A 45,604-nucleotide genomic window follows, 5' to 3' on the forward strand; every position below is an offset into this window, starting at 1 on the left:
ATGCCATCATGCCCTACCAAGAATTTCCGTCTTTGTTTGTATTCGGACTTGTTCGCGCTTCCAAGCGCTTGATTCAAGAGCGATCAACAGCGGCGATGAAAGGCATGGTAAGTAAATCTAGTCTTGAGTCAGTCGAAGTGTACGATCCACCAGAGTCATTGAAAGCGCGCTACGCATCGATCTTTACCAAAGCGTTGGCCGATATTGATCGACAGATAACCGCCGAAACACAAGCTGACATCCTGTTCAAAGCTGTCAGTCAAAGAGCGTTTGCGGGCATGCTATAGGCTTTCACAAACTTCTTAGATGTTGGGAGAGGAACGAATCCGGAATCCTCCGCTCGTCAATAACACCACTTGAATATAATTACACAACCAAACCAACTCGCACACGCAATGATTTGTCAAGATAAGCGACATGTTGCATTCCTTGCGAGTAATGGCTAAAGGGGAGTTCGTTGCGTTTGGGTTTGAAAAATCACTAGAACCCGTAAGAATTGAATATTTTTCGATAATTTGAGGACCTAACGGAGACCTTACCCGTTGCCGAATCCAGACACACCAAGTTGGCATGATTCGAACCTGACGGAGCACTATAAGAGGCGGCTTGAGAAAGATGATGCTTGCTGGAAGGACATCCTGGGCATCACCCGATCCTTAGGAAAGAACGAATACGAGCAGGCGTCGTATTCCGCATACGAGTCGGCCATCTTGGAATACGAGGCCGAGGAACGCGGTAATCCTCGGCGCATTTGCCGTGTAGACAAGCGAACACTGAAGGCGATCACGGACTTAGATCGCCAGGTGATGATCACCTGCTATCACGAGCATTATGATCGTTCCCACGAAAAAGGCTCTCCGAGTAGATCGCTCGTCGAAAACACTTTGACGTTTCTGCGAGCCCTCGAGAACCGCTCTTCAGGAAAAGTGATAACACTGTACCGGATCGATCTCTTGAAGGAAAACATCAAGAACAGCAAGCAGCGTGCACGAAAGAGTCCGTTAGTCTTGCTGACCGCCGTACTCCGGCGTGACCACGTCAAAGGGTCATCTGGCGATGCTTCCGAATAGACGGCGCATCGACTCTCTGACTAGCGAAATAGCTCTATGGGAGCGCCTGCTTCGTCCCCACGAGCAGGCTTTGGTGTCGCTGGAAGCACCCGCGTTGCTCAGCTTCGAGATCTTCGAAGATGGAGAGCCGACTGGTGTAACGGCTGGATTCGCGCTGGAGGGATTACTTGCGGCTCTTGGACGATTCCGGGATGTGTCGCACGCAGCTCGTCATTTTTGGCCAGATCAATCATCCAGGTTTGCTGAAGTCTATGTGCGACCGGTGCTTGCTAGCGTACTTCCCCTCCTGACCCAAAGGTTGGCCAATGACCGGGATCTGGTGAACCGTATCCTCCAAGCCGAAACATCGCCCTGGTATCAGGTTGGTCAGCACGACGATCACCCCGCAGATGCTACTGCGCTGTTTGATTTTTTTTGCAACTTCAGGCGTTTCGTCGGTAAGGCGTCGATGCTTGATGAAGTCAATGAAATCACTCAGCCCGCCAGCCACATGATATCGACTGCATGGCTCTCCAAGGCGCTTCCTTTGAAGGAGGAAATGCCTCGGGCAGATCGGCGCATGCTGACCATGGCTCTACGAAGCTATCTCTCGGCCGAATATCTTTTCCCATGGCTACCGGAACGCGACGACAACGTCACATCAATTTACTACCCGCGCCTCTTTGAAGCAGCAGAGATTTTGGAGCCACCTATGCCACACACCAGTGGAGATATTCTCGATCAGCAGCTCGATGAGCTAGATGTGGACCATGAATCCGCCGAGACAATTCGACGTATCTTTCGCCGCATCAGCAACGTGATAGGGGAGGTCGGTGACTTCGACGAGGTAGTGCGTGGCATCACGTCTGAGGGAGGGCAGTGGGGGCGAGATTCGATGGTTGGATCAAACGGACCAATTAACATCATCCCGGCTCCGGATCACAATGCGTCTTGCCGACAAGTGCTTGTCGCCTTTGCCAGAGGAAAGAAGCCCAGATATGGCTTGAAAGCCGTCATGCGACAGGTTCGTGAGCAGCTGATCCGATGTGGTGATTCCGCATGCCGTTGGGACGAGCCGACTCGCATCGTGATCCTGTTCACCGACATTTGGGATAAGACAATCTTCTCGGAAAGTCTCGGGGACATTCAGGCCCATCGGCAAACTAGATCAATGCGTAAGATCATCATTGGGGCGCTGGTGAACGGTAGCCAGGTTACGCCACAGAAGATCTAGCTCTCAGAATCTACCAGGACAACTTTAATAGTGTAAACATGAACACAAAGCAACTCATCGATGAAGCGGTATCGCTACCAGTGGAAGATCGTGCGCGAGTGATCGATTCGCTACTCCGTAGCATGAACCAACCCGAATCAGAGATTGATAAGAAATGGGCGGAAGAAGCGAAACGGCGTCTTGCTGAGCTTCGATTTGGTCACGTAAAAGCCATTCCAGGAGAAGAAGTCTTTAATAAGGTTCAGGAAAGGTTTCAAAAATGAGCTTTTCCTTTCATCCAGAAGCAGAAAAGGACTTTAATACGGCAATCGATTATTACGAAGATGTAGAGTCTGGTTTGGGGTATGACTTCGCACTGGAAGTTCGGGCAGCCATCAAACGGGCAGTCGATTTCCCAAAGGCTTGGGCTGTCCTCGAGGGAGATGTCAGGCGGTCTTTGGTCAAGCGATTTCCATATGGGATCCTGTATTCCGAAGAGCATGATGGAATATTCATCATCGCGGTCATGAACCTTTATCGCGAGCCAGGATATTGGAAGAAGAGGAAGTAAAACAAGGTGGCAAATCTGGTCTACAACCCGCAGGAGATTGACATTGCCATCGGCAACACCCCGGCAGCCAAGTACATGCAGACCCTCGCCGGACAGTGCGAAGGCAAGCAGCCCGTCTATGGCGGCATCGTCGAGATAGAAACCATGCACACGAACTTCCGCATGAACGCCATCCCGGAAGCACTGCTCAGTGGTGGACTGCTCGAGTACGAAGACTTCCTCGCCGCCCGACGCCGACTGATGGCGGAGCGGTGGAAGACGTACTACTGGTCCCTGTGAGGTCAGAGCGATGCGGATCAAAGCGATTACGCTAGAGAACTTCAAGGGTGTCCGCGACCCGGTGCGGATCGAGCTCAAGCCAATCACGCTCCTGTTCGGTCCGAATAGCGCCGGTAAGAGCACCATCCTTCAGGCGTTGCACTATCTCCGGGAGATCCTGGAGCGTGGCAATCTGGACCCGGACCTGACCATCGGCGGCGGCGCCTTGGATCTTGGCGGTTTCAAAAGTCTGGTGCATGGTCACGACCTTGGAACCGCGATCCGGCTCAAGCTAGAGGTTGACCTGGGGGATGCGGTGGGGACCGAAGTACTCCCTTTGAACTCAGGGTTTCATCTGGCCGATCACGATTTCAGCGAACTCTTGGTGCGCTATTTGATCGGCGAGAGCGAGGAGTACCAAGACTGGGCCGTGGTCGAGTCCATCGGCGTTGGACTCGAGGTGCGCTGGAGCGCGGATCTGCGTGCCCCCTATGTTTCCCGACTAGAGCTGGACCTCAACGACGATCCGGTCTGCGCCATCGTTTCGCCACCAGCACCCAATCGGGCTTTGCTGCAGGATCTCAACTTCGATCACCCGCTTCTTCAAACTGCCTTGGATCCGTATGACCCGGACGCGTTGCGCGAACAGGGTGATCCACTTCCTCCATCCCCGCTGGAGGTAGCGCTGAGGGCTTGGTCGACCGAGATGTCTCTGGACCTGGTTGAACGCTCGGACCTCGAATCCCCGGTTCGCGTGTCCCTGGAGACTCACCACGGGGCCTTGCCGTCACTGAAGGGCGAGGTGAGCTTTGGTCTTCGAGATCCCGACATCAAGAAGGCCGTGAGGGAAGAACGAACGGCCCGGATCCTTGCCGCACGCGCCCTGCTGAATGAGCTGATCCAAGGGCCGCTCTGCATCGCTCGCGACTGTTTGGCCCATGTTCTCTATATCGGTCCTCTACGCCAGATACCCGTCCGCGCCTTCAGGCCCCGCGTGTCTCCGGACCAAACGCGCTGGGCGAACGGCTTGGCGGCGTGGGATCGACTGTATACCTCGGAAGGGTCGTCACTCGTCGATCGGACCAACGACTGGCTGCTCAATCGCTTGGACACCGGCTATCAGATCGAGCGCCGCGAGTTTCTTGAGGTACCGCTACCGAGCGCATTTGCCCAGTTGTTTGAACGAGGACTCACCGAGGACGATCTGCCAGACCTCGAAGAGCTGTACCAGGAGCTACCGGTGAGAGGCTCGCTCGGTCTGCGCGACGTGAAGACCGGTGTCGCGCTGGAGCCAAGTGACGTCGGTGTCGGCCTGTCTCAGATCATTCCCGTCATCGTCGCCGCGGAGGCTACTCGCAAAGGACTCATTGCCATCGAGCAGCCCGAGCTTCATGTGCATCCCGCGGTACAGGTCGGTCTGGGCGATCTCTTTGCACACCAGCTCCACAGAGAGGACCAGATTCCGGGAGAGGAGATCAATTTCCTCATCGAAACCCATAGCGAGCATCTCATGCTCCGCCTGCTGCGCCGGATTCGTGAAACGACGGATCAGGAGCTGGAGCCTGGGGCGCCATCGCTCAGCAAAGACGATGTGGCGGTTTACTACTGTGAAACACGGAGCGCCGGCATACACATTAGTCCTCCGCTTCGCATCGACGAAGATGGAGAGTTTCAGGATCGCTGGCCAGCGGGATTCTTCCCTGAACGAATGAAGGAGCTGATCTGAGGATGATTCATGAGTACGCCATCGAGCCGCATCTGGTCGCAAATGCGGGCAGTCTTGCACGATTTCGATTCTGGAGCCTGGAGTTTGGTCTTGGCACTCCGCGCATCATGGCTCAGCTACCCAAGAAAAAGAATTGGAGACGCTTGGTCTTTCAGGCGATGAATTCTAACACTGGTGATGTCGAGCGAACGCGAGTAGAAGCCTTGATTGGACACCTGACTTCGTCTTCCTCTTGCAGGGAAACGGCTGTTTATGATGGAGCATTGCCATGGATCGACAACGCATTAAGTGAGCATGCGAGACAACCTTTTCGAGCGATACTTGCGGCAGAAGACCGAGCTGGCTTTCCGGCGATTATTGTAGCCGAGCCCCTGGAGCGAGTTTATGAATCCGAATCCTGGCAGGTGAAAAGAAGTATCTGCGTACCGCGAAATGCAGACAGTATGGCTGCAGCGGTTGAGGTCATGCTCGCTTGCTGTCGTGTCGCGATATTTGTCGATTCTCATTTTGGGCCAGAAAACCCTAGACACCGTAGGCCGATGGAAAAGTTCTTCGCAGCTATGCGAAGTAGGGACGACAGGCTAATGCATCGTTTGGAAATTTGCACCGGGTCCAGTGCTACGCTGGATTTTTTGGAGCAGGAGTTTCGTGACCGGCTTGCTCGTCATCTGTCACCTGGCACAAAGCTGATCCTGAAAAAATTGACTCAGCAAGATACAGGCGAGAAAATTCACAATCGTTATATCATAACGGAACTTGGTGGTGTTCAATTCGGAACAGGTATGGACGATGGTAAGAAGGGAGAAAACGATGACGTCAATTTGATGGATATTGATCAATATCTACAACGTTGGGACCAATACTGCGATAGAGAAAAATTTGCCTTTGATTGCGAAGAAGTAGAGATTGAGATTTGATGTTTGGGTAATATTCCGATTTGGAGCCAATAAGAATTATCCTGGCTCAATTTTCACCTGGTGTTTATTCATCCAGTTGTTCAGCGTTTGATAGCTGCCAAGCCCAAGTAGCTTAGCGGCTTGTGTCCGATTGTTGTTGGCCTGCTCAAGTGCCCGTCCGGCATAATGCTGAACGACCTCATCCAGCACCGATTGAATGTCGAAGTCTTCGTTCAATCGACGGCCGAGAATTCCCTCGGAAGCGCCTCGCTCCCGAAACAGCGCGGCATCGATATCGGGCGCCTCGATGCGCTCTCCAAAAGACCACAGAGATGCACGGAGCAAGGTCGAGTAAAGCTCCCGAACGTTTCCCGGCCAATGATGCTGCTTGATGGCATTCCGGGCTTTGACTGACAGTGCCTTTTTGGAAAAACCGGGCTGACCGGCCGCATCGAGATTGATCCGGTCGAGCAGAAAGTCGGCAAGCAGCAAGATATCCGTTGGCCGATCCCGCAGCGGCGGGAGACGCAGCACGCCGACGGCGATCCGATAGAACAGATCCTCACGAAACCGGCCAGCGGTCACCTCGTCCATCAGATTGCGATTCGTCGCGGCGATCACACGCACGTCGACCCGTTTTGCGGTGGCTCCACCCACGGGGTAGAAGTCGCCGGACTGAAGCACACGCAAGAGCCTGACTTGCGCGTCCAGAGGTAGCTCACCAATCTCGTCCAGAAACAGGGTTCCGCCATCCGCTGCTTCGAAGTACCCCGGCTTTGCCGCCGCCGCTCCGGTGAACGCGCCCTTGACGTGTCCAAACAAGCTCGCATCGATCAAGTCCCGTGGAATGGCCCCGCAGTTGACGGCGACAAAGTGCTTCTCGCGGCGGTTGCTCGCGTTGTGGATCGCCGTGGCAAAGAGCTCCTTGCCCGTTCCGGTCTCACCCTGAATCAGCACGGGGACATCGCGTCGCGCGACGATATTGGCCTGCGCGATCAACCCTTCCATGACCGGATCCCTGGTCAGTATGTCGTCGAACGCGGCGGCGATCGGGACCTCGGCGACGGCCAGTTTGCCGAGCTGCCGATTGCTCCGCGCCGTCAGTTGCGGAAGGAATTCCGCCGAGATATCGAACGGGATATCGACTTGCTGGACACCTTGCTCGATGGACGACTGAAAAAAGACGGCTGGGTATTTCGTCTTTCCCAAGAGGATCCAAACCGCCTGCATGGCGGGCGTGCCTGGGCTGAGCAGGATGCATAGCAGGTGGTCAGGGTAGCGCTCCGTCACCTGCGTCAACCAAGCATCGACGGCTTGATAGATCTCTCCGAAGTGAACGGGCGTGGTGAGCTGTGCGTGGGCAGAATTCAACGGGATGGTGCACTGCTCGCCCAGCCAATCGAGATAGGGCTCAACCTCGGACGTCTCGTAGTTGTAGATCAGTTCCGCCCGCCCAAAGCGTTCCGCCAACAGCGTCGAGAGCACGGGACCCTGGGCCTCGGCGTGCTCTCTCGATCTGGTCCGTGCTTCCAGATCCTTCCTACCAATCCAACTGACCAGAATTCGATCCATCTGTGGTTCCCAATTGATGGGCTGAAACGATGGCAAGACCATGCGGCTGATGCCGTCTCACCGGAGGTGCGGGTCTGGTCCTGGTGTGGACCGTCAAGGAGTCGCAGGCGAAGACACATAATATTCCTTATCGCTCAGTAAACAAAATGCTGCTTGGCGGAATCCAGGCCTTTGCCTGTATCGCTTTGAATCAGAAAAATCATTATAAAACAGTTATATAAGATCATTACCTGATGGTGGCCCGGAAAGTGCTTTACTCAGCGCGACAAGCCAAACTCATCGCGTTGACGGAGGTCTTCTGATGGATATTCTCGCGGGGCTGGGGTTCGACGGACGTAGACCAAACAGGATAGGCGCGCAGCTGGGCGTGGCCGTGGTCGGACCGGCCGGGCTTCTCGGGCTCATCGAGTACTGGGCAGGGATTGCGCCGGTCGAGCAGCGGCACACCGAGCGCGTCGTGCGCTACCAAGAAGCGTTGCGGGCCGTTGGATCGGCAACCTTCTTTGCGTCGTCTCTGCGAGCCGATCCGCTGGCCACCGCCGAGACCTTGCTCCGGTGGCGGGACTTCGCGCTCGATCATGGATGGACCGGCAAGCCGGGGTCCGGGTCGCCCGGTAGACTCGCTGCACTCGCCGAGGTGGAGGCCAGCCTGACTGATCTGAGCCCATGCTTGGCCGAGCGGATCTCTCGGGTCATCGAGCGCATCGCTCGCATTCCCGCCGCGATCCAGGCGATTCGTTTGGTGGATCCCACGCGACAGTGGGCACCACCATGGCAAAGACTCTTTCGTGCGCTGGAATCGGCCGGTGTCGTGATCCGTGTCGAGCCCGACACTCTGATGCCCGGCGCCCTTGAGCAGACAGACCTCGGCCGGTTGCAGCACGCACTGCTGGCCGATGCAGAACAGCCGGGGCCGCTCTCACTCAATGGCGACGGCACGCTGAAGCCCCTTCGATGCCTGGACCCACAGGCATCGGCCGTCGCGACGGTCGCGAGCATGGCTTCCCAGGAACGTGGCCTTCTGATCTGTGGTGATGACGGCGCTCTATTCGATTGCGCCGCCCGCTCTCGCGGTCTGCCATCGGCTGGACTGGGAGAGAAATCCCGCTGGCGTCCACCAACCCAGCTCTTGCCATTGCTTCTTCAGCTGCAATGGCTGCCGCCAGATGCTGAAGTGCTCCTTCAGTATCTGACCCTTCCGGCTGGTCCTTATCGAATCCTGCGCGGTCGAATCGCGACGCGTTTTCTGGATCAGCCAGGATACGACCCGGACGCATGGGCCGAATTGATCGATGGCGAGGTTCAGGCTCGCATGGCCAAGGATCCAAACACAAACGAGGCGACGCTTCGCAAGTCCATTGCTGAGTGGCTACCCGTGGGCGCCGCCAGGGACCGAAACGCCATGCCGGTCGATCTGGCCATCGCAGCGTGCGAGCGAGTAAGAGATTACTGGAACCGACGATCGGCTGCCGCGGACTCCGCTTCATCATCTGAGCAGACGCAGTGGCCGAGTGCCGCGCGCGGAGCGGACTCCGTTGCCAACGCACTGCGCGCTTGGGGCGCGGATGCGATTCCGCGGGAGCAACTGCGGCGGCTGCTCGACATCGCGGCGGCCGAGACGGCCGCGGACAGCGGTCAGACCCAGCGGCTGGGCGCCCTCTCAATGATCGCTTCACCCGAGACCGCCCGCTTGAGCGCGGATCCTCCGGCGCATTTGGTCTGGTGGGAGCCCGAGGTTGGTGCTGAAACCCGACCGCCGTTCGATCCGGTGGAGCTCGCGGCGCTTCCGGATTTTCCAGACGCTCAGGGTCGCGAGGCTCTGCGCCAGGCCGCTTTTGGCCGTGCGTTGTGGCCGATCATCGCCACGACGGATAGCCTCACCCTGCTGGCACGTGGCTCGTCAGACGATCTGCTGCGACTGCGGCTGGAGCGCTTGCTGCCGTTCGACCGATGGGTCTCCTTCGAGGAGCGACTGATGATTGCGGAGAACGATCAGGATCAACACGCGCAGGGCCTCATGGGATGCGCTGACCTGTCGCTGATCGACGATCTCAGCCTACCTCCATCTCAACGCTGGTGGACTCTGAATCAGGCGATCGCTTGTCCGCGAGCCAAGGAGTCCTATTCGGGACTCTCGAGCCTTGCCCTCGAGCCTCATGCATATGTCCTCAAATACGTGGCCCGACTCTCCGAAGGCGGCATTGCCCCGGTTCCACTGGACGCTCGCCTCAAGGGCAATCTGGCCCATCGGGTGGTGCAAGCCTGGTTTACGGAGAACCCATGGCGGGGAACTGCTCCCTCATCGAAAGCCCTGTCTGCTTGGCTGGACCGGCGCTTAGACGATTTGATCATGACAAGCGGCCTGCCGTTGGCCGGTGCCGGTCAGCGTACTGAGCGGTTGCGCTTTCGAGCGCAGGTTCAAGAAGCCCTGGAGCGTCTTCTCAACCACTTGGAGCAAGCCGAGGTGCGAGAGGTGTGCGTGGAGGCATCCCTGGAGCGGCCGGCCCCTGAGATTGCTGGGGGAGAGACCGAGCTCGAAGGCAGACTCGACCTGTTGCTCCGGCTGCGTGATGCGGACGATGGAACCGCTCGCTGGGCCATTGTGGATCTGAAATGGGGAGGACAGCGCGACCGGGAAGCCGAGTTCAAGCATGGTACCTACCTGCAGTTGGCGACCTACGCGGCTCTCGTTTCGACGCTAGGGGACGGACGGCTGTCCGCATTTGGGTTCTTCATTCTCAAGTCCGCCACGCTGCTTGCTCCGAGCGGTGCGATCTTCCCCGGGGCAAAGGTCATCGCCGCCGAAGATCCTTCGATCACCCCTCAGCGCATCTGGGATCGATTGATGGCGACGGTGCACTGGCGGCGCGAACAGTTGGCGCAAGGAAGGATCGAGATCACGTCCGCCACGGCGTCGTTCGATACCGAATCGGCACCTCCCGCCGGTGGCTTGCCGGTTCTGGAGATCGAGGCTGAGCGGCGTGATTCAGGGAGTCGAGGAGGATGGTCACCCAAGAAGACCGGGTTCAAGACAGTCGATCCTTGGCGGGTCCTGATCGGCGGGCTACGCGACTGAACGACAGCGATATCTCGGAGCAAAACGCATGACTATTCTATTTCGACATGCCGGAGCCGGCTCCGGAAAGACGACCAGCATTGAGCGGGATATCGGTGAACGTATGGTCGACGGCCGTTTGCAGCCCGAGGGGCTGATTGCCGTCACCTTTACCAAGAAGGCCGCGGCCGAGCTGGCCGAGCGGATCGGCAAGGGCCTCCTTCAACGCGGGCGCTCCGACCTGGCGTCACGTCTACGAGAAGCCCGAATTGGCACCGTGAATGCCGTTTGCGGTCAACTGATCGAGGATTGCTGTTTTGATCTGGGGCTTTCTCCGACGCAAAGGGTCGTGGAAGAGGCGGATCAACAGGCGCTGCTGAACGTGGCCCTGGATGCGGCTCTGTCATCGGGTCGAACAGCTGAGCTCAATGCGCTGGCGCGACGTCTTGCCATGGACGACTGGCAAGGCGAAGTCTTGGCGTTGATCGAAAAGGCGCGCGCCAACGATTTCTCCGACGATGATCTGGAGCGATTCGCTGATCGCTCTGTTAATGAGCTGATGGCGCAGCTTCCTGCGGCTGAGGATTTTGTTGACGAAACGGGACTCCGGGCGGCCTTGGAGCAGTCTTTGGTTGCTGGTAGAACGGTCGCCAAGCCCACCAGTAAGTTTCAGAAATCGCTGGAAAAGATCGAAATTTGGTTGCGGCAGCCCGTCCTTACCTGGCAGGAGTGGGTGCGAGCGAGCAAGCTCGAAGCGGGGGTAAAGGAGCGAGGGTTGCTGGAGCCCGCCATCACCTACGGTGGGCGCGTGCTCGAATGCCCCGGTTTTCGTCGTGACATGGAGACGATGATTCGATCGCTGTTCGATGCAGCGGGAATGGTTATGGAGACCTTTGCCAAGCTCAAAGTCGAGCGCGGTCTTGTGGATTTCGTCGACCAGGAGCAATTGACGCTTCGCGCCTTGATGCTACCTGCTGTCCGAGATCGTTTGCAGCAAAGCCTGCACTATCTTGTCGTGGACGAGTTTCAGGATACCAGCCCAATCCAGCTGGCCCTCTTCGCGGAGCTTGCCCACATTGCCAATGATGTGCTCCTAGTTGGCGACGCCAAGCAGGCGATCTACGGGTTCAGGGGCAGTGATCCGCGCTTGCCCTTGGATGTGATGCACTACGTTGAGACAGGCGGGGGCATCAGCGAGGATCTGCCGAACAATTACCGCTCGCGTCCCGAGCTTGTGCGCCTGACCAATGCGCTCTTCGTCGAGCCTTTCTCCCACCTCTTGCGGCCCAGTCAAGTCGAGCTGGAGCCCAGGGTCACCTCACCCCTGACGCACGAGCCGCTTTGCTGGTGGCACCTGGAAGGGAAGAATCTTCCCAGTCGTGCCCTTGCGTTGGCGGGAGGTCTGCAGAAATTGATCGAGAGCGGGCTGACGATCGTGGATCCGGTGACCAAAACTGTGCGGCCAGTTCGGGCCTCCGACATTGCCGTGCTCTATCGCAACGGGGATCACGCCATGGATTTGGCGGCCGCATGTGCCGATCGGGGCTTGCCCACGTCCCAAGAGAGAGCTGGCTTGCTCGAGACACCGGAAGTGACGCTCGCCTTGGCCTGCCTGCGACGATTGGCGGACCCTAAAGACAGCTTGGCCAGCGCTGAGATCATTGCCCTAGAAAGTGGAACGCCAGGAGAGGATTGGCTGCCGTCCCGGCTTGGTGCCATTACAGCTGGTGACGGACCCGCATGGAGCGATCGAGCCTCGCCCACACTGGCGCGCCTCTCGGAAGCAAGGTCCGAAATCGCAACCCTGACACCGGTGGAAGCCTTGTCGATGGCCATTCAGGTCTCGGGTTTGCACCGAACGTTGGTCGCGTGGAACGAAGGCCGACGTCTTGTGGAGCAGCGCTTGGCCAATATCGCGCGTCTCACAGAGCTCGTCGATGACTACTGCACCAGTTGCGAGGCATCCGGACATGCCGCAACAGTCGCCGGCCTGATTCTATGGTTGCGCGGATTGGAGCAGCAGGGAGCGGATACCCAAGCCGCGGGTGCTGGAGATGCCGTGAGCATCCTCACCTATCACAAGGCCAAGGGGTTGGAGTGGCCGGTGGTGATCTGCGCCGATCTGGGAGCCGATCTCAAGGTGAGTGTTTTTGGTCCGCGCGTATTGGCTTCTCCCGAGCCCTTTGATTGGAATGCGCCGCTCAAAGGGCGCGAGCTTCGCTACTTGCCCCAACCCTTCCCGGATCAGCGTGGCAATGACCCCTTGACTCAACGGCTCAGAGATACTCCAGCTTGGACCGAAGCAGAAACGCAGGCCAGGAACGAGGCGGTTCAGCTGCTCTATGTGGGCATGACACGCGCCCGGGATCGACTGATCCTGACCCATGAGGGACGGGAAGGCGTTGGAAAATGGCTCGATTTGCTGGGCTCCGAGCTGTTCCCGCTCGATGGGGTTGCTCTTGAGCTTCCAGATGGGACGACTGTTCAAAATAGTGCTGAGACGTTAGGCGGCAGCACAGACGAGAGCACCCGACCATCACGTCCAAGACGCTGGCTCAGCGAGCCCCTTTTTCCTCCCGAGCAAGCACCAGAATATCGCCAGAAGCCGTCCGATCAACAGCCGGGCAACGAACCTTATTGCAAAGTGGTTGGTGATTTCGGCACCAGAATCGACGTAACCAACAGGCACGACACGGCACAGGTTGGATCCGCGCTGCATCACACACTGGCGCTGGGGCTGACCGTGCCCGGATTGGGCGAAGAGGACATTGCAGACATCCTCTCCGGTTACGACGGGGTCAACATCAATGCGAGGCAGGTTCTGAACCGGATTCGGGAGTTGAGCGCTTGGATTGCCCAGCATTATCCGAGCGCTCGCTTACACTGCGAGCTACCCTTCAGCTGGCATCTGCCGAGCGGTAAGCTCCAAGAGGGACAGATCGACCTGGCCTTGGAGCTCGCAGACACTTGGGTGGTCATCGACCACAAATCCAACCCAAGGCCAAAATCCGAGTGGCTCGGGCTTGCGAGCGAGCATAGTGGGCAACTTCAAGCCTATGCGCAGGCATTGAAAGCGCTAAGCGGAAAACCGGTAAAGGAATCGCTGATTCACTTCAGCGTTTCCGGGGGGATGGTCCATGTGGACTCGTGACCTGACCGTGTGAGGCCGGCTTGCAGCCTGAGCGGAGCCGACGAAGACGGGCGATTTTAGGAGCCTGCTGCAGATCGCGGGCTCAGACGGCGCGAAAGACTTCATCCAGTTGAGACCACAGCTCCTGCTTGACCTTCCGCAGCCGCATCCGCGGCATCAGTCCGAGCTGCGCGATGGCCTCATCGAAGGTCCAGCGTTGCTTGAGCATCTGCTCGATGTCCTGGCCGAAGGTGTGGCTGGTGTAGCGGTGCAGGGTGATCCAGCCGATCACCCGCGCGGCATGCAGCTCGAAGAGACCCAGCTCATGGATGGGCCGCTGGTGATGCTCCAGGGCGCCCAGATGGCCATTGAGCCAGACCAGGGTCGGCGCCCGTGTCTGCTCCAGAACGAGCTTGGTGCTGCGCAGGGTCTCCAGGGTGTCGGCGCCGCCGGCGATCACCGAGTTGATCACTACCCGCACCCCCAGTCCTTCCAGCACCGCAAAGAGATCATTCTCAACCGCGTACGCCATCAGCGGCTGAAAGCCGTTGCTGCCGACATCGACGACGAAGGGCGTCTCGGCCTCCGCCGAGGCCAGCCGCTCGACCAGCTGGTCGAAGGCGCGCGGATTGACCACGTGCTCCTCGGCGAGCTGCAGATAGTCGCAGTTGAGCGGTGCATAACGCAGCAGGGTCGGGTTGGTCGCATCCGTATCGATGCAGTGCACCGGTTGCCCCGAATCCAGGAGGTACTGGGCGAGGATCGAAGACACGTAGCTCTTGCCGACGCCACCCTTGGCCTGCAGCGTGATGTAGAGGATCGACATAGGGGGTCTCCTTGATGAAGCGAGCCGGGTCAGCGGCTTGGACGGCCGCGCTAATGAATGTCCTCGTCATCCGCGAGCGGGTCCCAGTTCAGGGTGGCTGGCGGAGACGCCGGGCGTCTCGGTGCGGGTGGTCGCGGACGGGCGGCGGGATCGGATTCCGCCGTCGGCGTCATTGACGCTGTCGCCGAGACCGGTGGTCGCAGCCGCGCCAGATAACGGCGGAACTGACGCAGACTCATGGGCGGTGGATGCCCGATGTCGACGAAGGCCCGGTAGAGATCGATCCCCGTATAGCCAGCCTTCAGGGCCGCCAGGATCGCCGCCATGTTGACCTGGATGAAGGCACTGGGGCGGGTCGGACGAGTGCGCGTTATCGCCGTGAGACGGCTCAGGATCTGGTCAGGATCGGCGGATGTGGGCATGGGGCTCTCTCATGTCGTGCATGTCGCTGGCGGTCAGCGGTGGTCCCGGCGGATCCCGCGCTGACATCTGAATGACCATGGCCGTGGCCGAAGGCTGACTCCGCCTGTCCCGAGGCCGTCTTGGGGCATCCGTCGCCGACCGCCGCGATCCTCTCCGCCCCCGGCGTGACACCGCGGGTCTGTCGCGCGATGCCGCTGGATCATAGGGGGCCGTTTTCCTTCTGTCTGGCCAATACGGTCTCTCCATCCGGGGACCGTTAGGGCCTGACATGGGCGAGGGCGCTCGTTAGGCTGATCCCCTCCGATCCGGGGACACGCGTTCTTCCGCGCCACCTGCAACGACGGTCTTCAACGCCGCCATTCGCCCGTCCGTCGGGCATGCCTGTCGAGCGCACGGCTCAAGGGCGGGATTCTTGGTTGGACAGCGGGTGAAACCGGGAACGGGATCGGCGGGGGTGAAACAGAGGGATTCGCCCGTCGAGACAAGTCACTATTCGGGCGGCATTTTCCTTTGGGTGAGTCACTGGGCGTCCAGCAGGACGTGAAACCACGCCGATCAGCTAGCCGATGCCCAGACGGTCAGCGACGCGCCTGACGGGTGAAACGGCTGGCTCTAAGAGGGACGGGGTGAACCATGGATGGGATGGCTCACCGGTAACACGCTGTTTCGATAGGCTTTGGGCCAATGTGAAACCGGCCATGCACTGAGGTAGAGGTGAAACCCAGGCATCGGCTGAAGCATGGCAACGGGGTGAAACACGGCTTGGGTTTCACCCAGTTAGGTAGGTGAAAACGGCTGAAAAGGCGAGGGTGCATGATCGGGCAGACGACAGACGAGACTTTCGATTGGGGCCTGGATGACAGCGACCAGGCGGATGATGCCAATCCCCTGGCGGCGGTCGAGCCGGTCTGTCTGAGGCTTCTCAACCAACTGCACGCCGAGGCGGTCCAGTTGGCCACCCGCTTCATGGAGTCGATGCTGCAGGCACGTGAGGCGCATCCCTACAAGGAGCGTGGGTCGATCGGGGTACGGGTTCGTCGCTCATCTGCAGCACGGGCAGCGCCGGGCGTCTTCCTGATCGAATGGTTTCGCGTACGGGGCCAGCGTCGTACCGACTACATCCCACGCGGGGCAGGGCACCGCTATTCGCTGCGTGCCTTCGGCCGCATCGAGCCCTGGGAGCGGGCGCTGATCGAGATCTATGAGCCGCGCTTCGCTGAGATCCGTGTCCTGCTGCACCAGATCGGCATCCTACGTCGTCAAGCGCGTCATCTGTCCGATGCGCTTGGGCGATGGGAGGGTGACTAAAACAATCGGTGCCTCCAGCGGCTCTCGCTTGCACAACGCTGTGCCTATACTGGGAAGTCAGTCCAAAACTGCTTGCCGATGCGCCCAGCGGGTCATTGGCTTCGGATCAGGAGGAGGAATCGATCTGTCGTCTCCGTCTCAACAACTCGGGTTGCGTGTCGCGAGCATGCTGTTCGGGATCCTGTCGATCGCGCAACTGTTGCGTGTGATCAAGCACCTCGAGGTGATGGTGGCGGGACACGCGATTCCGGTGTCCTTCAGCGCCATCGCCTGTGTCGTTCTGGCCGGGCTCAGCCTCTGGCTCTGACGCCTGTCGAAGGCCTTCGTGAATGGCGACGACGTCTGAGTCGAGCACGCCAATGACACCACGGCTCAGGATCCTGCCCTGTCTGGATTCACCCGAGCTGGCCGCGCAACGCCAGAGTGAGCTGCGCCTGCCGCGCGCGCAGGCGGCCGCGCTGGGCCGCTCCGCCGTGGAGGCGATCCGGCAAGGGTTCTATCTGAACGGGAAGGGGACGCGTGTCGACTGGCGCGAAGCGGTCCAAGCGGCCCGCGCCGCCAAGCGCAGTCTGTGCTCAGATGATCCGCTTCCGGAGCAAGATCGCGCCCCTGTCCCCGAGACCCGCGTCCAGGTCACCAACGAGACCACCCTAGGCGCCGCCGAGCGGCTCGTCGAGTGCGGATTGAGACCCCTGGCCCTCAACTTCGCCAACGGCGTGCACCCGGGCGGCGGCTTTCTGAACGGCGCCTTGGCCCAAGAAGAGGTGCTCTGCCGCTCCAGCGCCCTCTATGCGACCCTCGAGGGCGATCCCATGTACGCCGCCCATGCCCGGCGTCCGCGGCCCGATTCGACCGACTGGGCCATCTACTCGCCCGAGGTGCCAGTCTTCCGGCGAGATGACGGCGCGCCGCTCGACGCCCCTTGGCCATTGAGCGTCCTAACCTGCGCGGCGCCCTATGCCCCGGCCATCGGCCAGCCCGAGGCTGGGGATCTCCTCCAGCAGCGCATCCATCGCGTCCTGGCCATCGCCCGCGCCTTCGGTCATGAGACATTGGTGCTCGGCGCCTGGGGCTGCGGGGCCTTCGACAACGATCCCGTCCGCACCGCCCGCGATTTCCGCCAGGCCCTGGAGACGGACTTCGCCAGTGCCTTTAATGAGGTCGTCTTCGCCATCGCCGACTGGTCCCCGGAGCGGCGCTTCCTCGGCCCCTTCCGCGAGGTCTTCACGGCGGACGCGACCTGACGCCGGCAAAGACAGGCATGCGGGTCTACGGCATCGACTTCACCAGTCGGCCCCGATGCACCAAGCCCATCACCTGTCTGGCCTGCCGTCTGGAGGGGGATCAGCTCTGCGCCGGCACCCTTAGCACCTGGTCCAGCTTCGCGCCCTTCGAGGCGTTCCTCCAGCAGCCCGGTCCCTGGATCGCCGGCGTCGATTTCCCCTTCGGTCAGTCGCGGACCTTCGTGAGCAACATCGGTTGGCCAACGACCTGGTCTGGCTACGTGCGCCAGGCCGAGTCGCTGGGTCGCGCAGGCTTTCGCCAGGCGCTCGACGCCTATCGCCAGCCGCGCTTACCTGGTGACAAAGAGCACCGTCGCGCGACCGATCGCGCCGCCGGTGCCATCAGTCCGCAGAAGCTCTACGGCACCCCGGTCGGTCTGATGTTCTTCGAGGGTGCGCCAAGGCTCTTGCGGGCCGGGGTGAGGATTCCGGGTGTGCAGAGCGGCGATCCCGATCGGGTCTGCGTCGAGGCCTATCCGGGTCTGCTCGCCCGCCAACTGATCGGCCGCCGCTCCTACAAGCAGGATATCCGTGCTCAGCAGACACCGGAGCGGGATCGAACCCGTCGTGCGCTGCTGCAAGCCATTCTGAAAGGTGCTACTCAGCCTGCTTACGGTCTTCGCGTGCAAGCGCCATTGACTCTTGCCGATGATCCCATGGGCGATGCGCTCGACGCCTTGCTTTGTGCCATCCAGGCTGCCTGGGCCTGGACCCAGCGTGCGGCTGACTACGGTCAGCCGACCTCACTGGATCCACTCGAAGGCTGGATCGCCGATCCCCATGCCCGGGTAGCTGACTTCGTCTAACGGACTGAGCGTCCCGCGACCGGCTCAGCCTTCGTCCTCAAGACCGGCCGATCATCAGATCGTTTCGTTTGCTCGCTCCGCAGATCCCCGAGCCAGAGGCGATGGCGGTAAGTGTCAAGGTAGTTGTCGCATTGGTCATGTCGCTGTCAGTTGGTTTTGATGCTCCGTTGCGGTCGGTTTTCCAGGGTTGAGGAAGACGGTGATTTCGGGCTTCCAGTTGCGCGTGTTGCCGCTCCAGCGTTCGGGATGCTGGGCCTTGGCGGCCTGATAGAGGGCATCACGCCGGGCGAGCCGGTCAATATCCTCGCCGCGATGGCGCTGCGCGGGGGTGACGAAGCGCAAGGCGCTGTGGAGGTGCTCGGTGTTGTACCAGCGCTCGAATCCGTCGACCCAGGTACGGGCGTCATCAAGGCTCGCGAAGGGCTGTTCGGGGAACCCTGGATGGCCCTTGAGGGTGTTGAATAGCGACTCCGAGAAGGGGTTGTCATCGCTCACCGAGGGTCGGCTGAACGAGGGCACGACGCCCAGGCGCTGCAAGGTGGCGAGCATGGTGGCGCCTTTCATGGGCGCGCCATTGTCCGAATGCAGCACCAGGGCATCGGCGCGCACGCCTTCGCGCAGATGGGCCTTGCGGAAGACACTGGCCGCCTGCTCGGCGGATTCGCTCGGGTAGACCTCCCAGCCGACGATCTTGCGGCTGTAGACGTCCATGATCAGGTAGAGATAGAAAAACATCCCCTTCACGGTGGTGGCCAAATACGTGATGTCCCAACTCCAGACCTGATTGGGGCCGGTGGCGGTCAGTGGTGAGGGACGCGCGCGCGCGGGCGCCTTGGGCTGGCCGCGTCGGGCGAGTTGATCGGCGGCCCGTAGCACCCGGTAGAAGGTCGCTTCCGAGGCCAGGTAGCGGCCCTGATCGGCCAGCGCCGGGACGATCTGGTGCGGGGACAGGTGGGCGAATTCCGCTTTGTTGGCCACCGTCAGGATGGCGCTCCGCTCGGCGGGCGTGAGGCGGTTGGCCGGGGTGCGCACGGCGTCGGGCGCGCGGTGCTCGCGGCAACGGGCATCGCCCTGGATGGCGCCCGCCTGGCGCCAGCGCTGCACGGTGCGGGCGGTCAACCCGACGGCCGCGCAGGCCCGCTCCAGACGGGCGCCCGCGCTGACCGCCTCGCCAATCCAGCCGCTCACTTGGACGCGCCGGGCCTGGGAGAGGGAGCGTCCACGGGTTCCTCCCAGATCGCCCGGACTTTTTTTTGGAGCAACAACAAGGCGGCGGCCTCCGCCAACGCCCGGTCCTTGCGTTGCAACTCCTTGGACAACTGGTTGATCTGCTCGCGCTCGGCGCGTTGTTCGGTGCGCTCGGCGCTGGTGGGCCGGGGCTCGTTGGCGTGCTGGCAGGCGGTGCGCCAGGCGGCGATCTGCTCGGCAAAGAGCCCTTTGCGCCGACAGTACGCGCCCAGCTCCAGTTCGTTGAGGCTGGCCGTCTCCACCACCGCGGCGAACTTCTCGGCACCGCTCAGGACGCCGACCGGGCCGGGCGGGGTGGTCGCCAGCGCCGTCGGGTCACCGGCTTGACGGCGCCAACCGTAGAGGGTGTCACGGGGAATCCCGTACTCGCGCGCCAACACGGGTACGCTGACGGGATTGGGAGGGAGCATCTTGGTCAGGAGGCTGGCTTTCAGCTCGTCCGAGTAGGTCTTCAAAATCCGTCGCCTCTTGGTGCGTCCCGGTGCCGGCGCGTTTGCGCCGCGCCCCATGGGCGTCGCTGTCCAGTCGCCCTACGGGCTCCTTCCCAGCGACGCCCAAGGGGCGCTAGGCCCCAGGACTGTCAGGCCCCCATCCTCACACACACCCTCCCAGAGGGAGGCGACTTCTATCCTGACACCGGGGGATGGCACTGGTGTGCGGCGACATGGCGCCAGACCCCCAGGACCTGTGCCTCCAGCGCCTCTTCCCAGCGCCGCCGCCTTCCGATAGACCACAGCCAGCGCGTCGCCGAGCTCCCGCGCCAGGATTGGCCCGATCGGCTCTGCCTTGGCGATGTCATGGAAGGCGTCGCCTCCCCCACCTGGCCGAGCAGAGCCTCGTCATCGTCGTCACCCCCTCCGAAGGTGCTGGTCACCACTCGCCTTCTTGCTGTTGTGACCAAGCGTCCACGTCCACCTCAGGGTGGCGGAGTGATGAAGGTCTCACTTCGGGTGCTGGTCCCTTTGCTAGGATCATCGGTCGGCCACGAACGGGCGTTGTGGAATCGCTCTCACGGTCCCTTCAAGAAGGAGCTCACGCGACATGGAGGCTCAAAGCCTGTTCTCCCTGATCACGCTGGCGGCCGTTCGGCCGCTGGTCTGGCTGCTGCCCCTGGTCTTGGTCGTCCTGGCGCTGAAGCGTCTCGTCCCCAGGATGCGGGGCTCGGCTGGTGAGGCACGCATCGGCCGAGTGCTGGAGCAACTGTTTTCCGTGGTCCGACATGATCTGATCCTGCCGGATGGGCGTGGCGGTTGGACGCAGATCGATCATCTGGCCCTCACACCAGCGGGGCTGCTGGTGGTGGAATCGAAGGCCTATCGGGGGCTGATCTTTGGGCGGAAGGGTGAGGCGACGTGGACGCAGGTCCTGGGGCGTCGCCGCTACGCGTTTCAGAATCCCTTGCGCCAGAATTTCGCTCACGTCCAAGCGCTCAAGGCGCTCGGGCTGGGTGTTCCGGTTCTCGAGCGCGTGGTCTTCACGAATGCGGCACGCTTTCCCAAAGGACTGCCGGAGGGCGTCTCACGCCTAGCTACCCTCGCCGAGGATCTCGAGCCCTATCGTGAGGGTGTCGTGTCCGATGCCCTGCACCAGGCGTGGCAGCAGCTGGATGGGGCGATCCGCACCGACCGCGCCGCGCGGCGTGCGCACCGAACGGGGCTGGAGCGGCGCTTCGGCGCGGACGACCGCCTATCCCCTGTGCTCTTGCTGTTGGCGGCCGCCGGAGTTCTGGTGGGTGGTCTATGGCTGACGGCGGGTCAGCTCGGACCGGAGGTTTCGGCCCTGCGTCGCCAGCCGCCGCTGATGCCTGCCCCGGCTGCGTTTGCATCGCGCCCGGCATCGGCCCTCTCCCCAACGAGCGTTTCCCCGCCGCAGCTGAGTTCGCGGCCTCAGCCGCGCGGATCGACCGTGTCAGTGGCTGCCACCGAGTCGCGGATCAGCCTCCAATGGACGGAGCGCGACGGGGGCTCGCGCGAGAGCGAGGACTGTAAGCTCGCGATCGCCGCTGTGCTGATGGCGAATACCCCCGAGCACCGCCATCGGCGGACACAGGCCTGCGGCAAGTCCGCGATGCCCTGAGGTCAGCGCAGAAACCGACCTTGACCCGTGCCGTGATCGAACGACCAGACGTGCTCATTGGGCACATTCCTGCAGCGGCCAACGATCCGACCCCAGAACTCGAGTCGCCCCGAGGCCAGGCGGACCGCGCTGCGTCCCTGACCCTCCGCCCCGCATCGCGGACAATCCGCCACATAACGCACCAGATGCAGCCGCGATGCGCTGAGCCCGGTCGGATCGAAGCGCCGCTCGATCACGGTGTCGCCGAAGTCCGTGAAGGACTGCCACCACAGCGGCGCGCGCGCCAGATTGTTCTGCGCCAGGTCCCACCACCACCCCAGACTCAGGCGCAGGACCCCGAGCAGAAAGAGCGCCTGCAACAGCGCCTGAACCGCGGCGCCCGCCGAGTCGCTGTGCAGCCCCAAATAGAAGGTTATCAAGGCCGAGAGGACGACCAGCACCCCGATCCCGGTCAGCAGGGTGGCGATCAGGCCTCCCAGTGGGCTGCGGGAGCGCAGTCCTGTCTCCGGAATCCAGCGCAGCAGGCGGGGCACCTGTAGCTCGACCGGGTAATACTGGATGCTGGGTGCGTTCGGGACGGGATTGGCATGAGCCGTCGGTGTTTCGACGATGCTCGGCGCTGGTCCCTCCATTGGCTCGAAGCGCAGGAAGTAGCGGATCGTGTTGCCCCGTCCTCCGCCCGCGTCGCTCTTGTCGATCCGTGGTCGCAGCCCGAGCATTTCATGGGCAAAGCGCCGTCGGACATGCTCCTGCCGTGATTGCCAATAGGCCTCCTGCAAGGTCCGCCAATGGCTGTTGAGGCGTTGCCGCACATCCGCTTCGTCCAGATTGCCCCAGGGGGCGCCGAGCCTCTGCATCATGGCCGCGATCTCCAGGACGCCCCAACCCTCCGACACCGCCTCCGTCTGGCGTCCTGCCAGGCGGCACAAGGCCCGTAGCAGCAGGATGGGCAGCCGCGGCGAGCGCCCCTCCGGCCAGTCCTCCACCACGATCCGCTCCAGCACCGCGGCGGCGCGCGCCACCTGATCCTGATCCGCAGCCGGATCGGCCTGCGTCCGATCAACCATTTCCTAAGGGTTCTCCTGCTGTTTCGCGTGACTGTTGGCCATGACAGTGGCGAGCATCGCGACACGCTGGCCAAGGCGATGAAGGAACGCATTCTAAATCCGCTATCGCGCCTGGCCGAGCAGTCAGTCGGTCTTTACCGTACGAAAGGAGTGCCAGGCGTTTGTATTCATTGGTATTGACGCATCAAGGTTCGGTCTTTCGTAGGAAGGAAACGGTCTTTTCACGAATAACCGTTTTATGAAAAAAACGGTACCGAACGGATTAACCGTATTGACTTGAGCCGCAATGCGTTCGAGCTGCACCATGCGAATCAACGCATGCGATGGCTCTCAATTCAGACGCTTGCTAAAGATGCACAGGTGCTGTGACTGCAGTGAGTCACGCTGCACTTGATTGGCCTGACTTGGCCGATCGCGACATTTTGAACGAATGAAACGACGATCGCTCCATTCGAGCGCGCAGCATGGGGATTGAATCCATGACAGAGGCGTTGACAGCCCCGACCGATCCCAAGCCGACGGAGCCAGCTGCGAAGAAGCTTCCGTCACGGCCGCGCCAGCCCTATCGCCACAGCCGTCCGGTCTTTGATCTGACCCTGCAAGTGCAGAGCGAGTACGCCCGCCGGCTGCTGCGCGACCGGGAGTTTCGCCCGGCGATGCATGCCCTCTACGGTATCGAAGTCATCCTGCACTTGGTTGGCGACGATGACGATGCCGAGCAGGTCGAGACGCTGATCCGCGAGCGTCTCGAAGGCTTGGCCGACGAACTGCAGCGCGAGATTGCTCGCATGCAGGTGTTGCTCGCCGACCGGGGTCTGGACAAGACCCGCCCGCGCTATACCCACCCGATCACCGTGACTGTCCATGTCGCCTCACCGGCGATTGCCCTCTACGCCAATCTCATCCAGGAACTCGATCGCCTCTTGATGGGCCTCGACACCCTGTGGCTGTCCGGTCTGCTTGCGAGTAAGGAGCGCCTAGCCGTGGCCATCCGCTGGCGCAACCGCATTGGCGGGGCGGGGCAGGAATTTATCGGGCTGCATCGGCGTGCCTATGCCGCCGCCGAGCGGCGGGGGCAGCGGGCGGCGGTCGATGAGGCCGAGCGCGAGGTGGTGTCGGTCCCCGAGGAGGCGTCGTCCGAGGGGGAGCCAACCTCCCGCGATGCACATGATTGAGAGATGGGATGTCCCATCCGGCACACGCGTGAAAGGTCCCCAGCACGTGCGCGTCGCTCACCGCGCTTCTGCGAATCGCCGGAGGAGCGCACTCGGTTGGTTGGGGGCGATTGCAGTCTGTTACGGCGTTGGCCGTGACGACGTCATGGAACGAATGGAGTTCAGGTGCATATGAACAAGCCGTGTCCCGCAGATGTGATTCTGCAGTTCGCCATCGAACAGATCCACGAAGGGCATTTCGAGCGCGTGCTCGCGCTGGGGTTCAGCTGGGAGCTGATTCGCTTCCTCGAATCGCTCTCCGGACGGGATTTGCACGACCTCTTCAACGTCGCGGAGCATTTCATCGCGCTGCGCATCGACTTCGATCAGGCGCAGTCGCAGATCGCGATCCGGCGCGTGAGCGAGCAGCGGCGGCTCCGCCAGACCCAACAGGCGCTGCTGCGGGCCGGCGCACCGCGTCAGCTGATGATCGAGATCTATGGTTGGACCGCGACCTACTACTGTGAGCAGCGCAAATTCCTGGGCCTGGAGGACGATCTGCCGAAGGGTGGACGTCCGCGAACGCCAACCCCGGAGGAAGAGGATCAGATCCTGCTCTGCTGGGATCAGTACGCCGATCGGCCCTTGGGGGAGCGTTATCTGGAAACCGCGCAGGCGGTGCGGGTGAGCGTGCGACAGATCCGCAGGACGGTCGAGCAGCGCGAGCGTCAGTCGGATGGGGCCGCGTTGCATCACCTACCGAAACAGGAGACGGTTCTGGTGTCTCGGCCGCAGGCGCGTGCGGCGCGGTAGTCGGGCGTGCCCTCCAATGTCGCGACCGGTCGTTGGTTGCCTCTGGCGAATCTCCTGCTTGGGGGATCGGTTCTCGACCATGGTCAGGGGTGGGTGGTGGTGAAGGCTTCTCGCATGGGGTGGGGCGACCATGTGTCGAAGTGAGCGCGCCATCGACGCCGTCGTGGTCTTGCTCATCGTCAGCTGTGCAGGACTGACGATAGCGGCCGAGGTGCCACGCTTCTACGACCGGGGCGCCGAGGGCTGGTTCTGGTATGCCCCGGAGCCGTCTGTGATGCCGGAACCCGAGACGCAATCTGAGTCAGAGCCGCCGACGTCTCCGCCGGTGGTGACCAATACTCCTGAGCCGGCGGAGAAGGACTCCGCTTCGGAAACAGCGCCAACCGAGCCCGCGCCACTCTCCGCCGCCTGGCTGCGCGCCAATCTGGAGCACTATCAGCGGCAGGCCATCGACGACCCGACGCCGACCAAGGTGGCGCTCTATCTCTATCTGCAGCGCATCGTCCTCGACAAGGCCGCCCGCTTCACCGACGCTTATCAGCGGGTGGTGCAGAGCGATCCCTATCTCGACGAGACCACGCGCCGGCCGGTGGGCAACTACGCCAATCTTCTGAACCGCATTTCGGGTCAGCAGCGCACGGCCGTGCTGAAGGACCTCGCCCGCCAGACGGGAATTTGGTTCTTCTACCGCTCCGACTGTCCGTACTGCGCGGCTCAGGCACCGGTGCTGCACCTTCTCAGCGAGCAGACCGGTTTTCGGGTGCAGGCGATCGCCCTCGACGGTCGAGCGCTTCCGAACGGGAGTTTTCCCCAGTTTGGCCGCGATACGGGACAGGCCGCCCGACTTGGCGTCATCTCCACACCGGCCCTGTTGCTGGTCCGTCCGCCAGCGGGCATCGTGCCCATCGCCCAGGGGCTGCTGTCTCTGAGCGACCTCGAACAGCGTCTGCTGCTCGCCGCGCGCGAGGCGGGTTGGATCGATGAGGCCGCCTATGCGCGCACCAAACCCCTGGTCGCTGACTTGAGTCTGGACTGGGGGCTGGAGGAGCCGCTCAGCATTCCCGAGGATCCGGATGCCTTTCTGGAACTGCTGCGCTCCCGCGTGGCGGGCGACGGGCTGATCGCCGCTCCCGAATTGCCCCCGACCGACTGAGGTTCGCCATGCCTTCCCAATCGATCCGCTCCCGTCGCTGGCTTCTGGTTGTGAGCTGTTGTGTGGTCGCCAGCACGCCTGTCCACGCCGACCTCGACGCCGAGATGGAGGCGATGTTCGGCACCCTGGTCAATGTCACGGAGCCCACGGCGCACATGGGGCAGCGCCGAGGTGTGTTCTCGGCCGGCTCGGTGGTCACACGCAACCGCATCGTCGATACGAATCTGGTGTCCTTCGTCCCGCCGTCGTTCGAGGCCGGCTGCGGGGGCATCGATCTGTTCGGCGGCTCTTTCTCCTTCATCAATGTCGAGCAGTTCACCAACCTGCTGCGCGCGATTGCCTCGAATGCAGCGGGCTATGCCTTCCAGCTTGCCTTGACCACCATGGCCCCTTCCGCCGCCGAGATCATCGAGCAGTTGCAGAAGAAGGTGCAGCAGATGAACCAGCTCTTCGGCAGCTCCTGTCAGCTCGCCCAAGGCATCGTCAACGATACCGCCTCGGCGCTGACCGGCAAGCGGGTGGGGGAGGCGAGTCTGATGGCGGATCTCTATGAGCTGGGCGATGTCTTCGAGAACCGCTCGACCGTCACCGGCAAGGGGCCGCTGGAGACCGTCTACGAGCAGGTCCCGGCGGCGGCCGCCGAGCAGTTCGAGGGGAATCTGGTGTGGAAGGCGCTCACCGACGCTGAGGTTCAAGGCTGGTACAGCCACGGTGACCAGGCGCTGCTCGAAGCGCTCATGAGTCTTACTGGAAGTCTCATCGTCGGCTCGGCCGAGGGTGGGCTGAAGGATGCGCCCGGTGGTGGTGTGAACCTGCCGACCACCTTCCTGCCGCCGACCCTGACGGTGAGCGATCTGCTCTATGGCAGCGGAGAAGGAGACACCCAGCGGGTCGTGGTCTGGCGCTGCGCCTCGCTCTCCGAATGCCGGGACCCGAGCAAGGCCGAGATCACGCTGGAAGGGCTGGTCCCCCACGTGCGTGCCCTTTTGGTTGGGGATGTCTCGCGGGTCGGCCTGATCGACAAGTTCCGCCTCGGTGTCGAGGAGCTGAGCGCGGAAGAGAAGGGCTTCATGGAGCATGCCCCGCTCGGACTGGGCGGCGGCATTCGCACCCTGGCGCGTCTGGAGCCCGGCATGGCCCAGGGTTTCGCCGACCGAGCAGCACCCATGCTTGCGGTCGAGATGCTCCAGACCCTGGTGCGCGACCTGCTGGGGAGCGTGCGGCTGGCGACCGGGAGCCTGCAGCATACCCACACGACTCAGCTGCTCCAGCATCTGGATGCGGTCCGGGAGGACGTCTGGACCGAGTCCAGCACGCTGACACAGCGCTACGGCAATCCCAACGAACTGCTGGAGACCTACCGGAACCTGCTCGCCCAGTACAAGGCGCCGAGCTATCTGGAGCTGATGCAGGCGGCGCCGGGTGAGACCTCGGCGGAAGCCGACGGCTCGCCCTGATCCCGCGCGACCTCCGCGTATCGAGCACGCTTCCGATCTCCCTCTCTCTCGCGTCCTGCCCATCGGCGCGTCCTCTCATCCCTGTCCACCTCAACCCTCTGGAGGCGCTGCTGCATGTGGACCATCTATTCCATCGGCGACCCGGCGTTCCTGGAGCAGGTGCTCAATGCGGTGGCCATGCTCTTCGGCGCCGACAGCTTCGTGCGCTTCGTCGGCATCGGTTTTCTGCTCGGGACCCTGATCATCGCCTTCCAGGGACTGCTGCAGGGCGCGCAGAGCATCCGCTTCCAGGGCCTGCTGGTGTCCTTCGTGCTCTATTCGCTGCTGTTCGTGCCCAAGGTGTCGGTGACCATCGAGGGGGCCTATTCGGGCTCGGCGCGGGTGGTCGACAACGTGCCGCTGGGACCGGCGGTGGTGGGCTCGGCGGTGTCCAACCTAGGCTACGGGCTCACCCGGCTGTTCGAGCAGGCGTTCGCGACGCCGAGTATGACCGAGCATGGCTTCGCCGATGCCCTGCAGGTGATGGCCACCGTGCGCAAGACGGCGCTCTCGCGGCTGACGACGGGTGAAGCGAATAGCCCGACCACCGGGGCGGACGTCGAGCAGTCCTGGCTCAACTACGTGGCCGACTGCGTGCTCTATGCGGTCGACCGGCGCATCAATGGCACGACCATGGATACCGTGCTCCAGGCGACCACGCTGGACGCGGCCGTCCAGACACCGATCGTCACCGGCACCACCAAGCTGATCCTCGGCGAGACACCCGAGGAGTTGACCTGTGTCGATGCCTACGGGCGCCTCTCGGCCTACACCACGGCGTCCTTTCTGCCTAAGTTCAAGCAGGCGGTGGCTGCCAAGCTCGGCGTTGACAGCGGCGCGGTCGACAGCCGGGTGCGCGCGGCGCTGACGACGCTGGCCCAGGACACGGTCGATGCCCAGCAGTACATGGTGATGACCGCGATCCTGCCGATGCTCGAGCGTGGGGTGATCCAGCACTACAACGACATCGGCCAATGGAATGCCGCCTTGCAGACCAGCCAGGCGATCCAGCAGCGCAACAGCCAGTGGGCGACCGAGCCATCGCTGTTCGTGCGCATCATGCGCCCCATGATGACCTTCTTCGAGGGCTTCATCTTTGCCATCGGCCCCTTCATGGCCTTCGCCGTGGCGCTGGGACCCATCGGCATCGCCATGGTCGGGCGCTATCTGATTTTCGGGCTCTGGATCCAACTGTGGCTGCCGATCCTGGCCATCACCAATCTCTATCTGATCCTCGCCGCACAGCGGGCCTTCGAGGCCCTGTCGGACCAGGCCGGGGTGACCCTGCCGTCCTTCCGCGCGCTCTACGAGAGCGATCTGCTGCTGCAGGACTATCTGGCCACCGGCGGCATGCTGGTCGCCTCGACCCCGGCGATCAGTCTGATGCTGATCTACGGCAGCGCCATCACCGCCACGCACTTGGCCGGTCGGTTGCAGAGCGGGGATCACGTCAACGAAAAGCTGACCTCGCCCGATGTCCTCCAGCCCCAGGCGGCCGGGACGGTCGGTCCATTGCTCCAGCGCACCGCCCTCGGTGGTACCGTGGCCCCCGGAGCGGCGGGACTGCTGTGGTCGTTCAACCTTGGGCACTCGGCCCAGGCGACCCTGCGCTCGGCCGAGCAGAGTGCGCAGCAGGCGCAGGAGAGCTTCAGCACATCGGTCAGCCAGTCCCTGGCGAGTTCGGCAGCGGCCAATCACCAGACCAGTTTGCAGTATGCGCTGGGGCAGCGGCTGGATGCCTCTTACAGCCGGGCGGATGCGGCGGTGCTGGCGGCGAGTGAGGATCTGACGGAGCGGTTTAGAGATTCACAGCTATCGCACAATCAGATGGGTACGGTGCTTCGTGCCGCAATGGCGGCACCAAAGACGGCCAAGGGAATCGACCGCTTCGCAGGGGAGCTATCGACTCAGTACGGTGTAGACAGCGGCATGGCCCACGAAATTGCCCAGGCGGCCCTGCAAAAAGCGTCAACGGATCAACAGCTCCAGGCGCGCTTCGCCGAGGGGCTCGCCTACGACATCCAGCGGGGGCAGTCAGACAGCTACACCGAAGGGCTGAACCGCACCGAGTCGGCGCAGCTCGCGCACCAGGCTCAGGATGTGCTCACGACCTCCCGTTCTGTCGAGCGGGCCTCTCAGTTCGCGCAGCAGTATGGGACCAGCGGAAGCTTCGGGGCGGTGGAGACCTCGGGCCTGCTTCTCGCGAATCCGTCGCTCTATGAACGCTTCGAACACACCCTCGATCGCTTCGGGCTGGCGGGCGATACCGCGCACCAGGTGGACGCCCTCATGGCGAGTGGCGTGGTCGGTGACCACCAGCAGGCCCGTGCGATCGCAGGCATGGGCCTTCTGCTCGGCTTCTATGGCGGGGCACGCGCGGATGCGATGAGCACAGACGAGAAGCGGCAGGCCGAAGCGGCGGCTCAGGGACTCTATGCGGAACTGGTGGGTGTGCGCCGGCCCGGGGTGATCGCGCCAGAGCAATCCGATGGATTTGAGATGCACGTGCCCGCCTTCGGTGGGACTCGCGGCCGCGTCGTCGCGGCAGGCGTGCAGGATCCCGGGCCAGCGGTGGCGGCTGGGCTCATGGAACAGCGGGTCGCGGCGGATGGAACGATCGAGACGCTCGGGCAGGCGCCGGCGGCTGTTGAGCAGTTTTCCAGCGGTGGTGCGGCGGCTGTGGCTCAGCAGCACCGGGCCAATACGAACACCATTCGCGCGGATACGCATCAGCGACTCGGTGAGGAGATTGCCGATCGGGCGTCCCTGCCACGTCCCGCCGCCGAGCTCGTTCAACGCGAGATGGGCGGGATGTGGATTCGGGCGGCCGAGACCGGCGCCCTGGCGGTGGCGGGTGCCGAGGGAATGCGCAACCAGGTCGCCGGAGCGGTCGACGCCTTCGGCCAGACCCTGTCGAGCGGAGGAAGCCTCGCGGAGGCGATGGACGCGGGTCGGGCCGCCGCGGGTAGCGTGGCTGGTTGGAGTGCCGCGCGGGCGGCGATGATCGATATGCGCCTGGCGCAGATCGAGGGCTATGGTCTCACCTCGGCTCAGGTCGCGCTCTATCGCGAAGCGTCCGAATCGACCCTTTTTGCCTTCGCGCCGAGCGCCGACCAGGCCGCCGCCCGTCAAGCCGTGATCGAGGAATCTGGCGCCTCGGGCGAGGCGGTCGCGACCTTGATCGAGCGCGCCGTTGTGGGGCGCGATGACACGGATCTGCGCCTCATCGGTCAGTACAATCAGAGCGTGCCGACCGGCCCGGTGCTTGAGCCTCCTGCCATCGGGACGCTTGGTCCGCCGACTGTGCCGGGTCCATTGATGCACGCGAGCGTCACCGAGGGGCGTCTAGGGCACGTGCTCGATCTGATCGCCGTCCCGGAGTCGCACGGCAACTACAACGCCTGGTACGACAATGCCGATCAAAATGACGTCGATCTGTCGACCCTGACCCTGGGCGAGGTCCGCACGCTCCAGCAGCAGTTGCTCGATGCTGGGAACGGCGGCTCGGCGATCGGGCGCTATCAGTTCGTCCCCTCGACCCTTGAGGATCTGACCGATCGGCTTGGGCTCTCGGGTTCCGAGCCGTTCACGCCGGCCCTCCAGGACCGCCTGGCGTTGGTGCTGGCCCGGGATGCCGGCGTCAACGATTGGATGGACGGCGCGCTGCCGAGCGACGCTTTTGCCTACAATCTGTCGAAGACGTGGGCAGGGCTGCCGAAGGACGCCTCGAATCAGAGCTATCACCAAGGTGTCGGTGACAATGCCGCGCGGATCGATTACACGACCGCCCTCGAGCGTTTGACGGCGATTCGGGGAGGGGATTCAGCGATGACGCTTGCCTCGGCAACGACGCGTGCGCCTTGAGTTGCGATGCGTGCTCGCCTGGTCTCTGTGATGTCTTGACCGGCCATGCGCGTTGTGGACTAGACTGCCTTCAGGCGTGGAATCAGAGGCCTGTCTGGGAGAGAAAGCGATGTTCTCGATTCGGCATTGGAGGTGGTGGAATTGGCTGCTGGCGGGCATTCTGATGCCGCTGCTGCTCGGTGGCCTTGGGCTGACGATCTTCGTTGGGCTGGCCGTGATCGCACTCATTGCACGGGTGCTTTTTGGTCCGGCACCGCCGTGGGACCCGGAACTCGATGCGCCGCTGATCTCGCTGTCTGGCAATGACCCAGATGATTACGAATGGCACGAATGGTACTGGATCGCCTCGAAGCGGATGCGTGGCTCGGTCGGCGCTAATTTCATTGATCACCTGTAGGTTAGGTTTCAGTCGCCGCATGCGTGATCCAAGTCTGAGCAAATGCCCTTCACCCCACTGCATTTGGGACCCGGCTTTGCACTCAAGGCCCTGGGTGGTCGCCATTTCAGTTTCTTGGCCTTCGGCCTCGCCCAGGTCGCCATGGACATCGAGCCGCTGGCGGGCTTGATGACCGGCGCCGCGCGGCTGCATGGTCCGAGCCATACCTATCTGGCTGCACTGGGCATCGTGGCTCTCTGGGAATTCAGTAGGTAGCGTATTTCTTTAAAAACAGCATGATAGAGCGTTCTGGAAAAAAGAAAACGGCTCTATAACAGCGCTTGAAAGTAGCGTAAGTCATTGATTTGAAGTTTCGGCAGAGCAAGGAATCGCTCCAGAGCCTGCTAATGTGGCTTGGTATGCGACGCTATAACGCCCTTCTGTCAGTCGTAACATGATGTAATTTATAACTACGTCGACCTACTGAGATCCCAAAGAGCCGGCATCGTCCTGGTGGTGGCCCTCATCATGCCCTCACTCGGGCGCCCCATCCTGCGGCGCTGGAATCGCGAGGTGGCGTGGGCGCGCCTGTCCTGGCTGGCCGTTTCGGAGGACTTCACGCGTGTGTCGGTGCTCACGGGTGCCATTTTGGGCACCGTCTCGCATGTCTGGCTGGACAGCCTGATGCATGCCGACCTGACGCCGTTGGCCCCGTGGTCCGATGGCAATAGCTGGCTGGGCGTGGTGTCCGGGGAGGCGCTGATGGTGGGATGCCTGCTGGCGGGGCTGCTGGGCCTGATCACCTGGCTCGTCCTCGCCTGGCATCGCGGTCGGCGCACGCCGGCATCGAGTCGTGGTGCCCGCTCCCAGATCGGCACCGCCGGTCAGCGGTAAAAGAGCGAGACGACTGTGAGTCCCGGCGTGGCTCCATGGCCCGCCGCATAATGCAGCGAGGCCGCGCGGAATCCTGGCCACTCCCAGCCATAGATCCCGTGCGCCATGTCGCTGGAGCGCGGTGGGCCGAGCGTCTCCGCGACAACGGGCAGGAGCTGGCGTGTTCGGTCGGGTCCAGGAATCTCGAGCAGGAGCGCGGCGACACGGTCGCTGTCTGGGTGGGTCTCGACGCTGATGTCGATCGTGCCGTAGCGGCCTTTGAAGGACTCGCTGTCGGGATTGAGGGGCGCCGTCCGGTGAAGGTACGGCCGCGCCGGCACGGGCTGATCCTGACGAATCTCCCGAAGCAGGGTCGCGACATCGGCGAGGGGATCCGCCAGGCTTAGCGCCGGGCTGAGCAGGAGGAGGGCACTCGCCAGCAGGGTCAGTCGCAGAATGGATCGTACGAGCATGCGTGCGCTCCAGGATGCCGGTCGCTCAGGCATCGGCTGTGATCAAGGATGACGGAGCACGGCCGGGCGATGCGATCGTGCGCCTCAGGCAAGGCTCCAGCTGGCTCTTGGGCGTCTTCTGAATCCGGCCAAGCAGCGTGTGGGGAACGCCCGCGAGCTCGAATCGCTCCATCAGCGTGCGCTGCAGATGCACGGTCAGATGGGCGGCCATCTCGGCGTCGGCGAGCGCGCGGTGTGCGCGGGCCGCGGCCGGCAGGCCGGCGAAGGCGATCAGGGACCCGAGCTTGTAGCTCGGCGCCTCGGGCAAGACCCGCTTGGCCACCAGGAGGGTGCAGACGAAGTCTTGGGTGCGCTCGTGTCCGATGCGCGCGAGCTCGGCGTCCCAGAACTTGCGGTCGAAGCTCGCATTGTGGGCGACCAGGGGCAGGGCACTGACGAAGTCCGCGACCTCGGCCATCACCTGCGCGGCGGGTGGGGCCGCGCGTAGCATGGCGTTCGTGATGCCGGTGAGGTGCTCGATGAACGCCGGGATGTGTCGTCCCGCATTCATCAGGCTCTGGTAGCGGTCGACGATCTGCCCGTCACGGACGAGGACAACGCCGATCTCGGTCGCGCGATCTCCCTGCGCGGGCACCAGCCCGGTGGTCTCGAAATCGATGACGGCGATGGTTTCCATAAGCGCAATCGGTCCGGCGTCTTGAGGGTGCGATCCGTACATCATACGGCCAGAAAGATTCCGCGAGCGGATGATTCCTCTGTGTATCATCAGGGCGTCGATGGTCCGCGCGGGGCGATCTGCAGGCCACGCGCCGACGGACGACGGATAACGCCCGCTCGAGCGCCAAGCCGTCCAATAACCTCTGCGCACCCAGGATCCTCGGAGAGACCATTCGACGCCCATCCAATCGCCGCTAGGATGCAGGCTCGATGATGGCGTACAGCATGTCCGGCATGTACTTCGTCTCCGTGGAGGCGTCGAATGGCCAGAGCGTTGGGGTGATCGAGCGGAAGCGGCCATCTCCGGAACACCAGCTTCCACCAAAGCTTCAACTGCAGGCTGGCGGTGTGGCTGTAGTCATCGCCGATGTTCTCGAGCAGATCGACCAGGATCAGAGTCTTCGACGGTGTGTGGAAGAAGGGAACCTCCCCGATGAGTCGTGGCCCCTGGATGACGACCTGCTCCCGGACACCGCCCCAGCGCGGGTCCGGGCGATTCCCCAGGATCCAGTCGAAACGGATGTCCGGGCGCTTGCGCTCCAGACCGGGGCACAGAAAGGTTTCTGCGCACGGGTAGTCAGACTGAAACTCCGAGACGAAGAGGTGGTGATAGGCCCCAGGTGCAATGATGTACTTCACCTCGCCGATCTGATCGATCTCCCGCTTCGTCGTCGCGTCGATCCTGCAGGGATCGTGAACGATCAGCTCGGAGGTCCCGAGTCGGATGAGGTCATGCGACCGAAGAGATCCATTCCCCCGTACCGCACCGGATATTCGAGAATCCAAATGGCGTCTGTGACGTACTCGCTCAGCGTACCCATGGTCGTCGGCGCTCTCTAATTTGGAGCCAGGTCGCTCGCTCAAGGCCTTCGTTCGTGCTTGCCAGTCGTCAGAGGGGGCAGACAGCCTCTCCGACGAGCCGGTGGGTGAGTTTAGTCGGTGAACTGCCGTAGCGATCTCTTGAACCGCAGATAAGCGTCTTTGTACCGCGCATAAGCGGCCTTGCTCATGTACTTCACACCCAAGACTGTCCGTGTGCGCGCGAGCGCGGACCGTCTGTCTTGGTAGGAGCGGCTGTAGGAGCCATCGAGGGCGTCGATGGTGTACCAAGTCACTGTCGTGTCAGCGAGGGCCTTCGTCTCCGAAGCGCTGAGGCGCTCGCGCGCTGGATCGAGGACGATATCGGTGGGCTCGCCGTCCCATTGCGGGGAAAAGACATAGAATTCGACCTGATGATCGGCAGATCGGAAGAACGCACTTTCGACCCCATCCCGATCGGTTGCGGATCGCAGGGAGGGGACGGCCTGGAAGTCGTCGGGAATCCAGACTGCGCATTCCACGCCATTCGGCCACCCATTCCACCGGCATCCGGCCGGTGATTCCATGAGCATCCGGCCACCGGTTCCACGTCGATTCGGCCGGGGCAGTCGGAGCGAAGCGACGCAGGTGTGGCATTGTTACTCGGTGACGGTGGTGGCGGTCAATGGCCGAGCCCGACGCTTGCGCATCGACTCCCCCTTGAGGGTGATCCGATAGGCGTTGTGCACCAGGCGATCGAGGATGGCGTCGGCCAGGGTGGGATCGCCGATCAAGTCATGCCAATGCTCGACAGGCAACTGGCTGGTGATGAGGGTAGCGCGCTGGCCGTGGCGGTCATCGACGAGTTCCAAGAGATCGCGTCGCGCTTCGGCATCGAGTCCCATCAGTCCCCAATCATCGAGCAGCAGCAGATCGGTCTTGGCGAAGTCGCGCATCAACTTGGGGAAGCCACCGTCGGCATGGGCAAGGCGCAGTTCCTCGAAGAGGCGCGGGACGCGCAGATAGCGGGTGGTGAAGCCTTGGCGGCAGGCTTGCTGGGCGAGCGCGCACGCAATCCAGGTTTTCCCGACCCCGGTGGGGCCAAGGATCAGGCAATTGAGCCCTTCGCGGATCCACTCCCCGGTGGCCAACTGGGTGATCAGCGCCTGATCGAGTCCGCGTGGGGTGTGACGGTCGAGGTCTTCAAGGCAGGCGCTGTGCTTGAGCTTGGCCTGACGTAGGCGGCTTTGCAGGCGGCGTTCTTCGCGCGCGGTGAGCTCGCGATCGACCAGCAGCCCGAGGCGTTCCTCGAAGCCGAGGGTGGCGATCTCGGGGAGATCGCGCTGCTCGCGCAGGGCCGCGAGCATGCCGTTGAGTCGCAACTGTTGGAGTTTATCCAGGGTGGGATGATGTAGCATGGGTCTCTGGCTCCAATGGTGAGTGGTGATAGCCATCCGGGGTGATTTCCATACAGGCCCTTTCGGTTGCGCCACGGAAAGACAAGGCTCAAATCAAGGGGGGGCAGTACGAGCATCACGTCCGATGGCTATCGTGGTTAGTGGTTAGTGGTTAGTGGTTAGTGGTTAGTGGAAATAGCCTGGACCGCGCAGGTGATCGTGCGCGGATGGCAGGTCGAGGGTCTGTTGCTCGGGCAATGCCTGGCGGTCGAGGCCGCGCTGCAAGATCGATTCGATGCTTTTGTAGCGACAGGCGTTGAGGCGCAGGGCGCGAGCGCAGGCCGCCTCCAAGCGGTCGTTGCCGAAGCGCTCGCCCAAACGCAGGATGCCCAGACAGGAGCGGAAACCTTGCTGGGGATGCGGACGGTTGGCGAGGATGTGAGCGACCACCCCGGCGGTCGCCGGCCCGGTCTTCTCGGCCCAGCGCACCAGCCGCTCCGGTGTCCATTCGGCAGACTCTCGATGGGCCTTGGGCATGTGCTCGGCCACGGTGGTGTGGCGACCCTTGAGCGCGGAGCGCACATGGCTGGCGACGCGCTGGCGTTGATGGAAGCACTCGACGGTGTGGTCGGTGACACGCACCTCCAGCGCCTGCTTCACCAGAGCATAGGGGGCGGAGTAGTAGTGCCCGTCGACCTCGACGTGATAGTCGATGTTCACCCGCACCCGTTTCCAGGTCGCATAGACATAGGGCGTGGCCGGCAAGGCGCGCAGCGCCGGGCGGTCGATGGTCTCGAACGCCTCAAGACGCGAGCCCGGAAGCTTCTTGAAGGGGCGGCGATTGAGCCGCCCCAGCCGTTCGGCGATCGCACCATTGAGCTCGTGCAGGGAGAAGAAGGTGCGATGACGCAGCGCCGCGAGGATGAGGCGCTCGACCACCTGCACACCTGCTTCGACCTTGGCTTTATCACGCGGACGGCGCACCCGTGCCGGGATGATCGCCACGGCATAATGCGCCGCCAATTCAGCGTAGGTGGGATTGAGATCGGGCTCATAGCGATGGGCCTTGCTCACACCACTGGCCAGATTGTCGGGCACCAGGAGTTCGGGCACGCCGTCGAGAAACGCGAACGCGCGCACATGCGCACCGATCCAGTCCGCCAGATTTTGCGACCAGGTCGCCTCGGCGTAGGTGTCGTTGGAGGCCCCGAGGACCGCGACGAAGATCTGCGCGGTGCACACCTCACCGCTACTGCGGTCAATCACCTCGACGGTCTGCCCGGCATAATCGACGAACAGCTTCTCGCCCGCGCGGTGGGTCTGACGCATCACCACGTCGAGCTTGCCGCTCCAGGCCTCGTAGGACTTGCAGAACCAGCTGTAGCCGAAACCTTGGAGGTGAGTGGCGCGGTACTCTTCCCACAACAGCATCAGGGTCACGCCGGGGCGGCGCAATTCCTGGTGGACCGTCGACCAGTCCGGCACCACCCGCGCCTCTATCGGGATCGCTGGGGGCGGTGGGAACAACCGCCGCTCCAGCTCCGCGTCACTCAACGACGCCGGCAACGGCCAGGTCAGCCCCGTCGCGGCGAAGCGCCGCTCGTACTCGCCGACGCTGCTACGGGCCACCTGCAGGCTGGCGGCAATCTGGCGCCTGGACAGCCCCGCCTCGAACCGCAGGCGTCAATACTCTCGAATCTTGCGCATGGACAAACGCTCCATCTCGACCTCCTCGCTTCGAAAAAGGGGCCGATACTAGTGGATCGTGGTCCTGCGTCGCTTCCTGCCGGAAGGGTGGCCGAATGGCCGTGGAATCAGTGGCCGGATCGCCGTGGAATGGGTGGTCGAATCAGCGTGGAATCAGTGGCCGAATGCCTGTGGAATCGGTGGCCGGATGGGCGTGGAATACGCATCCAGACATCGAACCAAGCACCCTGGAACTCCGGCGTTGACGGCCGCTGACCAGGTCCATCCCAAGGTCGAGAGTATCGCGATGAAGCCTGGTGCGAGCGGGCATTGCATGGACTGACTCGTCAGCCCTGTTTGGCTTCGATGCCTTTCCAGGGATTGGCGTGAGGCGATCGGCCGTGCTGCATCGGAACGCGGATCGGTCATGTCTTACACTCCATGCCTGTGCTCACGTCAATGCCCGCGGCGGAGGGTGTGCGGCAACCATCGAGGTCATCCATCACCATGCCCAGCGGACACCGTCTTGGCATCGTCATCACCGGAGGGAGTCGAGGACTGGGCTTCGCGCTCGCGAAGGGGTTTCTCGCGCACGGAGACCGCGTCGTCATTTGCGCAAGGGATGGCGCGCGTGTCCAGGACGCCGTCAGGCAGCTGAGACAGGATATCGGGTCAGCGGACATCCACGGCATTGGTTTCGACGTGCGTGATCGTGGAGACAGCGCCCGATTCAAGGCCTTCGTGCTCGGCCGACTAGGCCGAGTCGACCGCTGGATCAACAACGCTGGAACCGCCGGCGAGCGACAGGCTCCACTCTGGGCGCTCGATGGGGTCGACATGCTGGAGACCACGACCACCAACCTCTTTGGCGCCCTGACGATGTCCAGTCTAGCGGTTCAGATCATGCGCGAGCAGCCACCCAGCAAGACGCCCGTCTACCACATTTTCAACATGGGGTTTTCCGATCTTGGGGCGCTCCTGTCGCGCTCGCCCATTCCGCATAAGGCCTCCAAAATCGGCGTCGCCGTCGTGACCCGTTCCCTGCGGGCGGAATTGGCCGCACATGGCATGAGCAGCATCGGCGTGCATGCGCTGAGTCCCGGGCTCGTCAAGACGGATCTCCTGCGACGGGTCACTACGCCAGACGCCGCCGGCTTCGTCGAGATCGCGGCCGAGCGCCCCGAGGCGGTGGCCCAGAGCTTGGTGCCGAAGATCCGCCACGTGCGCGGCCGTGGCTCGAGCATTCGGCATCGATCCCTGCCTGTAATGATCGCACGCATGCTCTTCAGACTGTCGCTGCGCGGCGCCAGGGGGCTCGCCAACGCGCGCCGGCTCAAGCCCAGAGAATGAGGCCAGTATGACGTCCGACAATCGAACCGAAACGCGGCGCGAGATTTGGGACCATCGTTATGCCGCTCGCGTCCATCCGGCTGAGCCTGCGCTGGTCTTGACCGAAGCGCTACACTTGCTGCCGCGCGCGGGCGATGCCTTGGATGCCGCCTGCGGTGTTGGCGGTAACGCGCTCAAGCTCGCCGAGATTGGGCTGCGGACCAGCGCCTGGGACCTGTCTCCAGTAGCCATCGAGCGCGTCAGAACAGAGGCCAAGTGGCGCGGCCTCGGCGTCGATGCCCGCGTCCGCGACATCGTCGCCGATCCGCCGTCGCCCCGATCGTTCGACGTGGTTTGTGTCGCGTATTTTTTGGACCGCACTCTGGCGGCGGCCTTGGCGGCCGCCTTGCGTCCGGATGGTCTGCTGCTCTATCAGACCTTCAGCCGTGAGGCGGTCACGGATCGCGGTCCATCGAATCCTGAGTTTCGGCTCGTTCCGAACGAGCTGCTTCGACTGTTCCCTGGGCTGATCGTGCGCGCCTATCGAGACGAGGGCTGCACGGGTGATACCTGCCGAGGCACCCGAGACATCGCCTTCCTCATCGCTCAGGCATCCCGGTAGGCTCCATCACCGAGCCCGGAGAATCGACAGCCAGACCCATGATCGAGCGAGCCGGGGCCTCTTGATCGAAACACCGCGGATCGACGCGGGGTGAAGAGGAGACGCGCATGTCACGCGCCAGTCCAGAGTCCGTCTTCGCGCTGGCCCAGTCCGCCATGGAGCGCGGTGATTGGGAGGGCTTCTTTGGCTGTCTGGATCGGACGGATCTGAAGACGCTGGCCAGACTCGGTATCAGCCCGGTGGGTGAGGGTCCGCAGGGGGCCTACGCGAGGTTGTGCATCGAGCATGGTGTTCCCCTGGAACAACTGGAGGAGGTCAAGACCCTCCTGGACGCGATTCAGGCGTCTGCCCGCCAGATGTGGTCTGCGCCTACTGGCGAAGTCTCGAAGGAGGCCAGCCAGGATGCGTCGTTGCAGCAATCGCTCCGGCACCGCGATCTGGTCCGGGCCTTGGATCATGCCATCGACGCCTGCCTGCGATCCATCGAGGACTTGGCGGCGTTCACGGCCCAGGTCGAACGGCTCAAGCGGGCGACGCTCGGTGGAGGCTCGGTCAGTCGCGCACTCTTCGTCGGTGAGCATCTGAGCGACGTGCGGGTGGAGGGCAAGAAAGCCACGGCCTTGCGCCAACAGCCGGGCGGGGAGCGCGTGCCGATCGCCTTCGCGCAGAAGCGCGGTCAATGGGCGATCCGGTTTCTCTCCAAGGCGAGGATGTGATCGACGGCGAGCCGCTTGGCCCTGTCGCGGGCGTGGCCGCGCCCAGGATCACCGTCGCCTGAATCGGCACTTGAGTCCCGCAACGGCCCATCCACGTCATTGCGCGTTGGCTCGGCGATGCCGGTCAAGCGGGCAGCGTGACCGTCCAGGCCGCATCGAATTCAGGGACCAGGTCACTGGGGTAATAGCCTCGCGCATTGCAGAGGATCCGCGTGTCCTTCACGCGATAATCCGCCCGGCGATGGAGATGACCATGGATCCAGAGCGCGAGGTTGGGACCCATGAGTGCCTCCAGGTCGCTCGCATAGGCCGGAGAGAGTGGATCCTCAGCGAATCCCGGCACAAGTGAACGAGGACTGGGGGCATGATGCGTGACGACGACCGTCGGCGGTGCGGGCGACTCAGCCAGGCGCTCACGCAGCCAGGCAACCGCGTCACGGTGGATGGCCATCAGGTCCAATGGCTTGAGCCGGCGATAATGCGGTGAGACGCGGATGCGGCGGAAGTCGCTCATCTGCTGAGCCGCCTCGGCGACGGCCTGCGGCGAGTCTCCCTGCAGCGCAAAGTCCGTCCAGAGCGTACAGCCCAGGAAGCGCACCCCCTCGATCACCACGGCGTCCTTTTCCAGCAGATGCACCCCGGTTCCGGCGACCAGCGCGCGCCCCTTCTCGAGCAGCCGCGGTATGGACTGGCCATAGTATTCGTGGTTGCCGAAGACGTAGAGCATCGGGCGCGCGAGTCGTGCCGCCTCAGCGATCGCCCAGTGTAGGCCGGTCAGGCCCGTGTCGACATCGCCGGCGAGCACAATGACATCGGCATCGCTGTCCGGAATGGCGTCGAGCCGGAGAGCCGGTCCTCGGCGGGCCGTTCGGTCAAATTCGCGATGGAGATCGGAGAGAATCTGGATCTTCATGTGAGCCTCATCCGTGCCCTGGAGCAGGGCTCTTGGCCGCGGCAGTGAGCCGCGTCGCTCTCGACTTGGGTTATGCCATGCATCCGATCGTTGACACCATAGGGTCAGTCGATCTCGCCGTTTCGCAGGGCCTCGAGCGTCTCGTCCATCAGGGCATTCACGTCTTCCAGGCAGGTGATGATGTCCTCTGGAATGCCATCATGCCGGAGCCGGTTACGAACCAGGATGAGCCGCTGCCGCATGACGGCGAGATTCCGCACCGACTCCCAGCTCATTGCCTCGTCGATGTGAAACACGGCCAGCTCCCAGTCGGGGAAGCCCGCTGACTGCACAACGGCATCGCGAAGATTCGACCAGGCGCCCTGGAGATCCGACAGGACAGTCTTGTGGTAGGCGGTGGGCTCGGTTGCAAAGCTCATCGCGCGGGGCTCCGTCGCTGAGCGTGGTCGGTCACGGCTGCGCGAGCCACTGCTCGAGATCGCCGATTGCGCTGAAATCGAGCAAAGCCTCGCTCAGCGCTTCGACCTCGTCCACGCTGAGATCCTCGAGTCGCCGATCGAGCACGGGCGGGAGCTCGCCAAGGCGCCGCGCAAGCTGTTTGCGCACCAGTGCGATGGCTTCCACACGCCGGCCTTCCGCGAGTCCTTCCTGGTGACCGCGCGCGTAGCCAATCCGTTCGACCGAGGTGACGTAACGCATGTGCTTGTTCCTCTCCAGGGTGGTCAGTGCTTGCCAGAGTTGGGCCTCCAACTCGGCGGGGAGACGCATCATCCAGTCGATGACCGCAAAGAGGTCGATGATGCGTTGACGATCCCAGTCACGCTCATAGAGCAGCCGCGCCAGACGCCATTTTGCCGCATAGCGCTGCGTGACGTCGCCACGGGTCTGACGCGTCAGCAGGTGTGCGGCGGTGACGAGGGCAAAGGGGTTGTGATCCTCCAACAGCGCCTCGAGACGCGGGGCGTAATCGACGAGCTTGACCAAGGGATACGCGAAGCCATGCCGACAGCCGAACACCTCATAGCTGTAACTATCCGGTCGCCAGGTTCGGCTGTCGTCGGCCAGGACTGCCAGGCTTCCAATCGGCCGATCATAGCGGTCGAACAGGCGATCGTTGTACGTGAACATCCGCTTGGCAAAGGTGTTGTCATGGCCACCCTGAATCTCGATGTGGATGTAGACCCAGTCTTTGATACCCTGATGACGATGAACGGCCGCCAGCTTGTCGACGTATCGCCGGCCAAGAGCCGCGTCCTGGACCGCCTGGGCCAATTCCTGATCGAGGAAGCGATGACCGCGTGTCCAATCGACGCCCGTATGAGCCTCAGGGAAATAAAAGGCGAGGAAATCCTGAAAGTGGTGCTCCACGGCCTCTTTCCAGGGCGAGTCGTAGTCGACGGTGGGCGCTGACGGGTCGGTGTCTTCGATCATGGCTGAGCACACGCTTGGCGAATCGGTCCTGCTACCTGTGGCGGCTGATCGGTGCGGACCACCGCGGCGGCGTCCATTAGGCTGCGAATCTCCTGCTCCCACTGCTCGAGTGCCCGCCGCTTTTCTGGCAGGCCGTCGTAGATGTTGTAGTGTGTGTCTTCGATGTCGTTGACGGCGCGATTCTGCAGCAGAAAGCGCACGCTGGGCTGAATCCCGATGCGTGCCCAATGTGTTGTGCAGGTCCGGCGCAAATCGCGGGGGGTAAAGGGCTCGATACCATGGCGGGTGCACAAGCGCTCGATGGCTTGCGTAATGCTGCGGAACGGCATCTCTCGCTCGGGAGTCCCTGCGTCTTGTCGCGAATGCGGAAACACTAGACCGCCAATTTGCGGGATGCCGTTAAGGGTCTCCTTGATCATGGCCGTCATCGGTAGCAGATGGGGCCGCTTCGTCTTGGTCTGCTCACGTGAGAACGACCAGGTGGCATCGGCGAAATCGAGCTGGCCCCAACGTGTGCGCAGGATCTCTTGGAGTCGCTGCCCGCTGAGGAGCATCAGGCGGATGGCGCCAATGGTCGTTGGATTCATGCGCTCGGCATCCATGGCCAGTGCTTGCCAAACCCTCGCGATCTCCTCTTTGGAGAGCACTCGACTGCATGGCGTCATGCCCGAGTCCGGCTTCTTCACCGCAGCGACAGGATTCGTGGTCAACGGGAACAGTAGACCATCGATCTCTTGCTCTCCGATGGCGTAGACGAAGGCCGCATGCAGATAGCTGTGCAGCATGAAGACGACGCGCTTCGCGCCCCGTTTTCGGGCCTTGGCCAGCACGGCGCGGATATCACTGGGGTCGATCTCGGTTACCCGCTTACCTTTCAGGATCGGGCGGGCGTCTTTCTGGAGCAGGCGATCGATCTCCTGGCGCGTTGTTGCGTTGTCGAGTGACTCCAGATAGACGCGCACCAGATCTTCGTAGGTCGCCGTCGCCCGCGCCTCGAGTGCCTGCTGCTCCTGCGCCTTGCGCTCCACGACTTCCGATGTGCGTCTGCGCTCGAGCTCAGCCTTCGGGTCAATCCCCTGATCGACGAGGTTGCGGACTTCCCGACAGCGCTCACGCGCCTGGGCCAGGGACAGACCGGGGTAGGCCCCGAGACGATAGAAGTGTCCCCGTTGGCCGCCAAAGCTGTACTCCATATAGAAGGTCTTGGTGCCAGCTGCCGACACCTGCACGCCAAACCCACGCAAGCTTTGGTCGGTCGATTTCTCACGCAGTCGATAAGGTTTTCCAGTGGCCGTGAGGTTCTTGATCTGGCGGTCGCTGAGCATGGTGATCGGATCCTTGCCGAGCCGGCGGTGGTTGATTCAGGTGGTTTCTGTAGTCGCGTCTGTAGTCGCGTAAAACCTGCGATTCAGTGCTGCTAGATGCAACAACATGCACAGGCGGTTTGACGAAAAGACATTGAAATTATAAATTTACGTAGAGATGAGGAACAGAGGGAAACGGAAAGAAACCGTTATTTACCTGAATGGGGTTCAGGTGGTCGGAGGTTCGAATCCTCTCGCCCCGACCAATTTAAGTCAGAAATTACAAGCGGTTACGCGTCGTGCGTCGCCGCTTTTTTCTTGTCCGCCGAAGTGGTGTGCCGGAAACTGTGCGGAACACTTCGGATCCCGGATTCGATCCGCGCGGCATGCTCGGCCAGGTGCTCCGGTGCCAGATGGGCGTATTTCCGAACCATGGCGAAATCCGACCATCCCCCAAGCTCCTGAAGCACGTGCAGCGGTGTTCCCGACTGGACGTGCCAGGAGGCCCAGGTATGGCGCAGGTCGTGCCAGCGGAACTGCTCGATGCCGGTGCGCTTGAGCGCCTTCCTCCAGGCCCGTTCGCCCGCTTTGCTCACGGGAGACCAGAGGAGGTCCCCGTTCGCATCACGGCGCGGATACGCGAACACGCGCTCCAGCCTTCTGGAGAAGCCCATGGCTACCGCACCAACGACACGCCCGCTGCACCTCGTCGCCCGAGGCACCATCCCGATCGACCGCGCCCGCGCGGATGAAGACGTGCTCATCCGTCAGGCGATGGCCATCCTGGAGCGGCGAATGCGGCGCGTCCAAGACCCGCGAGCGCTCAGCTCGCCCGACCTGGCGCAACGCTATCTCCGATCCTGCGCCTGGGTACCCTGGAGCATGAGGTTTTCGGGGTAGTCTGGCTTGATCACAAACACCGTGTCCTCGCCATTGAGGAGCTGTTCCGCGGCACCCTCGACGGGGCGGCGGTCCATCCCCGCGAGGTCGTCAAGCGGGCCCTCAAGGTCAACGCCGGGGCCTGCCTCATTTGGCACAACCATCCCAGTGGGATCAGCGAGCCCAGCCCGAGCGATCGGCTCCTCACTCAGCGCCTGAAGGACGCCCTGAGTCTCGTCGAAGTCAGGGTGCTCGATCACATCATCGTTGGGGAGACCTGCACCTCGTTGGCTGAGGAGGGGATCCTCTGGCCGAGAATCAACGGAGACTGCATCCTCGCTTGTCGTAGGAGGGTGTTTCCGCCCAAGCCGTCTCCGTTCTGCGCCGACAACTCCCATTCGGGCTTGTCGGCGTTTTCGTTTGAACGGCAGGTCGTGGGCTTGAGGCGAACAGCTCCAGGGGACGCCCAGCCGATCGCCGAAACGTGCAGATCGGTCATCCGATTGAGTCTCTGCGCCCGGCGGGCTCGAGTCGTACCAACTTGGGTCGATGACATTGTGGGTTGTCCCGTCCGGCCGGTCGAGCTCGAAGTCGCGGGCGGTCGACGGCAGCCATTGACATCCGTTGATCTCTAGCTATCTTGGAGAACGTACCGTGAGGCTATAAGACGCACTGCAACATAGGCCGCAAGATGCCTCTGACAATCAAAGGCTTGACCTACTACACTGCCGCTGACGTAGCGGAACGGGTGGAGGTGAGCCGCCAAACGCTCTGGCGCTGGCGGCAGGACGGCAAGATTCCACTCGGCCACAAGTACCGCAACCGGCACGTCGTCTTCACCCCGGCCGAGCTGAAGCAGATCGAGCTGTTCGCCGACCGCATTGAGCCGATCGCGCCGTCGGATCGGCTCCAGAGTGACTTGTTTCAGGACAGCTGAGGGCCCCCATGAAGAAGGCCGTGGTCTTGTTGAGTGGAGGTCTGGATTCAATGCCATGGACTTAGCGCCTAAAGCTATGATTATGTTACAATAATGCGTCTTCACAGGAACCTTGTAGGAGCATGCCGATGAAGCGTTGCAACGCTATCAGTCTCAACACCGAAGA

45 protein-coding genes and 1 pseudogene (1 of these 46 running past the window's edge) are annotated in these 45,604 nt (G+C 62.5%); 30 read left to right on the forward strand and 16 right to left on the reverse strand.

Going from position 1 to position 45,604, the window contains the following annotated elements; all coding sequences use genetic code 11:
- From G3446_RS00415 to G3446_RS00450, 8 genes are all read left to right on the forward strand, one after another.
- A protein-coding gene (locus G3446_RS00415; RefSeq protein WP_164450412.1) for a restriction endonuclease subunit S crosses the window boundary here: on the forward strand, window positions 1-287 show its 3' end. The gene continues 946 nt to the left of window position 1, outside the view; the window shows 287 of its 1,233 coding nt (coding positions 947-1,233); the start codon falls outside the window, past its left edge; its stop codon occupies window positions 285-287.
- A gap of 255 nt (window positions 288-542) precedes the next feature.
- Entirely contained in the window at window positions 543-1,070 is a 528-nt protein-coding gene (locus tag G3446_RS00420; RefSeq protein WP_164450413.1) for a hypothetical protein, read from the forward strand.
- Window positions 1,071-1,143: 73 nt separating this feature from the next.
- On the forward strand, window positions 1,144-2,283 hold the full coding sequence (locus tag G3446_RS00425) for a hypothetical protein (RefSeq protein WP_164450414.1): 1,140 nt from the start codon (window positions 1,144-1,146) through the stop codon (window positions 2,281-2,283).
- 38 nt (window positions 2,284-2,321) lie between these two features.
- Window positions 2,322-2,546, forward strand: coding sequence for an addiction module protein (locus tag G3446_RS00430; protein WP_164450415.1), 225 nt, complete (start codon window positions 2,322-2,324; stop codon window positions 2,544-2,546).
- A complete protein-coding gene (locus G3446_RS00435; RefSeq protein WP_164450416.1) occupies window positions 2,543-2,833 on the forward strand; it encodes a type II toxin-antitoxin system RelE/ParE family toxin in 291 nt (96 codons plus the stop codon). The genes G3446_RS00430 and G3446_RS00435 overlap by 4 nt, the downstream gene beginning before the upstream one ends.
- A 6-nt stretch (window positions 2,834-2,839) precedes the next feature.
- Window positions 2,840-3,112: a hypothetical protein gene (locus G3446_RS00440; protein ID WP_164450417.1), complete on the forward strand. Its 273-nt coding sequence runs from the start codon at window positions 2,840-2,842 to the stop codon at window positions 3,110-3,112.
- A gap of 10 nt (window positions 3,113-3,122) precedes the next feature.
- Window positions 3,123-4,817, forward strand: a complete 1,695-nt coding sequence (locus G3446_RS00445) for a DUF3696 domain-containing protein (RefSeq protein ID WP_164450418.1) — start codon at window positions 3,123-3,125, stop codon at window positions 4,815-4,817.
- Between the two features lie 2 nt (window positions 4,818-4,819).
- Window positions 4,820-5,734 carry a hypothetical protein gene (locus G3446_RS00450; protein ID WP_164450419.1) on the forward strand — a complete coding sequence of 305 codons (915 nt, stop codon included), beginning with the start codon at window positions 4,820-4,822 and terminating at the stop codon, window positions 5,732-5,734.
- A 36-nt stretch (window positions 5,735-5,770) separates the two neighbouring features.
- On the opposite strand, the gene G3446_RS00455 is transcribed toward G3446_RS00450, so the two are convergent.
- Window positions 5,771-7,285 (reverse strand): sigma-54 interaction domain-containing protein, encoded by a 1,515-nt coding sequence (locus G3446_RS00455; RefSeq protein WP_164450420.1) that lies wholly within the window; start codon window positions 7,283-7,285, stop codon window positions 5,771-5,773.
- Between the two features lie 301 nt (window positions 7,286-7,586).
- Here G3446_RS00455 and G3446_RS00460 point away from each other — a divergent pair, with 301 nt between their 5' ends.
- Entirely contained in the window at window positions 7,587-10,361 is a 2,775-nt protein-coding gene (locus G3446_RS00460; RefSeq protein WP_164450421.1) for a PD-(D/E)XK nuclease family protein, read from the forward strand.
- 28 nt (window positions 10,362-10,389) lie between these two features.
- Window positions 10,390-13,491 carry a UvrD-helicase domain-containing protein gene (locus G3446_RS00465; protein ID WP_164450422.1) on the forward strand — a complete coding sequence of 1,034 codons (3,102 nt, stop codon included), beginning with the start codon at window positions 10,390-10,392 and terminating at the stop codon, window positions 13,489-13,491.
- 82 nt (window positions 13,492-13,573) lie between these two features.
- On the opposite strand, the gene G3446_RS00470 is transcribed toward G3446_RS00465, so the two are convergent.
- Window positions 13,574-14,296, reverse strand: coding sequence for a P-loop NTPase family protein (locus tag G3446_RS00470; protein WP_164450423.1), 723 nt, complete (start codon window positions 14,294-14,296; stop codon window positions 13,574-13,576).
- A gap of 50 nt (window positions 14,297-14,346) precedes the next feature.
- A complete protein-coding gene (locus tag G3446_RS00475; protein ID WP_164450424.1) occupies window positions 14,347-14,718 on the reverse strand; it encodes a hypothetical protein in 372 nt (123 codons plus the stop codon).
- Window positions 14,719-15,532: 814 nt separating this feature from the next.
- Here G3446_RS00475 and mobI point away from each other — a divergent pair.
- The 4 genes from mobI (at window position 15,533) to G3446_RS00490 (ending at window position 18,116) form a co-directional block, all read left to right on the forward strand.
- Window positions 15,533-16,027 (forward strand): conjugative transfer protein MobI(A/C), encoded by a 495-nt coding sequence (gene mobI / locus G3446_RS00480; protein ID WP_164450425.1) that lies wholly within the window; start codon window positions 15,533-15,535, stop codon window positions 16,025-16,027.
- A 166-nt stretch (window positions 16,028-16,193) separates the two neighbouring features.
- Entirely contained in the window at window positions 16,194-16,334 is a 141-nt protein-coding gene (locus G3446_RS27415; RefSeq protein ID WP_167757053.1) for a hypothetical protein, read from the forward strand.
- A gap of 52 nt (window positions 16,335-16,386) precedes the next feature.
- Window positions 16,387-17,271: a TIGR02452 family protein gene (locus tag G3446_RS00485; protein WP_164450426.1), complete on the forward strand. Its 885-nt coding sequence runs from the start codon at window positions 16,387-16,389 to the stop codon at window positions 17,269-17,271.
- A 17-nt stretch (window positions 17,272-17,288) separates the two neighbouring features.
- Window positions 17,289-18,116 carry a DUF429 domain-containing protein gene (locus G3446_RS00490; protein ID WP_164450427.1) on the forward strand — a complete coding sequence of 276 codons (828 nt, stop codon included), beginning with the start codon at window positions 17,289-17,291 and terminating at the stop codon, window positions 18,114-18,116.
- Between the two features lie 135 nt (window positions 18,117-18,251).
- Here G3446_RS00490 and G3446_RS00495 read toward each other — a convergent pair.
- Window positions 18,252-19,774, reverse strand: a protein-coding gene (locus G3446_RS00495) for an IS3 family transposase (protein WP_425338374.1) whose coding sequence is annotated in 2 segments (ribosomal slippage) — window positions 18,252-19,363 and window positions 19,363-19,774 — 1,524 coding nt in all. Because the reading frame shifts where the segments join, the coding sequence is not laid out codon by codon here.
- A gap of 631 nt (window positions 19,775-20,405) precedes the next feature.
- Here G3446_RS00495 and G3446_RS00500 point away from each other — a divergent pair.
- Entirely contained in the window at window positions 20,406-21,440 is a 1,035-nt protein-coding gene (locus G3446_RS00500; RefSeq protein WP_164450428.1) for a nuclease-related domain-containing protein, read from the forward strand.
- Window positions 21,441-21,442: 2 nt separating this feature from the next.
- Here the strand turns inward: G3446_RS00500 and G3446_RS00505 are convergent, their stop codons facing one another.
- On the reverse strand, window positions 21,443-22,507 hold the full coding sequence (locus tag G3446_RS00505) for a hypothetical protein (protein ID WP_164450429.1): 1,065 nt from the start codon (window positions 22,505-22,507) through the stop codon (window positions 21,443-21,445).
- 479 nt (window positions 22,508-22,986) lie between these two features.
- Between G3446_RS00505 and G3446_RS00510 the strand changes: the two genes are divergently transcribed.
- The 8 genes from G3446_RS00510 to G3446_RS00545 all read left to right on the forward strand — a co-directional run bounded on the left by G3446_RS00510 (window position 22,987) and on the right by G3446_RS00545 (window position 32,257).
- Window positions 22,987-23,682 carry an AcaB family transcriptional regulator gene (locus tag G3446_RS00510; RefSeq protein WP_245232218.1) on the forward strand — a complete coding sequence of 232 codons (696 nt, stop codon included), beginning with the start codon at window positions 22,987-22,989 and terminating at the stop codon, window positions 23,680-23,682.
- Window positions 23,683-23,853: 171 nt separating this feature from the next.
- Window positions 23,854-24,474 carry an STY4526/YPO1902 family pathogenicity island replication protein gene (locus G3446_RS00515; RefSeq protein WP_164450431.1) on the forward strand — a complete coding sequence of 207 codons (621 nt, stop codon included), beginning with the start codon at window positions 23,854-23,856 and terminating at the stop codon, window positions 24,472-24,474.
- A gap of 130 nt (window positions 24,475-24,604) precedes the next feature.
- Window positions 24,605-25,627 (forward strand): conjugal transfer protein TraF, encoded by a 1,023-nt coding sequence (locus G3446_RS00520; RefSeq protein WP_164450432.1) that lies wholly within the window; start codon window positions 24,605-24,607, stop codon window positions 25,625-25,627.
- A gap of 8 nt (window positions 25,628-25,635) precedes the next feature.
- Window positions 25,636-27,084, forward strand: a complete 1,449-nt coding sequence (locus G3446_RS00525; RefSeq protein WP_164450433.1) for a conjugal transfer protein TraH — start codon at window positions 25,636-25,638, stop codon at window positions 27,082-27,084.
- A 114-nt stretch (window positions 27,085-27,198) separates the two neighbouring features.
- Window positions 27,199-30,987 carry a conjugal transfer protein TraG N-terminal domain-containing protein gene (locus G3446_RS00530; protein ID WP_164450434.1) on the forward strand — a complete coding sequence of 1,263 codons (3,789 nt, stop codon included), beginning with the start codon at window positions 27,199-27,201 and terminating at the stop codon, window positions 30,985-30,987.
- A 109-nt stretch (window positions 30,988-31,096) separates the two neighbouring features.
- On the forward strand, window positions 31,097-31,384 hold the full coding sequence (locus G3446_RS00535) for a hypothetical protein (protein ID WP_164450435.1): 288 nt from the start codon (window positions 31,097-31,099) through the stop codon (window positions 31,382-31,384).
- Window positions 31,385-31,426: 42 nt separating this feature from the next.
- Entirely contained in the window at window positions 31,427-31,639 is a 213-nt protein-coding gene (locus G3446_RS00540; protein WP_164450436.1) for a hypothetical protein, read from the forward strand.
- Between the two features lie 252 nt (window positions 31,640-31,891).
- Window positions 31,892-32,257, forward strand: a complete 366-nt coding sequence (locus G3446_RS00545) for a hypothetical protein (protein WP_164450437.1) — start codon at window positions 31,892-31,894, stop codon at window positions 32,255-32,257.
- On the opposite strand, the gene G3446_RS00550 is transcribed toward G3446_RS00545, so the two are convergent.
- A complete protein-coding gene (locus G3446_RS00550; protein ID WP_164450438.1) occupies window positions 32,248-32,709 on the reverse strand; it encodes a hypothetical protein in 462 nt (153 codons plus the stop codon). The genes G3446_RS00545 and G3446_RS00550 overlap by 10 nt on opposite strands.
- 25 nt (window positions 32,710-32,734) lie before the next feature.
- On the reverse strand, window positions 32,735-33,385 hold the full coding sequence (locus tag G3446_RS00555) for a 3'-5' exonuclease (RefSeq protein ID WP_164450439.1): 651 nt from the start codon (window positions 33,383-33,385) through the stop codon (window positions 32,735-32,737).
- Between the two features lie 251 nt (window positions 33,386-33,636).
- Here G3446_RS00555 and G3446_RS00560 point away from each other — a divergent pair, with 251 nt between their 5' ends.
- The gene (locus G3446_RS00560; protein ID WP_164450440.1) at window positions 33,637-34,266 is read left to right on the forward strand and encodes a hypothetical protein; all 630 of its coding nucleotides are present in this window, start codon (window positions 33,637-33,639) and stop codon (window positions 34,264-34,266) included.
- Between the two features lie 92 nt (window positions 34,267-34,358).
- Here the strand turns inward: G3446_RS00560 and G3446_RS00565 are convergent, their stop codons facing one another.
- The 3 genes from G3446_RS00565 to istA form a co-directional block, all read right to left on the reverse strand.
- The gene (locus G3446_RS00565; RefSeq protein WP_164450441.1) at window positions 34,359-34,766 is read right to left on the reverse strand and encodes a hypothetical protein; all 408 of its coding nucleotides are present in this window, start codon (window positions 34,764-34,766) and stop codon (window positions 34,359-34,361) included.
- A 117-nt stretch (window positions 34,767-34,883) separates the two neighbouring features.
- Window positions 34,884-35,642, reverse strand: coding sequence for an IS21-like element helper ATPase IstB (gene istB / locus G3446_RS00570; protein ID WP_164450442.1), 759 nt, complete (start codon window positions 35,640-35,642; stop codon window positions 34,884-34,886).
- A gap of 165 nt (window positions 35,643-35,807) precedes the next feature.
- Complete coding sequence (gene istA / locus G3446_RS00575; protein ID WP_245232224.1) at window positions 35,808-37,301, reverse strand: IS21 family transposase; 1,494 nt, start codon at window positions 37,299-37,301, stop codon at window positions 35,808-35,810.
- 513 nt (window positions 37,302-37,814) lie between these two features.
- Here istA and G3446_RS00580 point away from each other — a divergent pair.
- From G3446_RS00580 to G3446_RS00590, 3 genes are all read left to right on the forward strand, one after another.
- Entirely contained in the window at window positions 37,815-38,657 is an 843-nt protein-coding gene (locus G3446_RS00580) for an SDR family oxidoreductase (RefSeq protein ID WP_164450443.1), read from the forward strand.
- Window positions 38,658-38,664: 7 nt separating this feature from the next.
- Complete coding sequence (locus G3446_RS00585; protein ID WP_164450444.1) at window positions 38,665-39,258, forward strand: class I SAM-dependent methyltransferase; 594 nt, start codon at window positions 38,665-38,667, stop codon at window positions 39,256-39,258.
- A 107-nt stretch (window positions 39,259-39,365) separates the two neighbouring features.
- The gene (locus tag G3446_RS00590) at window positions 39,366-39,974 is read left to right on the forward strand and encodes a hypothetical protein (protein WP_164450445.1); all 609 of its coding nucleotides are present in this window, start codon (window positions 39,366-39,368) and stop codon (window positions 39,972-39,974) included.
- A 124-nt stretch (window positions 39,975-40,098) separates the two neighbouring features.
- Here the strand turns inward: G3446_RS00590 and G3446_RS00595 are convergent, their stop codons facing one another.
- The 5 genes from G3446_RS00595 to G3446_RS27865 all read right to left on the reverse strand — a co-directional run bounded on the left by G3446_RS00595 (window position 40,099) and on the right by G3446_RS27865 (window position 44,296).
- Window positions 40,099-40,887, reverse strand: a complete 789-nt coding sequence (locus G3446_RS00595) for a metallophosphoesterase (protein WP_164450446.1) — start codon at window positions 40,885-40,887, stop codon at window positions 40,099-40,101.
- A gap of 104 nt (window positions 40,888-40,991) precedes the next feature.
- A complete protein-coding gene (locus G3446_RS00600) occupies window positions 40,992-41,306 on the reverse strand; it encodes a hypothetical protein (RefSeq protein WP_164450447.1) in 315 nt (104 codons plus the stop codon).
- Window positions 41,307-41,337: 31 nt separating this feature from the next.
- On the reverse strand, window positions 41,338-42,318 hold the full coding sequence (locus G3446_RS00605) for a DUF4351 domain-containing protein (RefSeq protein ID WP_164450448.1): 981 nt from the start codon (window positions 42,316-42,318) through the stop codon (window positions 41,338-41,340).
- A complete protein-coding gene (locus G3446_RS00610; protein ID WP_164450449.1) occupies window positions 42,315-43,643 on the reverse strand; it encodes a tyrosine-type recombinase/integrase in 1,329 nt (442 codons plus the stop codon). Before G3446_RS00610 ends, G3446_RS00605 begins: the two co-directional genes overlap by 4 nt.
- 269 nt (window positions 43,644-43,912) lie before the next feature.
- Window positions 43,913-44,296, reverse strand: a complete 384-nt coding sequence (locus G3446_RS27865; RefSeq protein WP_342449997.1) for a tyrosine-type recombinase/integrase — start codon at window positions 44,294-44,296, stop codon at window positions 43,913-43,915.
- Between G3446_RS27865 and G3446_RS27870 the strand changes: the two genes are divergently transcribed.
- Both G3446_RS27870 and G3446_RS27875 read left to right on the forward strand, forming a co-directional pair.
- Window positions 44,295-44,522 carry a hypothetical protein gene (locus G3446_RS27870; RefSeq protein ID WP_164450343.1) on the forward strand — a complete coding sequence of 76 codons (228 nt, stop codon included), beginning with the start codon at window positions 44,295-44,297 and terminating at the stop codon, window positions 44,520-44,522. The two genes, G3446_RS27865 and G3446_RS27870, sit on opposite strands and share 2 nt — an antisense overlap.
- Window positions 44,498-44,743, forward strand: a pseudogene (locus tag G3446_RS27875) (JAB domain-containing protein); the annotation flags it as partial. The gene G3446_RS27870 and the pseudogene G3446_RS27875, both read left to right, overlap by 25 nt.
- A 14-nt stretch (window positions 44,744-44,757) precedes the next feature.
- Here the strand turns inward: G3446_RS27875 and G3446_RS27880 are convergent.
- A complete protein-coding gene (locus G3446_RS27880) occupies window positions 44,758-45,000 on the reverse strand; it encodes a hypothetical protein (protein ID WP_245232219.1) in 243 nt (80 codons plus the stop codon).
- A 192-nt stretch (window positions 45,001-45,192) separates the two neighbouring features.
- On the opposite strand from G3446_RS27880, the gene G3446_RS00630 reads away from it, so the two are divergent.
- Window positions 45,193-45,438, forward strand: a complete 246-nt coding sequence (locus tag G3446_RS00630) for a helix-turn-helix transcriptional regulator (RefSeq protein ID WP_164450451.1) — start codon at window positions 45,193-45,195, stop codon at window positions 45,436-45,438.
- Window positions 45,439-45,604: the final 166 nt, after the last annotated feature.

This window comes from Thiorhodococcus minor, assembly GCF_010820565.1.
GTDB classification, from domain to species: Bacteria; Pseudomonadota; Gammaproteobacteria; order Chromatiales; family Chromatiaceae; genus Thiorhodococcus; species Thiorhodococcus minor.

Coding starts and splice junctions, on each gene's coding strand:
- G3446_RS00430 (WP_164450415.1), top strand. CDS start 2,322: ATGAACACAAAGCAACTCATCGATGAAGCGGTATCGCTACCAGTGGAA.
- G3446_RS00435 (WP_164450416.1), top strand. CDS start 2,543: ATGAGCTTTTCCTTTCATCCAGAAGCAGAAAAGGACTTTAATACGGCA.
- G3446_RS00445 (WP_164450418.1), top strand. CDS start 3,123: ATGCGGATCAAAGCGATTACGCTAGAGAACTTCAAGGGTGTCCGCGAC.
- G3446_RS00450 (WP_164450419.1), top strand. CDS start 4,820: ATGATTCATGAGTACGCCATCGAGCCGCATCTGGTCGCAAATGCGGGC.
- G3446_RS00455 (WP_164450420.1), bottom strand. CDS start 7,285: ATGGATCGAATTCTGGTCAGTTGGATTGGTAGGAAGGATCTGGAAGCA.
- G3446_RS00460 (WP_164450421.1), top strand. CDS start 7,587: ATGGATATTCTCGCGGGGCTGGGGTTCGACGGACGTAGACCAAACAGG.
- G3446_RS00465 (WP_164450422.1), top strand. CDS start 10,390: ATGACTATTCTATTTCGACATGCCGGAGCCGGCTCCGGAAAGACGACC.
- G3446_RS00470 (WP_164450423.1), bottom strand. CDS start 14,296: ATGTCGATCCTCTACATCACGCTGCAGGCCAAGGGTGGCGTCGGCAAG.
- G3446_RS00475 (WP_164450424.1), bottom strand. CDS start 14,718: ATGCCCACATCCGCCGATCCTGACCAGATCCTGAGCCGTCTCACGGCG.
- mobI (WP_164450425.1), top strand. CDS start 15,533: ATGATCGGGCAGACGACAGACGAGACTTTCGATTGGGGCCTGGATGAC.
- G3446_RS27415 (WP_167757053.1), top strand. CDS start 16,194: ATGCTGTTCGGGATCCTGTCGATCGCGCAACTGTTGCGTGTGATCAAG.
- G3446_RS00485 (WP_164450426.1), top strand. CDS start 16,387: ATGACACCACGGCTCAGGATCCTGCCCTGTCTGGATTCACCCGAGCTG.
- G3446_RS00490 (WP_164450427.1), top strand. CDS start 17,289: ATGCGGGTCTACGGCATCGACTTCACCAGTCGGCCCCGATGCACCAAG.
- G3446_RS00500 (WP_164450428.1), top strand. CDS start 20,406: ATGGAGGCTCAAAGCCTGTTCTCCCTGATCACGCTGGCGGCCGTTCGG.
- G3446_RS00505 (WP_164450429.1), bottom strand. CDS start 22,507: ATGGTTGATCGGACGCAGGCCGATCCGGCTGCGGATCAGGATCAGGTG.
- G3446_RS00510 (WP_245232218.1), top strand. CDS start 22,987: ATGACAGAGGCGTTGACAGCCCCGACCGATCCCAAGCCGACGGAGCCA.
- G3446_RS00515 (WP_164450431.1), top strand. CDS start 23,854: ATGAACAAGCCGTGTCCCGCAGATGTGATTCTGCAGTTCGCCATCGAA.
- G3446_RS00520 (WP_164450432.1), top strand. CDS start 24,605: ATGTGTCGAAGTGAGCGCGCCATCGACGCCGTCGTGGTCTTGCTCATC.
- G3446_RS00525 (WP_164450433.1), top strand. CDS start 25,636: ATGCCTTCCCAATCGATCCGCTCCCGTCGCTGGCTTCTGGTTGTGAGC.
- G3446_RS00530 (WP_164450434.1), top strand. CDS start 27,199: ATGTGGACCATCTATTCCATCGGCGACCCGGCGTTCCTGGAGCAGGTG.
- G3446_RS00535 (WP_164450435.1), top strand. CDS start 31,097: ATGTTCTCGATTCGGCATTGGAGGTGGTGGAATTGGCTGCTGGCGGGC.
- G3446_RS00540 (WP_164450436.1), top strand. CDS start 31,427: ATGCCCTTCACCCCACTGCATTTGGGACCCGGCTTTGCACTCAAGGCC.
- G3446_RS00545 (WP_164450437.1), top strand. CDS start 31,892: ATGCCCTCACTCGGGCGCCCCATCCTGCGGCGCTGGAATCGCGAGGTG.
- G3446_RS00550 (WP_164450438.1), bottom strand. CDS start 32,709: ATGCTCGTACGATCCATTCTGCGACTGACCCTGCTGGCGAGTGCCCTC.
- G3446_RS00555 (WP_164450439.1), bottom strand. CDS start 33,385: ATGGAAACCATCGCCGTCATCGATTTCGAGACCACCGGGCTGGTGCCC.
- G3446_RS00560 (WP_164450440.1), top strand. CDS start 33,637: ATGATGGCGTACAGCATGTCCGGCATGTACTTCGTCTCCGTGGAGGCG.
- istB (WP_164450442.1), bottom strand. CDS start 35,642: ATGCTACATCATCCCACCCTGGATAAACTCCAACAGTTGCGACTCAAC.
- G3446_RS00580 (WP_164450443.1), top strand. CDS start 37,815: ATGCCCAGCGGACACCGTCTTGGCATCGTCATCACCGGAGGGAGTCGA.
- G3446_RS00585 (WP_164450444.1), top strand. CDS start 38,665: ATGACGTCCGACAATCGAACCGAAACGCGGCGCGAGATTTGGGACCAT.
- G3446_RS00590 (WP_164450445.1), top strand. CDS start 39,366: ATGTCACGCGCCAGTCCAGAGTCCGTCTTCGCGCTGGCCCAGTCCGCC.
- G3446_RS00595 (WP_164450446.1), bottom strand. CDS start 40,887: ATGAAGATCCAGATTCTCTCCGATCTCCATCGCGAATTTGACCGAACG.
- G3446_RS00600 (WP_164450447.1), bottom strand. CDS start 41,306: ATGAGCTTTGCAACCGAGCCCACCGCCTACCACAAGACTGTCCTGTCG.
- G3446_RS00605 (WP_164450448.1), bottom strand. CDS start 42,318: ATGATCGAAGACACCGACCCGTCAGCGCCCACCGTCGACTACGACTCG.
- G3446_RS00610 (WP_164450449.1), bottom strand. CDS start 43,643: ATGCTCAGCGACCGCCAGATCAAGAACCTCACGGCCACTGGAAAACCT.
- G3446_RS27870 (WP_164450343.1), top strand. CDS start 44,295: ATGGCTACCGCACCAACGACACGCCCGCTGCACCTCGTCGCCCGAGGC.
- G3446_RS27865 (WP_342449997.1), bottom strand. CDS start 44,296: ATGGGCTTCTCCAGAAGGCTGGAGCGCGTGTTCGCGTATCCGCGCCGT.
- G3446_RS27880 (WP_245232219.1), bottom strand. CDS start 45,000: ATGACCGATCTGCACGTTTCGGCGATCGGCTGGGCGTCCCCTGGAGCT.
- G3446_RS00630 (WP_164450451.1), top strand. CDS start 45,193: ATGCCTCTGACAATCAAAGGCTTGACCTACTACACTGCCGCTGACGTA.